The sequence below is a fragment of the Dorea sp. 210702-DFI.3.17 genome, from assembly GCF_020560825.1.
GTDB lineage: Bacteria > Bacillota > Clostridia > Lachnospirales > Lachnospiraceae > Dorea > Dorea formicigenerans.
In genome coordinates this window covers 1-57,671 of sequence record NZ_JAJCNB010000013.1, presented here as the reverse complement: position 1 = coordinate 57,671, position 57,671 = coordinate 1, and the positions used below count along the sequence as shown (strand labels likewise).

Genomic DNA, 57,671 nt, shown 5'->3' with positions numbered 1-57,671 from the left:
CAGATATAACAAAAGCAAAAGTTCATATTCTAGACAATGAAGAAGAGAGCAGAGCTTATATTGTACAGGCATGGGCAGAGGCTATGGTGCTTTATCAACAGGGAAATGTATACCTCAGTTTTACAAAAGAGATTGAGGAAGAAGCGAAGAAACTGCAGAAAGAATTTATGCCGGAAGATACAAATGCAGGAATTATCCAGGCGTTTCTTGATGACTATGAAGACGATTATGTATGTACAAAGCTTTTGTTTGATGATGCACTGCATCGGACAGGTGAGATGAAACAATGGGAAAGCAAAGAAATCGCAAATATTATGAATAATGCAATAGAAGGATGGAAACAACACGGTACTCACCGTTTTGGAAAGGAATATGGCATCCAGCGGTCATGGAAACGAATAGAAGGTATTGAGAAAAAAGACAAAGACGGATTCATGGAAGTACCGGAACAGTTGGAGATACCGTTTGAGTAAAGATTATTGTAAACGATGTAAACGGAACTTGAAGGAAAAACTTAAAAAGTTAACTTTTAAAATCTTTTGAGCCCCGTTTACAAATTCCGTTTACAAACTGGAAAGGAGCAGACAATGATGAAACAGGGAAGATTAGGATATAACAGCAGCAATGGAAGATATGGATTATTATCATCAGACTTATGGATTGATACAGGATTTCATTGTGGAGAAGGACTGGAAGTGCTGGTAGATGATGAATGGGTACAGACCAGAATGGAGATGAATCTGGCAAGAGAATGGTATCTGGTGGGGACACCTTACTGCGGAAATCTGGAATATGTGCAGGCGAGAATATCGGAATAAACAGGTCTACGATTCGTTTCAGTCGGTGCAGAACAGACGTCCATAAGGACGTTATGCCCCCGGCAGGGCGCAAGGGGACTTTTGATGGACGGTACGGCTGTCGAAAGTGCTTTTGCGTTACTTTTGACAAAAGTAACAAAACCGCCGTATCCGGCGAAAGTTTCTTAAATATCGCCATGTCTGGCGTAAATAAAAATTATGTGCCATATCTGGCACTCAAACAGAAAAGAGGTGAGAAAATTTATGATGAAACGAACAATCAGTGGCATGATCGGAGCCGGTTCACTGGCTCATAACAGACGGGATTTTGTAGCAGAAAATGTAGATCCGGACAGAGTACAATTGAACATTTGTTATAAGAATGAGAATCTAAAAGAAGTTTATAAAGAGTTGTTTGACGATGCGGTGGAGAGATACAATATCGGGAAAAGAAAGGATCGGCAAATTGCAAATTATTATGAAAAAATCCGACAGGGCAAACAGGAGAAGCTGTTCCATGAAGTGATATTCCAGATTGGTAATCGTGAGGATATGGCGGTGGGAACAACAGAAGGAAATCTGGCTGTAAAGGTACTGGATGAATATGTAAAAGATTTCCAGAAGCGGAATCCGACACTTCGGGTATTTGGCTGCTATCTGCATCAGGACGAAGCTACTCCGCATCTGCATATTGACTTTGTTCCTTATGTGACCAACTGGAAGGGAAAAGGAATGGATACCAGAGTCTCACTGAAACAGGCATTGAAAAGTCTTGGATTTCAAGGCGGAAATAAGCATGATACAGAACTGAATCAGTGGATAAACCATGAAAAGGAAGTACTGGCGGAAATCGCAAAGCAACATGGAATTGAATGGGAGCAGAAAGGTACACATGAAGAGCATCTGGATGTTTACAATTTCAAAAAGAAAGAGCGTAAGAAGGAAGTGCAGGAACTGGAACAGGAAAAAGAAAATCTGACAGCAGAGAATGAAGGTCTGACTTCTCAGATTGCGGACGCAAGGGCAGATATTAAGCTTCTGGAAGAAGAAAAAATTCAGTTCCAGAAAGATAAAGAAACAGCGGAAAGACGTGCTGAGAAAGCAGAAACAGAATTGAAAAAACTGGAAGACAGAAGAGAATTTCTGCAACCGGTGATGGATAATGTCAGTAAGGAAATAAAAGAATATGGAATGATCAAAACATTTTTACCGGAAGCTACAGCATTGGAACGTGCGGTAACTTATCGGGAGAAGAAAATCAAACCATTGTTTGTTGAAATGAAAAATAAAATCGGTGCAATGGCTGCACAGGTGAAAGAACTCACCAGAGAAAGAGATAACTGGAAAAGTAAGTTTCAGGAGAAAAAGAAGGAGTACGAAGATACAAAAAGTGAACTGGCAGAAGTTCAGAAAGATTATCAGAAATTGTCAGGTGAGAAAGAAATACTGCAGGGAATTGCAGACAGATATAACCGACTTTTACGCATGTTGGGGAAAGATATGGTAGAACGACTGGTGCAGGACGATATCCGGATGCAGGCGGAACTTGAAGCGAAAAAACAGAAAGAACAGAAAGAACAAATGCCGAAAAAAATAGGCGACCGCATACAATGGGCAAGAGAACGAAGTGAAGAACACAATGCACAGATAAAGAAGAATAAAACGAAATACAGAGGAATGGAGTTGTAAGAATATGAAGAAACAGATTTATGATGAAAAGAACGGACTGAGCTACACACTGCATGGAGATTATTATCTGCCGGATCTGGAAATCAATGAGGAAGAACCTGCATATGGAAAATATGGAATGATGCGAAAGCAGTTTCTGAAAGAACACCGGAGTGCAAGGTATCAGTATCTGCTACTGACCGGGAAACTGACGGAGCATTTAAATCAGGTTGATAAGGAAGCAAGAGAAAAAGTCGAGATACTGATGGAGCAGATGGTTGAACAGTGGGGAGTGACAGAAGAACTGAAGATGCAGGATCAGGTGGAATGGGTGAGGAGGATGAATAATATTAAGAATATTGCAGAAGAAAGTGTCATGAAAATTATATATTCATAGTAGTGGATAACCAATAAAAGGGAAAAAGCAAACGAAAGTATGTTCGTATTTTCGCTTGCTTTTTAAATTGCATTAGAGTATAATAGGGAAAAAACAGGTATAAATATATTCCCAGGAGTGATGAGAATGAGACAGGTACATATAAGAGTAGACGATGAGTTATATAATGAATTGAATTCTTATTCAGAAAAGAATGAACTGAGTATGCAGGACTGTGTCAGAGAAGCAGTAGCATATTATATGAGTGATGTAAAAAAGAAGAAGAATACAGGAAAAGAGAAAAAATTTACATTTATTGATCTTTTTGCCGGGATTGGTGGTATGCGTATTGCATTTGACCGGGCCGGCGGTCAATGTGTTTATTCAAGTGAATGGAACAAATACAGTCAGCAGACCTATTTTGCAAATTTTGGAGAACAGCCGGAAGGGGATATTACAAAAGTTAATGCTGCAGATATTCCGGATCATGACATTCTGGTTGCCGGATTTCCGTGTCAGCCTTTTTCAATAGCCGGGGTATCAAAGAAAAACAGTATGGGAAGAGCTACTGGATTTGAGGATAAAACACAGGGCACATTGTTTTTTGATGTCTGCAGGATATTGAAAGAAAAAAGACCAAAAGCATTTATGCTTGAAAATGTTAAAAATTTATGCAGCCATGATAAAGGAAGAACTTTTCAGGTAATCAGAGAGTCACTGGAAGAGTTGGACTATGAAATTTTCTATAAAGTTCTGGATGGACAGAATTATGTTCCTCAGCACAGAGAGAGAATATTAATTGTAGGATTTGACAGAGAACGCTATGGAGATAAAATTGATTTTGAGTTTAATCTTACACCACGTGTTCCAAAACCTGTTATGAGAGATATTCTTGATGAAGAAGTTGCAGATAAATACACATTGTCTGATAAATTGTGGACATATCTGCAGAATTACGCAGCAAAGCATCGGGCAGCCGGTAATGGATTTGGATATGGAATAGCCCCTTTGGATGGAGTGTCCCGGACATTGAGTGCCAGGTATTACAAAGATGGATCGGAAGTGCTTATTGCACAGGAAGGAAAGAATCCGAGAAGGTTGACTCCGAGAGAATGTGCAAGATTGCAGGGATTCCCGGATACATTTAAGATTCCTGTTTCGGATACACAGGCATATAAGCAATTTGGAAATTCTGTAGTCGTTCCATTAATGGGAGAAGTTGCAAAACTGATAGTTAACAACATTGAAACAATGGATAATGAGAAAGAACAGGATATACAGAGGAAGGTGATTTAAATGTCAGCAGGCTATGCGGAAATTGCGATAACATCAGTGTTAAACAGTGAAAAAAGCTTTTGCAAATTTCTTTCGGCAAATGATACAGGTGCGACCGGTGCTCATCAGTCGGGAATCCTGATTTCAAAAACTGCGATGGAAATGTTGTTCTCCAGAGAACAGCTTGAACAGGAGGGAATACCTAAAAGGACTGTAAAAATAAAATGGCAGAATGATTTTGAAACGGAAAGCTGTTTTACTTATTATGCAAGTAAAAACGAACTTAGAATAACAAGATTTGGACGAGGATTTCCGTTCCTGCATATAAATCAGACAGGTTCGTTGTTTGTTTTTACAAAACAGGCAGAAGAAAACTACAGTGGATATTTCTTGGATACAGAAGAGGAAATTGAGGAATTTCTTAATGCGTTTGGCATCAGTCCGACAGAAACAAACAGTTTGATAAATGTTGAAAATGTCCGGGCAGAAACACAGGAACAAATAGCAATTCAGGAATTTATAGCAAATCTTGAGGTGGATTTTCCAACGTCAGAAGAAATGTCAGCTACTGCAAGATATATACAGGACAGAGCTTATGATCATATTGAATATATACAGACAAATCCGGACAGGAAAATAATTGACTGGACTAATATGGAGTATACGCTGTTTCGTGCTCTGGAGTATGCAAGATATGGAGACATTATAACTAAGGGATTTTCAGATGTGGATGAATTTGTAAAAGTTGCAAATATGGTCTTGAACAGAAGAAAGAGCAGAGCAGGAAAAAGTCTTGAACATCATCTTGCTGCGATATTTGATGGAAATGCCATTCAGTATTCAGCTCAGGCGGTGACAGAAGGAAACAAGAAACCAGATTTTATATTTCCTTCAGGAGAGGCATACCATAACAGCAGTTTTGATATTCAGAAACTAGTAACGCTTGCAGCTAAAACTACATGTAAAGATCGTTGGAGACAGGTCTTGAATGAGGCGAACAGATTAAAAGATTCACCCAAATATCTTTGTACGTTACAACAGGGAATCTCAGGAGCACAGATGGATGAGATGCAGGCTGAAAATGTAGTATTAGTAGTTCCGGAACCATATATTGTATCTTATCCGAAAGACAGACGGGACAGAATCTGGACCATTGCACGTTTTGTGAAGTATATACAGGAAATCGAGGGATAATATGGACATCAAGAGTCCGGAAGAACGTAGCAAAAATATGGCAGCGATACATTCCAAGAATACGAAGCCGGAAATATATCTGAGAAAATTATTGTTTGCCAGAGGTTACAGATATGGCGTGAATTCAAAAAGTGTGCCGGGGCATCCGGATATATACATGAGAAAATATAATACAGCAATTTTTGTACATGGGTGTTTCTGGCACAGGCACGAGGGATGCAAATATGCTTACATGCCAAGATCAAGGGTAGAATTCTGGCAGAAAAAGTTTGACGCAAATATAAAGAGGGATGAATGTGTTCGAAAAGAATTGATGCGTAAAAAAGTCAAAGTAGTAATTGTGTGGGAATGCACAATAAAGAAAATGAAAAAAGATGAAGAATTCCGAGAAGATAAATTGCATCAACTGGAGGATTATTTGCAGAATGAACAATATAGCTTGGAGATTTGAAAAATAATTTCAGTGATTAGTGTAACTTGTTTTAATCGGAAAAGAATGATATACTGATAATTATCAGCACTCAACAAAAGAGAGTGCTAAGGAAGGAGCGCGGAAAATGAGTTTGCAGACATATTTTAAAGAATTTAACAAAGTAATAAAAATGGATTATGACGTTAAAAGTGAACTGAAAGAAAAAAGAGATATTTTATTAGGTATATTAAGAAATGATGACGATATGCCTGCATTTGATGAGTACAATCAGGGGAGTTATAGTATGCATCTGGGGGTTGAACCACTGGATAAAGAATATGATATAGATGTAGGTTTACGTTTTCATGTTAATCGTGATGATTATGAACCAATGGACCTGAAAGAGAAAATAAGAGATCTGTTAAAAAATCATACTGAGTATGGCGCAAAAATAAAAAAACCATGTGTGACAGTAACATACAAGAAAGATGGCGAAGCTGCATATCATGTGGATTTAGTTACTTACGTTTATGAAGACAAAGATGATTCTGACAGTCAGTTATATCTTGCACGTGGAAAAAACAGGGATTCAGAAGAAACATGCTGGGAGAAATCTGATCCGGTCGGGCTTGTAGAATATGTTAATGATAAATATAAAGGTGACGATAACAAAGAAGATCGCGAACAATTTCGCAGAGTAGTAAGATATATAAAACGTTGGAAAAATAAGAAATTCAGTAGTTCAGGAAATGCAGAACCACCAAGCATAGCAATTACGTTAATTGCTGTAGATCATTTTGAAGCTTCAAAAAAATATGATTATATAGAAGAAAAATATTGTTATGATGATTTACAGGCTGTGATTAGTTTTGCAAAAGAAATTCAAAAGCTGTTTGTGTTTAAAGAAGTGAATGAAAATGGACGATTAATGTATACTATAGAATACAATTTGCCTTCTTCATTGAACTTTGAATCCGATGTTAATCTCTTCAGAAAGATGTCAGATAATTATATGACAGATTTTAAAGAAAAGATTGATGATTTGGTTGATGATCTGGAAGCTGTAAAAAGTGAAACAGATGAAGTGGAACAGTGTAAGATGCTGAGTAAAATTTTTGGAGATGATTTCCCGATTCCGGAAAAGAAAAATGCAGCCAAAAAACAAATGAATTTTATACCTTCAACAAGTGCATCAGGAGTAGATTAAGATGTTTTCACCAGAAGAACTCAAACGAATCTTACAGGAAAGTGATGTTATAAAAAATGTAAGCATTATAAAAGAGGCTAAATTATTTGAAAATGTCTATCAGACAGTTTTGCAGGGAGAACTGGTAATAAATGAAAGAGAATCGTTTGTTGTATATATAGCAGTTCCGGAAAAATGGTATAGAGATTTAGTGGATATATATGTTGCAGATTATAATGAACTTGTTTATATGCCGCATATAGATAATAAAGGAAAACTGTGTTTGTTTGAAACGGAAGGTATTTTGATAGATCAGAATTTACCTGGAATTATGATGCAATCATTATTGCGTGCACAGACAATTTTGAAACAAGGTTTTTCTGGAGAAAATAAAAACGATTTTATAAATGAATTTGAATTATACTGGGCTCAACTGAAAGATTGCAGAATTGCACATTTGGCAGTAGAAACAGATAGAAAAAATCGTATCGTAAAAGGGGGCATTAAAAAAAGTTCCAAAAGGAAAAAAGAAAAACAGATAGAGTATATAAAGAGATGCAAAAAAGCACCGATTTATATTGGAGAAAATGTTGAAAGTTTAAAACGTTGGAATCTGGAAAAAACGCCAGTCATGAATATAGCATATTTTGTAATATATTCTGAAAAATATATTTTCCCACCGGACATAAGAAAAAAACTGTCGATAGATTATTTGAATGCTCTTTTACATTTTGTGCCGGAGGGAGAACTTGCTTCAATTATGCCACGTTCTCGACAAGATAGAATTATTGTGTTTGAAATTCATCAGCCATCAGGACAGACACATTTTGTAGGAATGTATATAAAAGGTGGCATGTTAAAAGAGACTTCTCTGGAAAAAGTAGAAGAATTGCAGCCGTTGCTTATGGAAAAAGCTGATAAAAAGTTTTTGATGAAGCGTGTAACAGAACAGGACAGCGAAAACTATAAAAAAAGAATACTTATAATAGGCTGCGGTTCGATTGGTGGACATGTTATATGCGAGCTCGCAAAAGCAGGATATGAGGATCTTACTATTGTTGATTATGAGAAGTTGACGGAAGAAAATATATTCAGGCATGTGTTGGGAATGGAATATGTTAATCGTTACAAGTGCGAAGCTTTGAACACATATATACAAAAAAATATTCCGGAAGTAAAGATAACGACGTTGGCGGAAAGAATTGAAGATGCAATTACAGAAGAAGATATTAATTTTGAAGACTATAATCTGATTATCTCAGCGGCAGGAAATCATAATTTAAATCGTTGGATTAATTCATGGATACAAAATAACAAAATCAAAGTGCCGGTTGTTTATTTGTGGAATGAAGTATATGGTATTGGAAATCATGCTGCATATATAAAATATGGAAATTGTGGATGTTATGAATGTTTTTTTGACCGGGATGAAGAAACAGGAGAACTATATGACAAAACATCGTACTGCATGAGGGGACAGATTATAACGGAAAGTGCGGGAGGGTGTGGAAAGACTTACGTGCCATATGGAAATTTGGTTTCACTAAAAACAATGTTACTTTGTTTAAAGATGGTCAAAAATATTTTTGAAGAAAACCTCGATGACAATTTACTGATATCTTTAAAAGGAGATAGTGACTATCTGGAAAAACATAATCTGGAAACATCTGGCCGATATTTGCGACAACAGGAACAGATTAAAATATTGACTGGTAAGCAATTTGTAAATATTAATTGTGGTGTATGTAATGATTGTAACGGAAAGTAAAAACAGAAAAATAAAGATATGCGATCAAATATTGGAAGAAATATATAGTCAGATCCAGAAGAATGATTATGATCCAGAGAAAGGTGGAATTATAGTCGGACGGGAAAATCTGAATAATGAAAATATAATTCTTGAGTATATATCTAAACCATTAAAAAATGATATATGTACCAGAACCAGATATACCAGAAAAGATGAAGGGCATTTAAAATATTTTGAAAAATTGTATAATGAAAATAATGGTGTGTATGCATATTGGGGGGAATGGCATACACATCCGGAAGATATACCACATTATTCAATTATAGATTTAAAAAATTGGAAACGTATTGGTAAAGAAGATCCTAAAGGGGTACAATATCATATCATTGCCGGACGTAAAGCATTCAGCATATGGAGAATGCAAAAAGGAAAGCTTTGCCCGAAAAAAATATGTGAGGTAAAATGGAATGAAATCAATTTATGAAAGGATAAAAAATAATATCAGACCAATATTACAACTTCTGTTGCTTGTTGGTGTGTTCTTTGCTCCGAGAATATTTAAAATTACAGAGTTAATAAAGACCCCGCCTAAGCTGGAAGCGTCACAAAAAATATGTGATTATATTTTTTACTTTGCCTGGAAAGGTGGAGATTGGGCAATTGGTGTTTTCTTTTTAATAGTAGTATTGTTTATAATTAGAAAGTGGAATAAAACATATATGTTTAATAGAGGAAACTATTATAAACAGTACAGATATGGGTGGTATCGGATATGTTCAAAGATATTGGGGTACTCGGAATGTAACCTTATTCAGGTGCCGATATATATGCAATTTAAACTGGTGCTGAATGATACGTTCGATAAATATAATTGCGGAGAGTTTGATAAAAAAGAAAATGATACCATTTCAGTAAGTAAATCAAATTTTTCGCATGAAACAGATGAAGTGAATGTAATGATTTCTGATACATATCCTCTTTCATTGAGCCAATTACCGGAAATAAAGAAAAATATACCGACATTATTAATATCGCGTAATAATACTAATGATGTTAACAGATATGATAGTCCTGAATTAGTAAGGTGCGTTGTTAATGAAGTCAGGAGCTTAAATAATAATATAAAAAAAGTAAATGTTTATGCCACAACTAATCCATTAAATACAAAGAATATTGCCAGCAGTGCTTTTAAACTTGGAGGAAGAGATAATTTTAATGAAGTAAGAGTTTTCCAGCAAGAAAGGGATGGAATAAGAAAATTTAATAATAAGGGAATTGTCGTTTATAAAAGATAAGTCAGTGATAACACCATGATAACAAAATCCCCAAAAACCACACGGATACAGTGGAAAATCCGGACTTTCCCCCACAAATCACACGAAAAATCATCATTTGCACACCGCAATACGCCAGTCTGATATCGTGAAGGTGGACGTACTGTAGGATCAGGACGTGTTGCTACAATCATCGAGTAATTAATACGCGATAATAAAGTATAATGCGCCGATTAAGGTGATAAAAGAGAGACTTGCAAGTTTTACTTGCAGGTCTCTTTTGATGTTGTGAAAGCGTTTAGATGAGGCTGTCAGTGGCAGCGTACTATAAGGAAAAGAGTGGTTGATTACAGACAGAATTATCTATATAATATAATGAAAAACAACAGTGAACTATGAGAAGAATAAGAGATAAGGCGGTGTGCTATGAAGTTCATGCATATATCGGATCTTCATCTTGGAAAACGAGTGAATGAATTTTCTATGCTGGAAGATCAGAAGGATATTTTAAGAAAAATATTGAAAATTGCAGATGAAGAAAAGTCGCAGGCACTTCTGATCGCGGGAGATGTCTATGATAAGTCCATACCTACGGTGGAGGCAATCCAGCTTTTTGATGATTTCCTGTGTGAGTTGTCGAAGAGAAAAGTGCAGACATTTATTATAAGTGGAAATCATGACAGTGCGGAGAGAATGGCATTCGGTGGACGTCTTATGAAAGAAAGCGGTGTATATGTTGCACCGGTGTATGCGGGGAAAACCCAAGCAGTTGTTCTGGAAGATAAATGGGGACCGATAAATATTTACTTGCTGCCTTTTGTGAAGCCTGCAAATGTAAAGAGATTTTTTGAAGATGAGCAGATAGAAAATTATACAGATGCCATACGAGTGGCTGTGGAGCAGATGAAATTAAATACTGACGAGAGAAATGTATTAGTGACGCATCAGTTTGTGACAGGAGCAAAAAGAAGCGAATCGGAAGATATTTCTGTTGGTGGAACAGATAATGTAGATGCGTCTGTTTTTGATGCGTTTGATTATGTGGCGCTCGGACATATACATGGACCACAGAAGATTGGAAGGGAGACGGTACGTTACTGTGGAACCCCTTTAAAATATTCTTTTTCAGAAATTCATCATAAAAAGTCTGTGACGATTGTGGAGATGAAAGAAAAGGGAAATGTAGAGATTAGCACAAAAGAATTAGCCCCTCTTCGTGATTGGTGTGAGATGAAAGGGACTTATATGGAACTGACTGAAAAGGCATACTATGAAAATCTTGATCAAGACAGCTATATGCATATCACATTGACTGATGAAGAGGATATTCCGGAGGCAGTACGAAAACTGCAGGTGATTTATCCGAATTTAATGAAACTGGATTATGACAATCAGAGAACAAGAGGAAAAGCTGCATTTCTGGAGGCTGCAGAGGCAGAAGAGAAAACTCCATTCGATATTTTTGAAGAATTATACGAAAAGCAGAATAATCAGGAAATGAATGAAGAACAAAAGAAACTTATTCATGACCTGGTAGAAAAAATCTGGGAGGGTGGACATTGAGACCAAAACGATTGAAACTATCTGCATTTGGACCTTATGCAAGTATAGTTGAATTGGATATGGAAAAGCTTGGAATGAAAGGTCTTTATCTGATTACCGGGGACACAGGAGCGGGAAAGACAACTATTTTTGATGGGATTGTTTATGCTTTGTACGGGCTGCCAAGTGGGGAAAATCGAGAACCGGCAATGCTTCGCTCAAAATATGCAGAAGCGCATGTGCCTACGGAGGTGGAACTTTTTTTTGAAAACGGTGGACAGGAGTATAGGATCCGTAGGAATCCAGAGTATGAACGTCCAGCAAAAAAAGGTGGAGGAATTACACTGCAGCGGGCGGAAGCGGAACTGATTTATCCAGATGGACGAGTTGTAACAAAGCAGAAAGAAGTGAACAAAGCAATTATCGAAATTCTGGGACTGGATAGAAATCAATTTCTTCAGATTGCTATGATTGCACAGGGAGATTTTTTGAAACTATTATTGGCAGACACAAAGGAACGGCAGGGGATTTTTCGCGAGATTTTTAAAACTGGTTACTATCAGATCCTTCAGGAGAAACTAAAAAGTGAATCAGGTAAACTTTCGGATGAACTGGAATTTGCAAGAAGAAGTGTGGATCAGTATCTGGAAGGTGTGAGTGTAGACTTTACTCAGATTCCGCTTACAGAAGCAATTGATGAAATTCAGAATCTAGTGGAAAAAGATCAGTTGGATGTGGAAAACTTGAGTGAAAAAATAAAAAATGTGCAAAAAGAGTTAGAGAAAGTACAGGAACATTTGCAGAAAGCACAGACGAGATCTCAGACACTTCGTACGCTGGAAGAGGCAGAAACAAAGTATAAGAAAGTCAAGATTCAAGAAAAAGAGCTTTCCGCAATTTTGAAATTTCAAGAGAAAAAACAAACAGAACGTGATGGGCTGGAAGCAGCGATTGCACATATACAGGAAGAAGTGTTGGTTTATCAGAAGCTGGAAGAAAAGAAAAAGAAATTAATAGAAAGAAAAACATTTCTTGAGAAACAGGAAAAGAAGCTCTTGAATCAAAAATTAGAGATAGAAAAACTTCAAGAACATTTACAGGAAGACAAAACTGAAGAAAAAATGTTGGAAAATGAACCGAAGAATCAGGCGGAACTACAGTTTCAGAAAGAAAAACTGGATCTGAAAAAAGAAGAACTGGATTCATTTGTGAAAAATATAAAGCAGTATCAAACATTATGTGGAAATCTTACAAAGTTTCAGAAACAATATGTGGATAAAACGCAGATGGCACAAGCACGAAAGGAAGAATACGACCAGGCATATCAGACATTTTTAGATGGACAGGCAGGGGTACTGGCGAGACATTTGAATCCTGGAGAGCCATGCCCGGTGTGCGGTTCCAGAGAGCATCCGAGGAAGGCTGCAGCTATGGAACATGTGCCATCTCAGGAAGAGCTGGATCAGTTGCAGGAGCATTTGGAACTGGCACGGACAGAGATGGAAAATGCAAGTAAAAAAGCAGCGGAATTGGTGGGAAAAGTGGATCTGCAAAAGAAACAGATCATGGAAAAGCTGCACGAACTGGAAAAGGAGAAGATGTTAGCAGAGCCAATGGAATCAGAAAATTGGAATGTGCAAGACATTCAAAGCCAGATCCATAACAAGCAGGTAGAACTTGCAGAGCAGGAAAACAAGCTTACAGAGCAGATCCTGGATAATACCAAAAAGGTCAAATATTATAAAAATCTTCAAAAGCAAATTCAGAATACAGAAAAGATGATCGTGGAGAAGCAGGCAGAGAGGGAGGATTTGAGCGGAAAAATTACAGCGTTGAATGCTGAAATACAGACGGAGAGCAGGCAGCTTGAAGAACAAAGCCAGAATCTTAAGTTTGAAGATGGGGAATTGGCGGAACAGGAGCTTCGCAATCTGCAGATAAAGAAGGTACAGTTAAAGCAGCAATATGACGAGGCACAGAAAAATGTACAGAAATGCAGCGGTGAGGCTCGAAAACTGGAAGGACAGATGGAACAGTGCCGCAAACAACTAGAAAATTTGGGAGAGTTTAGCGTAGAGAAAGAACAAGATGAAAAAAGATGTCTGGAAGAAATGCGGACAGAACAGGAACAGTGCTTAAAAGACATACAGGTACGTCTTGCAGCGAATCAGAAAGCATTGGCGAAAATCCAGAAAAAGTCAAAAGACATTATTGAACTGGAACAAAAATGGACTATGGTAAAGGCATTATCTAATACGGCTAACGGGAACATTTCCGGAAAGGAAAAAATCATGCTGGAGACCTATGTGCAGATGACATATTTTGACCGGATACTGGAGCGCGCAAATGTGAGATTTATGGTTATGTCGGAGGGGCAGTATGAGCTGGCAAGAAGTATTGCAGCAGGGAATAACCGGAGTCAGAGTGGTCTGGAACTGGATGTAATTGATCATTATAATGGGACAAGACGAAGTGTCAAGACACTATCCGGAGGTGAATCCTTTAAAGCCTCCCTATCCCTGGCACTGGGTCTGTCAGACGAAGTTCAGTCCAGAGCCGGAGGAATAAGGCTGGATACGATGTTTGTGGATGAAGGATTTGGTTCACTGGATGATGAATCCCTAGAACAGGCAATGAAAGCACTTGCAGGGCTCTCAGAAGGAAACAAGCTAGTGGGAATCATCTCACACGTTGGCGAATTAAAAGAACGCATCGATAAACAAATTATAGTGACAAAAGAAAAAGCAGGGGGAAGCAGGGCGGAGATTATTTGAAAGGAAATTACTCAAATCATTTTGCAAAGAAAGAAGGTTGTCTGGTTCTATAAATTGAGGTAAGATAGATGTAACAACATGCGAGGGAGGCAAAGTGATGTTATATATTGGTGTTGATCTTGGAACTTCTGCAGTGAAACTTTTACTGATGGATGGGAACGGAAACATTCAGAAAATTGTATCAAAAGAATATCCATTATATTTTCCATACCCGGGCTGGTCAGAACAGAATCCACAGGATTGGTTTGCGCAGTCAATGGAAGGAATAAAAGAACTGACATCTGAATGTGATAAAAGTCAAGTGGCAGGAATTAGTTTTGGTGGTCAGATGCATGGGCTAGTTGTACTTGATAAAGAGGAGCAGGTAATTCGTCCGGCAATTTTATGGAATGACGGAAGAACTACAAAAGAGACTGACTATTTGAATCAGGTCATCGGAAAGGATAAATTATCCGAGTATACAGCAAATATTGCGTTTGCAGGTTTTACAGCGCCAAAGATCCTCTGGATGAAGGAAAATGAACCGGAAAATTATAAAAAAATCTCAAAGATTATGCTGCCAAAAGATTATCTGGCTTACCGGCTTTCAGGTTCGTTTTGTACAGATATGTCAGATGCTTCGGGAATGCTGCTCATGGATGTGGAAAACAGATGTTGGTCAAAAGAAATGTTAGATATATGTGGTATTACAGAAGAACAGTTGCCAAAATTGTATGAAAGTTACGAAGTAGTAGGAACTTTACGGCCGGAAATCGCAGAAGAACTGAGATTTTCAGAAAATGTAAAGGTAATCGTAGGTGCTGGAGACAACGCAGCAGCGGCAGTCGGCACAGGAACGGTCGGAAACGGAAGATGTAACATTTCCCTTGGAACATCAGGAACAATCTTTATCTCCAGTGAAAAATTCGGAGTAGATAAGCATAATGCCCTTCATTCATTTGCGCACGCAGACGGACACTATCATTTGATGGGCTGTATGCTGAGCGCGGCGTCCTGCAATAAGTGGTGGAATGAAGAAATTCTCGGAACAAAAGATTATGCCGCAGAGCAGACGGACATAAAAAATCTTGGAGAAAACAGAGTTTTTTATCTTCCATATCTGATGGGAGAACGATCTCCACATAATGACCCAGACGCGAGAGCCATGTTTATCGGTATGTCCATGGACACAACAAGGGCAGACATGACACAGGCAGTGTTGGAAGGCGTAGCATTTGGGCTTCGTGATTCTCTGGAAGTGGCAAGAAGTCTTGGTATTCAGATTGACCGGACAAAGATCTGCGGTGGTGGTGCAAAAAGCCCACTGTGGAGAAAAATTATTGCAAATGTCATGAACTTAAAAGTAGATGTGATTGAAAGCGAAGAAGGACCGGCACTTGGCGGAGCAATGCTGGCAGCAGTTGGATGTGGAGAATATCCAGATGTAGAGACGATTGCCGAAAAGCTTGTAAAAGTTGTGGATACAATTGAACCGGAACCAGAACTTGTAGCGAAGTATGAAGAAAAATATCAGAAATTCAGAACAATTTATCCTACAGTGAAAGAGTTGTTCTAGAAATAAATGACAATAAGGAGGCAGAAATTATGAAAATTGCAATTGGATGTGACCCAAACGCAGAAAATGAAAAACAGGCACTCATGAAATTTATCGAGGATAAAGGACTCGGTGAGGTGGAAGATTTCGGAAGTACAGATCCAATCTATGCAAATGTTGCAATTAAAGTTGGAGAGGCAGTTGCTTCGAAAGAATTTGACAGAGGAATCCTTCTTTGCGGAACAGGACTTGGGGTGTCTATAGCGGCAAATAAAGTCAAAGGTGCCTATGCGGCGCTTTTGACAGATGCTTATTCAGCAGAGAGAGCTCGCCTAAGCAATGATGCAAATATTGCGTGCATGGGAGCATTTACAACAGGAAGCAAGGAACGGGAACTCTTTACACAGATTTTCTTGACGAATGAGTTTGTACCAGGATGTGGATCTCAACCAAAGGTTGATGCATTTAGAAAATATGATATGGAACGCAAGTAAAGTACATTTATAAAACATCAATAAAAGGACAAGAGGCAAGCATCAGCTTCTTGTCTTTTTGCTTTTAACTATGTTTTTGTAGAATCTGAAAACAGAGGGAACGAATTTTCGGTTGCGAGATATATTTTTAACATCTATAATAATACTATGACCATTATCGAGGAAGGAGAGTAACCAGAATAATGCAAAACAAAAAATGGCGGGTGCTGATCGTAGATGATGAATTTAGAATAGGCAGGTTAATAAAAAAACTGATTCATTGGGATGAGTTTGCATTGGAATGCGTAGATGTAGTCGATAATGGAGGAACTGCATTTGAAATCATACAGAGTGACAGATGCCCGGATGTTGTAATTACGGATATCCGTATGCCGAAAATTAATGGATTGGAATTAATTGCAATGACACGCGAGATTCATAAAAATATGAAATTTGTGGTCATTAGTGGATATAAAGAATTTGAGTATGCTCATCAGGCATTACAATATGGTGTGGAAGACTATCTGCTGAAGCCAGTTAATGAAGAAGAGTTAAATCGGGTTTTGAAAAAAATTTCTGATGAGCTCACTGTACAGTGGAGGTCAGAACGAGAACATCAGATACTAAAGGAAACAATATCACAGAGCAGACATATTATAAAAAGAGATTTCCTTAAGAATATCATAGAGACAGAGGAACCAGAAGAAGTGGATGACAGGGTAGAATTTCAAGGAGAAATTTACCGGGGAATGGATATAAAACTGGATTATATCGATTATAACAAGAAAGACAAAAAACAGGATAAGCTTACGATCACACGAGTTGAGGAGATTGTAGAACGAATACTGAAAGTAGATACAGAAGAAGTTCTGCTTTGTGAAAAGGAAAATTTACATATATATTGTCTGTTTAATTACGATTTCAGTAAAAAGAAAAATATCAAGAATAGTATTAATGATATTTTGATTGAGATCAAAGATTATCTTATGGGGTTTGAACAATACGAAGTATCAATTGGAATCGGAATGGAGAGAAAAGAATTTGCTGAGATCCGTTTTTCGATAAAGGAGGCCCATCGTGCAGTTGGCAATCGTATTAAGCAGGGAGTAGGTCGTGTAATCTATGCGGAGACAATCCACCCGAGCACAGGAGAAGAATATTTGACAGAAGAAGAGAAAGACTGGATTCGTGGTAGTATTGAAAGTTATTGCGTGGATACATTAGACCAATGTATTAATCAGATGTACAGCAGATATATCATTCAGGATGATCAGGATTATTCGGTTTGTTATGATATGGCAGAGGAACTGGTGAATTATTTCTTTAGCCAGGTTCAGGAACAAGAAGAAAACGAACGGGAGAGAAAGGAGACGCTTTCTAATTGTCAACATTGTTATACGATTAGTGCTTTAAAGAAAGTTTTGAAGAATAATCTTGGGAAATTTGTGGAAGAAAGTAAAGAGGCTGCAGAGGCGGAATCTGTAAAACCGATTCGTCAGGCACAAAAATATATGGAAGAACATTATAATGAAAAAATAGTATTAGAGGATCTGGCGGAAATTGTAGGATTGAATCCTGTATATTTTAGTGTATTATTCAAGAAAGAGACAGGAATTAATGTTAGTGCATATTTGTTGAATGTGCGGATGGAAAAGGCGAAAGAATTCCTTTGTAATACAAATGAAACTATTGCAGCTATTGGTGACAGAGTAGGGTATAAAGACTCTAGATATTTCAGTCAGACATTTGCGAGGCAAGTGGGTGTAAAACCGGCGCTGTATCGGAAGCTTCACTCATAGGGGGAATTTTGATGAAATTTGGAAAGAAATTAGAAAGGCTTCTTTTGGCAGAAATGGGAGTCTGTCTGATTGTTTTGTTGCTGAGTGTGTCGGACAGATGCTCGAGTATGGCAATTTTATTGAGCACTTTGTTTCAGATTTTTATAATAATTTACATAATTGTTGTGCTTGTACATCCGTTACAGGCTTATGCCAGAATTCTGGAACATCTTAATAAAACAGAGTTTGAGAGAGAAAAACTTAGAATGGCACCGGCGGGAGTTCCTTTTGTAAAAGAAACTTATAGTTTGCTGGATCGCTATGCCGCTTATAAGACAAGGAAAAATAATGCCCAGATTTTAAACAAGCATACTGAACTAACAGCATTGCAGAGCCAGATTAATCCACATTTTTTATATAATACGCTTGAGACAATCCGAGGGCAGGCTCTGATTGATGATAATGAAGAGATTGCAAAGATGGTGGAAGCGTTGTCCGCATTCTTTCGCTATAGTATCAGCAGGAAGGGAAATCTTGTGACACTTAGAGATGAGCTGGCAAATATAGAAAACTATATGCTAATTCAGCGATATCGTTTTAATAACAGATTCTCAATGGAAGTATTAATAGATGAGGAAGATGAAGAGGCGTTTGATTTTTTAATACCCCGTCTGATTATTCAGCCGGTTGTTGAAAATGCAATTTTTCATGGTCTGGAAGAAAAGTTGGAAGGTGGAAAAGTTACAATTGATATAATTGTGACAGATAAGAATTTGATTTTGATGATTTCTGATAATGGAAAAGGGATGGATGTGAATACGCTGAAAGAATTGAATGCCAGAATTCAATCTAATAATGTGGAATTGGATGATAGAGAAGAACGTAATCAGAGAAATACAGGAATTGCCCTTCCTAATATTCATAAGAGAATCCAACTTTTATTTGGAGAAGAGTATGGTGTGAATGTATATAGTACTGCCGGACAAGGAACGGATGTAGAAATCACGATTCCGGCAAATTATAAAACTGACCGGGAGAAAGATCATGAAGAAAGAATTGTTGAGAATTAATCGTTTGAATTATAATTATACCCGGACAAGAAAGCTCGAGAATGTATCATTTTGTATTCTGGAAGGAGAATGCATTGGATTTCTCGGGCTTAGTTATTCTGGAAAAGATTTGATGACAAGTTTGTTGCGAGGAGAACTTACGGAGGGAGACGGAAGTGGCGCAATTTATTTGGGCGGACAGAAAGTGAATGACTGGGAAGTGCTTGGAAAAGAAATATATTATATGTGTCCGGACAATTATGTGATAGAAGATTGGACAGTTGCAGAATATCTTTGCCTGGTTGATTCGGGATGGGCAGGTTCATTTTGGAGAAAAGGAGTACTGAATGAAGAAGCAGGAAAATACTTTGAAGAACAGGAATTGGATTTTGATATTTCCAGTCGTATAAGAGACCTTTCTGAGTTGGAAAAACGGATTGTTGATGTAGTGAAGGCATATCGTAAGGGCGCGAGGATTATTATTATTGAGGATGAATTTGATGGTGTAAGTCAGACAGATATTATTAAATTTGGAAAAATTATACGCAGACTGATTCAGAGGAAGCTGGGCGTGATTGTGAATAGTAATTCGAATTTTATTATGTCGGAATTGTCTGATAAATTCATTATATTTGATAGAGGACATGTTGTGAAAAAATGTGCCAGAGAGTATATCAAAAATGAAGAACAATTAGAACGTTTTCTTCTTGGGGAAAACGTATTGCCGTCAAGGGAAAAAATAGAAGAACGAACAGAGATGTCCTGGAAAGAGGAAGACATTGTATACAGAATTAGAAATTTAAAAATTTTTCAAGATGATGTTAAAAATCTGAACTTTGCCAGAGGAGAAGTTGTAACATTGCTTACGCTCAACAGAAGAAAAAAAGAACTCCTTTTTTTAATCTTGTCGGGACGTATTAATGTTGAAAATGTTCATTATATTTTAAATGGAGAACGATATGACAATATAGATTGCAGCGAACTGACCAGAAAAAAAGTAGTGTCTGTCAGGGCGCTTGGGAGCCGAGAAGAAGTGTTTGAACATATGACTGTGGGAGAAAATCTGATGCTTCCTTCATTGGAGAAAATTTCATTTTGGGATTATATTCGTTCTTCAAGAAATATCCGGAAGATGATCCTGGAAGAAAATCATAACTTAAAAGATGTGAAAGCAGAGGGGTTGGGAATCAATGAGCGGATTCAAATGACTTTGGAACGCTGGTATATTTTTAATCCAATGGTATTGATTTTGTTTGAGCCATTTGCTCTGTGCGATGTAAACGGAGTGGATATAGTAAAAAAATATGTTAAAAAATTCTCAAACAATGGCGCAACAGTAATAATTGTAAGTACAAGAGAAGAATATATAGAAGATATTTCAGACCAAATCATACATATTGGCTAGTCTCCTAAAAATTCTCACACCTTTTCTAAATTTCCTCACATTGGAAAAACATGTTTATGATTTTATAATATAATTATTCCAAGAGAGAACTCAGAAAAAGAGAAAAAGGAGGAAAAGAAATGAAAAAGAAAATTTTAGCAGTGTTGTTATCAGCAGCTATGGTTGCTGCAATGGCAATGGGATGTAGTTCAGGCGGAGGTTCATCAGCAAAATCAGATGGTGAAAGCAAAGGAAAAGCAGAGGATATGACATTCGTTGTTGTTCCAAAATGTGTGCATGCTTGGTTCGATGAAGTAAATAAAGGTGCACAGAAAGAGGCAGATCTTCTTTCTGAACAGCTTGGGGTAGATGTGAAGATTGATTATCGTGCTCCAGAGTCAGCAGAAGTATCAGCTCAGAACTCAACACTTGAGCAGGCAGCTGCTACAAACCCAACAGCTATCTTGCTTGACCCAGTTGATTATGATGGAAGCGCAGATATCATTAAAGAGATTCAGGACAGAGATATCCCAGTTATCTTGTTTGATGCTCCTACACCAGAAGGAAGCGGACTTACATCTGTAGGTAATGACTTTGCAGAGCAGGCAACAATCGCTGTTGACATGCTTGTTGAGAAGATGGGAACAAAAGGAAAAGTTGCAGTTATGCAGGGTGCTCCTACAGCTCCTAACCATGCAGAGAGATATCAGGCACACTTAGATGCTCTTGCAAAATATCCAGACATTCAGGTAATTGATGGTGGTATTGACAATGATAACGTTGAGACAGCTCAGTCACAGGCAGCAGCTGTACTTGCAGCAAATCCTGACCTTACAGGATACTTAAACTGCGATGCATGCGGATCTGGTGTTGCAGCAGCAATCGAAGAAAAAGGTATGCAGGATAAAGTAACATTCGTAGCAATGGATAACCTGATTGAGATCCTTGATTATGTTAAGACAGGAACAATCACAGCTACATCTTCAACACTTCCTCAGGAGCAGGGTATGTATGCAGTATTAATGGCATATCAGGCAGCTCAGGGAATGCCTCTTCCAGCAAATGTTGATACAGGAATCGGACGTATTACAGCTGACAACATTGATGAGTGGATTGAGATTGTAAGTGCTAAATAAGTAAAAAGTTAAAGTTTTAAGATGACTACTAAGCGGGGACTTGTGACTGGATTTATTCAAGTTACTCGTCCCCGCTTCTTGAGTAAGGAGCATATCTATGAAAATATTAGAGGCGAAGAATATTACAAAGATGTTTCCGGGAGTTATCGCCCTGGATTCAGTAGATGTAGCCTTTGAACCAGGAGAAATTCATGCGATCATCGGAGAAAATGGAGCGGGAAAAAGTACACTGATCAAATGTCTTACCGGAGTATATGAACCGGAAGAAGGAGAAGTCATGATCGGTGGAGAAAATGCGATGAAGAATAAAGCACTCTTTGACAAAGTTGCGTATGTCCCACAGGAGATTGACCTGTTTGGTTATATGTCTGTTGCAGAGAACTTATTTATTCCGTATGAAAAATCAGGTGTCAAAGGAACTGTAAACCAAAAGGAACTTGAGAAACGGGCAATTCCGATTCTGGAAAAATTCTCGATTCCAGTAAAACCAAATGAATTAGTAAAGGATATCTCCATATCTTCTCAGCAGCTTCTTCAGATTGCCCGTGCAACTGTTCATGAAGATTATGATGTATTGATGCTTGACGAACCGACAACAAGTTTGACGAGCAGAGATACAAAGATATTGTTTAACATAGTAGAGAAAATAAAGAAAGAAAATAAGGCGATTATTTTTATTTCACATAAATTGGAAGAAATTTTCCAACTGGCGGATGTAATTACTGTTTTTAGAAACGGTAAGAAGGTTGCATATTCAGAGATTAAGGATGTAGATACTAACTGGGTTATCAAACAGATGACAGGTCGGGAACTGAATCAAAATGAGAGATTCTATTCTACAAAGGTATCTGACGAGGTGTTGCTAGAAGTAAATAATCTTACAGGTGAGAGATTTACCAATGTTAGTTTCAAACTGAAAAAAGGGGAAATCCTTGGGTTCTCTGGACTGGTCGGTGCTGGACGAAGCGAAGTTATGCAGGCAATCTTTGGATATCTTCCTGTATATAAAGGTTCGGTTAAACTGGACGGAGCGGACTGGAAACTTGGAGATACAAACTATTCGGTTAAGAATGGATTTATTTATCTTCCAGAGGAACGGAAAAAGCAGGGAATTTTGCCAGTGCTTTCTATTAGAGATAATATTTCTGTGTCAGTTTTGGATAATCTGAAGAGTGGAATCAGCATTTCTAGAAAGAAAGAAAATGAACTGGCAAAGAGTGTAATTGAAACTTATGATGTAAAGACACCGGGGGCAGACAAAGAAATTCAGTTTCTGTCAGGTGGTAACCAACAGAAGGTTATTATCGGGCGTGCCATGGCTTGTAAGCCGAAACTCCTGGTATTTGATGAACCGACAAAGGGAATTGACGTAGGAACAAAAACTGAAATTTACCGTCTTATGAAGAAGCTTGCAGAAGAAGAGGGAATCGGAATCATCATGATTTCATCTGAGATGGAAGAGATTAAGAAGTGCTCAAATAGAGTCATTGCAATGTATGAAGGTAAGATTGCAGGAGAGTTTGACGAATACACGGAACAGCAATCTATTTTGGGAGCAATTATTGGAGTGAATTCCTAATTACATTTTACAGCTGTATCAGAAAGTGATTCAGCTGGAGGAAAATAATTACGTAAATTCTTAGAAGGATGAAAGAGGAGTTTTAATATGAGTAGAGAAAATGAAAAACAAAAATCAGGCAATGCATTTATCAATGCATTGAAGAAAAGTAATATGACTGCGATGGCAGCAATATTAGTCGTTATGATTATTATTGCAAGTATTATATCTCCATATTTCTTAAATGTGTACAACCTGCAGTCAGTATTGCGTGATTTAGCATTCGTAGGTATGATTGGTATTGCTCAATCATTGCTTTTGCTAGTTGGAGAGTTAGATTTATCAGTAGGTAAGATTGCCTGCTTATCTGGTATCTTAACAGGCATGTTGATGGTAAATGTAGGACTGAATCCATGGTTGTGTCTTGTAATAGGACTAATTCTTGGATTATTGTTCGGATTTATCAATGGTATTATTATTACAAGGCTTCGTTTGAATTCAATGGTTGCTACAATCGGTATGCAGGGTGTATATGGTGGTATTAACTTGGTTATCACAAAAGGAAAAGCTGTTACAGGTATTCCAGCTGATACACAGGCACTTGGAAAACAGTCTATCGGACCTATACCAATTCCGTTTATTATTTGTCTTGTTGTTTTGATCCTGATTTTATTTATGGTAAAGAAGACAAAGACGGGTCGTTACATATATGCGATTGGTAACAGTAAAGAAGCAGCTAAGATTCTCGGAATCAAAGTAGATCGTATTCGTGTTATGATTTACTCTATTGTTGGATTTATTTCTGCACTGGCAGGACTTCTATATGTATGTCGCCTTGGCTCTGCACAGACAGCCATTGGTGAAGATTGGCCAATGAACTCTATAGCTGCATCTGTTATTGGTGGTGTTGCTCTTACAGGTGGCGTTGGTAATCCGGCAGGAGCTCTGATTGGAGCAGCTGTTATTACAATTATCCAAAATATTATTGTACTGTTCGGCGTTAACTCTTATTGGCAGTCAGCAGTTAGTGGTATTGTCGTAGTACTTGCTATTTCCTTCAGCTCTATTTCCACTATCGTTCGTGAAAACAGACAGAAGAGAATCAAATTGAACTAAACAGACAGATATTTATAGGACTGGTGGATGTTTTGCAATATTGCCAGTCCTGAATCTTAAAAGGGGGAACGTAAATGAAATTAGGATTAAATCTTTCGTTTGCAGTAAAACGCTGGTTGGATCCAGTTGAATTAGCAAAGATGATAAAAGAGGATTTTGGAGTAGATCATGTACAGTTCACATGGGATCTGATTGATCCGTGGTGGCCGCAGGCACAGAGAGATGTTATGGTCTATCAATATAAAGATGCATTTGCAGATGCAGGAATTACAATCGATGCAACATTTGGTGGACTTGCATCCTATTCTTACGCCCATTTGCTGGCACCGATAAAAGTACAAAGGGATATCGCTTTTACATTTTTTAAAAGAGCAATTGATATGACTGTTGATATGGGAGCAAAAATCATGGGAACACCTGTCGGTGGTATGGATTACCATGATGCGAGAGATCCGCAGAGACGTGAAGAACTTTATCAGGATATGCTTGAGTATTTAAGGAAACTTGCCGAGTATGGAAAAACGAAAGGTTTGGAAGAGATTCACATTGAGGCAACACCTTTGATTACGGAATTTCCACATAGTCCGGAAGTGTCAGTTCAGATGATGAAGGATTTGGAAGGTACAGATATTCCAATCAAACTTTTGGTAGACTGGGGACATGCACTTTATAAACCACTTTTAAAAGAAGAAGCAGATATTGAACTCTGGTTCAAACAGTGTGCTCCATATATCGGTTCTATTCATTTACAGCAGACAGATGGCCAGTGGGACAGACATTGGGATTTCACTCATGAAGGAGGAATCATTACACCGGAGTTGATTAAAAAAGCAACAACAGAAGCAGGGCTGGATGATATTACACAGTACTTGGAAGTTGTAACAATATTTGAAGATGATGACGATGCTGTCTATGAAGGCATGAAGAAGACAATGGATTATCTTCACAAAGAACTTGGATGTTAGGAGGCGGGAAGCATGGATTATAAAGAAACTTATGAAAAGATCCTCGGAGAATACAGACAAGTATTTGAGAGAGTCGACCAGGATAATATGCGCGCATTTATTGACGAAGTAAAGGCACATGACCGCATTTTCCTAATTGGTGTTGGACGTGAAGGTATGGCAACCAGAGCATTTGCTATGCGACTGATGCATATGGGAAAAGAAATTCATTGGATTTGGGATGATACAACACCATCTATCGGAGAGGGAGATTTACTGATTGCGACTCTTGGAGATGGACGTATCGGGCATATTAATTACATTTGCGAGCGTGCGAAAGAAGCAGGGGCAATGATTTATGTTGTGACAGGATCTCCAAGTGGTGACACTGCAAAAAATGTTGCGGATAAAGTATTTTTCGTGCCGGCAGCAGTATATAGAGGAACAGATGATGTAGTTCCATCCTTCCAGCCAATGGGAAATCTCTTTGAGCAATGTTTGTTGATATTATTTGATATTATTATCATGACAATTGTGGATGAGACACCGGGGCTTACATTTGAAAAAATGTCGAAGAATCATCGTAATGTTGAATAATTATAAAGAATGTACAAGGAGGTACCACAAATGGGAACAAAAAAGATCTTAAATAAGGATGTGTCAAATGTTGTAGAGGAAAGTCTTGCGGGATATCTGATGGCTTATAGAAAATATTATAAAAAAGTCGGTGAGTACAATGCATTTACCTATAAAGGGCATAGAAAAGATAAAGTTGCCCTTGTAATTGGTGGAGGAAGCGGACATGAGCCGTTGTTTACAGGATATTGCGGAGCAGGACTTGCTGATGCAGTTGCATGTGGAAATGTTTGTGCATCTCCGAACCCTGAATTGATCATGGAAGCTGCAAAGGCAGTAGATCAGGGAAAAGGTGTTCTGTTTGTATATGGAAACTATGCAGGAGATAACCTGAACTTTGATATGGCAGAGGAAATGTGTCAGGCAGAGGGTATGAAGACAGCCCATGTGCGTGAGTGGGATGACTTTGCATCTGCACCAAAAGAGAGAATTACAGATCGCCGTGGTATTGCCGGAGACGTATATACAATCAAGATTGCCGGAGCTGCGTGTGATGCAGGGTTGAGCCTTGAAGAAGTTGTTCGTATTACAGAAAAAGCTAGAGATAACACAAACACAATTGGACTTGCAACATCTCCGGGAACACTTCCGGGAAATGATAAACCGACATTCGAAATCGCAGATGACGAGATGGAATTTGGAATGGGACTTCACGGTGAACCGGGAATTGAGCGTACAAAGATGATGCCTTGCAGTGACATGGTTGATCGTATGTATAAAGAATTGAAAGAAGAGATGGGATTAAAAGAAGGAGATGAGATTGCAGTTCTTGTCAATGGACTTGGTTCCACACCACTTCTTGAGTTGAACTTGGTGTTCTATGAGTTACATAAACGTATGCATAAAGATGGTCTTAAAATCTATGACACAGAGATTAAGACATATTGTACATGTATGGAAATGGGTGGATTTTCCATTACTTTCTTGAAATTGGACGATGAACTGAAACCGTATTATGATGCACCATGCTATTCTCCGTATTATGCGAAAGGTTCTGTATCAGGAGAAGCAATCGAGGATGATGGTGAGGACGAGGAAATCGAGTTTGATGAAAACGATGTTAAGCCAGCTGAAATCGTAAGAAGTAAAGAAGGAGAGTTGACAGAACTTAACGCAGAAGATACAAGAAATATGCTGCTTTATATCGCAGATAAAATTATTGCAAATAAGCCATATCTGACAGAGATTGACAGTGCTATCGGTGATGGAGATCATGGAATCGGTATGGCAGGTGGAATGCAGAAGGCAAAGAAGAAACTGCTTAAGATGGCAGGTGAGGAGAATGCTTACCAGCTCTTTGAGACGGCAGGACAGGCAATGCTTATGTCTATGGGTGGAGCTTCAGGAGTTATCTTCGGAAGTCTGTATCTGGCAGGAGCAAAAGGTATGGATCCAAAGTCTGTTATTACATCAAAAGATCTTGCCGACATGGAGAAGAAGAGCCTGGAGGCAATTCAGGAAAGAGGAGGAGCACAGGTCGGAGACAAGACTATGGTAGATGCTCTTTCACCAGCAGTAGATGCACTTGCAGCAAATGCTGATAAAGGTCTTCTTGAAATGTTGAAGGCGGCTGAGGCGAGCGCAAAGCAGGGTGTTGAAGATACAAAGAAATATGTTGCAAAATTCGGACGTGCAAAATCGCTACTTGAGAGAGCGATTGGACATCAGGATGCAGGAGCAACATCTGTATATCTGATTTTCCAGGGAATGAGAGAATTCGTGGAAGGAAAACTTGCATAAAACTGTGTAGTATAGATTACTGAAAAATTGAAGACTTATATGATGATGTGGCGTGGTGAAATAGCCACGCCGTAGTGAAAAATGGGAGAAAAGAATGTTAGCGACGTTAAAAGAAGTACTTGAAAAAGCAGAACAAGGTAATTATGCAGTAGGAGCATTTAACTGTACTTCTCTGGAGTCTGGAATGGCAATTGTGGAAACAGCAGAAGAGCTCAATAGTCCAGTGATTTTACAATATGCAGATTCCCATAGACATCTGATTTCTATAGATGTTATTGGACCGATTATGTTACAGCTTGCAAAAATAGCGAAAGTACCAGTCGTAGTACATTTGGATCATGGCGCAAGTATTGAAAGTTGCAGACATGCAGTTGATATGGGATTTACTTCTGTGATGTATGATGCATCTGCGAAGCCGTTTGAGGACAATGTAGCTGAAACAAGAAACGTTGTGGAATATGCACACGAAAGAGGTGCTTCAGTAGAGGCGGAACTTGGACATATATTGACTTCCAAAGCAGGAGCTGCTGAAGGCAATGGGAAATCCTATACTCGTGAAGAAGCATATACAGATCCTGAGATGGCAAAAGAATTTATCGAAAGGACAAATGTGGATGCACTTGCAATTGGATTTGGAACAGCGCATGGAATTTATACGGAAAAACCCGTATTGGATTTGAACCATATTGCGTTGATAAAAAGTGCAAAAGATATTCCATATGTTATGCATGGAGGTTCCGGACTCAGTGAGGAAGAGTACAGAACAGCAATTCATAACGGAATTCGTAAGATTAATTACTATACTTACCTGTCATTGGCTGGTGGAAGAGGTGTGATGCAGTATCTCGAGGATAAAAAAGATAAGGATGCAATTTACTTTGAAGATATAGCAAAAGCAGGGATTACAGCAATGAAGGCAGATGTGAAAAGAGCAATGAAGATTTTTGAATCGGATGGAAAAATATAACCATCGGCGTACTTATAGATATGCTTAAGATAGCAGAAAATCCCTGGTGAAAACCGGGGATTTTCTGCAAGAAATCCCAATTGCGCTAATTAGTAAAAATGAATATAATAAATTTATTTAGATCAGGAACAAAAGGAGGTAAGACATGAGTAAAAAATTATATTTTGGAAGTAATTTGAAAATGTATAAGAATATTAAGGACACGGTAGAATATCTTCAGAAATTAGTAGAGAATACGAAAGATATCAGCCGGGAAGAGATAGAATTATTTATTATCCCGTCTTATACCACTCTTGAAAGTGCTACGAAAAATGTTGACCGCGCTTATGTAAAGCTGGGCGCTCAGAATATGTGCTGGGAAGATGAAGGACAGTTTACAGGAGAAATTTCACCGCTTATGCTAAAAGAGTTAGGGTTGGATCTTGTAATGATCGGACATTCTGAGAGAAGACATGTGTTTGGCGAGACTGATGTTGAGGAAAATAAAAAAGTAAAAGCAGCTTTAAACCATGGCTTTACAACACTTTTATGTATTGGTGAAACAGCAGAAGAAAAAGACTTTGGAATTAGTGCAGAAGTCCTTCGGACTCAGTTGAAAATAGGATTTCATGATGTTCCGGTATCTCAGGTTCCGAATATCTGGGTTGCATATGAGCCGGTATGGTCTATTGGTGTAAACGGAACTCCGGCATCGGCAGATTATGCAGAGAAGATGCACAAGGTAATTAAAGCATGTTTGAGAGAAATTTTTGGTGATGTTGCTGATGAAATCCCTGTATTATATGGAGGAAGTGTAAATCCGGGAAATGCAAATGAATTAATTGTTCAACCGTCGATAGATGGGTTGTTTACGGGAAGAGCAGCATGGCAGGCGGACAATTTTGATAAGTTGATTCGTGATGCAAAGGCAACATATGAAGCAAAGTAAAGAATGTTAAAAAGTAAAGGGGGCAAAAATAAGCCCCCTTGATTTATAAATTTTTAAGCAAATCTTTTAACGTTTTCTCAACAGAATCTGTCGTGTGTGTTGCGTAATCAGCAACGCCGGTGGCAGCAGTCGTCATAGCATAGCTTGTGTTGGACAGCTGCAACATTTCCAAATCATTGTACTGATCTCCGAATGTGATACCATTCTTTGGATCCATGCCAAGGGAAGATACGATATTGGAAAGAGCAGAACCTTTATTGGCATTCGGAGCAATAAAATCAATCCAGATATTTCCAGAGGTTACAATCTTGATTCGATCACCGAAACGTTCTTGAAAATAGGCGCGAAGACGTTTTTCGGTTCCATCAAAATCACATACTGCGATTTTGATAAAAGGCTCCTTGATATCACGCACATTTTGAACAACGTCCATGTCATAACCGACATCGTTACGGATATGATCGATGTAGTCAGAATCTTTTGAGTCGGTATATCCGGTTCGGGCTGTAGAAATTAAAGTGTGGCAATGACCATATTCTTTTGCAGCGTCTGCGATTTCATAGATAAGACCAGTATCAATATGTCCTAATGAGACAATCTTGCCATCATGTACACACATAGATCCATTTTCTGCAACATAGGAGATATCATCCTTCACAGGGGCAAATAGACGACGGAGATTTTTGTACTGGCGGCCGCTGGCTGCAATAAAATGTATTCCATGTTCTTTTAACTGACGGATAATGTCAAATAATTCTGGATTCAGTTCAGTCGCGTGACCATGAAGTAAAGTTCCGTCTACGTCGCTGGCAATATATTGTATCATAGTGTTCCCTTTCTGTATTTATGTATTAATTGTCGTACCTGTGTTGATAATAGAAATCTTATCTATTATAATATAAAAAGGCGTCAAAGAAAAGACGACAATGAAAAGAGGAGGCTATAACGTCATGAAAATCGGAATTGGTAATGATCATGCTGCAGTAGACATGAAGAATCAGGTAGTAGAGTACCTGGAAGGAAAAGGATATGAAGTTGTGAACTTTGGTACAGATACATATGAGAGCTGTAATTATCCAGAGTACGGCGAGAAAGTTGGACGAGCTGTTGCAGCAGGAGATGTAGATCTTGGTATCCTGATCTGTGGTACAGGAGTTGGAATCTCTTTGGCAGCAAATAAAGTAAAAGGTGTTCGTGCAGTTGTTTGCTCAGAGCCATATTCTGCAAAACTTTCCAGACAGCATAACAATACCAATATTCTGGCATTCGGTGCCCGTGTAATCGGAATTGAGCTTGCAAAGATGATCATCGATGAATGGTTAAGCGCAGAATTCGAAGGTGGAAGACACCAGACCAGAGTAGATATGATTACAGCAATTGAGAATAAATAAGCAAAAAATAATCAGTAAAAATAATCAGTAAAATAATCAGTAAACAAAACTGTTGCTTTGTGAAGGATAATCTGACGAAGCAGCAGTTTTTTGTGCTATAAAAGTATTCGAAGGAAATTGCCAGTGAAAGTTTATCTGTGCAGAAAATTTTTTTGGAAATCTGTACATTTCCACATTTTAGAAAAATCACCTATCTGATTTTTGAGTCATACTATAATATAAAAAGATTTTGAGGAATAAATATGCCATATTCTATGATGTTAGATAGTGGTCACGGGGGAAGTGATCCTGGAGCAGTTTATCGGGGGCGCCGTGAAAAAGATGATACATTAAGGCTGACGCTTGCAGTGGGAGAGATTCTTCAGGAAAATGGAATTGAGGTACTTTACACCAGGACAACAGATGTGTATTTGTCCCCATATGAGCGGGCAGTAGAGGCAAATCAGGCAGGAGTGGATTTTTTCCTGTCGATCCATCGAAACTCTTATCCGACAGATAATGAAGTAATGGGAGTGGAAAGTCTGATCTATGATTTGTCTGGACTTAAATATCAGATGGCGCAGGAAATCAATGAACAATTGGAGACGGTGGGGTTTGTAGATCTGGGGGTGAAAGCAAGACCGAATCTTGTAGTGTTGAAGCGGACACGGATGCCAGCTGTACTTGTAGAGGCTGGATTTATCAATTCAGATACGGATAATGAATTATTTGATTCTAATTTTCAGGATATTGCACAGGCAATTGCAACAGGAGTCCTGGATACATTGGAAAATGCCGGAGTTCTGAAAGAACCGGAAACGCCGGTGGAACAGACGAAGTACCGTATTCAGGTCGGACTGTTCCGGAACCGGAACAATGCAGCGAGGCAGCAGGAAACACTGGAAGACCGTGGATTTCCGGCATATATAGATCAATGGAAACAATATTACAGGGTGATTTCCGGAGAATATGATATGCTGGACGAAGCAGTGGCGGCACAGAGAAGACTTAAGAGAGCCGGATTTGAGACGCTCTTGATACAATAATCATTCAGGTACTCGCTTTGAGCCAACGCCCAGACTAAAATTGTTCAGGTGCTCATTCAGAGCCAGCCTCCCAACTAAAATTATTCAGATACTCGTTCAGAGCCCAACGTCCCAACTAAAAAGCAGTTGTGACGTGTGGCGTATCCGCCAGATAGAATTTTAAAAACAACTTTAAAAATGTAATCATTTTACAGTTGTTTTATAAAATTCTGCCTGGCTCTGAACGAGTACATTTTACAAAGATTTAGCATTTCTCTGTAAACTGATTTAACATGCAGTTCCTATAATGTACATGAAGAAAAGAAAGAGATGGTGCGGACCACATGAAGATGTGAGAGCATCTAAGATATCAGAGGTGCGCAGTAGAAGTATGTCATGCAATTGCATGACGCGCATCTCGCAGCAAGAATGCCGAGGCATTCTTGAAAGTTGTTTCATATGCAGGGAGGAATGAATATGAGATTTTTATGGGAAATGACAGGAAAAATATTTGGAGCGGAAGCACAGGACGGAACATTTTTATCAGCAAATGTATTGCTGTGGAGTGTTATAACATTTATAGTTGGAATATTCTTCTGCACGGCAATTGGAAAAATTGCATTGATTGACTGTATAGCAAATGTAATGTGTGTTGCTGTTTATGCCGGAGTGATCGGCGGAGTGATCGGTGGATTTTTATTCCTGATACACAGACATAACGGGAAACAGTTATAAGAGTTAAAAAGTATAGAGGATTAATAGAAGATATTTACATCAAAAGATATAAAGAAAAGGCATGTTCTGAAATTTTAAGAACTTGCCTTTTCTTTTTAATTTACGCGAGCAACGAGCCAAAGTCCGTGCTTGCACGAGACCTTGGCGACTGCCGCGATAACTTGAGAAACTCGCGAAGCGTGTTTCTCATAGTTATTATGTATCTACAAAAAACTGTTCGGAACAGAATTTGTAGATATGTTTACTTATTATTCATCAAAATCCTCATCGGACTCCGTCTTCTCCGGCAGATACACATGAACTTTCTCAATACGGTTTTTATCCAGAGATTCGACAACCAGACGGATACCGTCTTCCGTTGTAATAGAATCGCCGAGTTCCGGAAGCCGGTCCAGATGCTCGATGATAAATCCACCGAGGGAATCATATTCTTCAGATTCCAGATTCAGTTCCAGATGGTCATTGAAGTCGTCCAGGTTGACAGAACCTTCTACCAGATATTCTTTGTCAGAAATTTTGTGAACAAAATCTTCTTCATTCTCGTCATATTCGTCATGAATTTCACCGACAATTTCTTCCAGGATATCTTCCAGTGTGATCAAACCGGAAGTTTCACCATATTCATCCAGAACAATTGCGATGTTAAAGGATGTCTGACGCATCTCCACAAGAAGCTCGGAAATATTCTTATACTCATAAGTAAAATAAGCTTCTCGCATAATATCCCGGATATGGAATTCTTTTGTGTTTCCGTAATCGTAAAGTAACAAGTCTTTCATGTTAATCGTACCGATCACATTGTCGGTCGTATCTTCATAAATCGGCAGCCTTGTGAATTTATCTTCGCGGAAAATGTCAATCAATTCTTCATATGTGCAGTTTACATCTGCAAATGTTACGTGAACGCGGGGAACCATAACATCTTTAGCTTTTGCATCTCCGAGATCTACCACATTGTAGATCATTTCTTTCTCTTCGGATTCGATAACGCCGTCTTCATGGCTGACATTTACGATAGTACGAAGTTCATTCTCGGTCATGGCGCGTTTGTGGTCATTCGGATCTACGCGTAAAATGAAAAGAACAACGTTGGTCAGACCATTGATAATGAAGACGAACGGTGTCATGATCTTCATAAATATATGGATGATTGGTGCGTATGCCAGAGATACCTTCTCAGCGTGGATGGTAGCCATTGTCTTCGGTGTAATCTCACCGAAAAGCAGAATCGCTACAGTTAAAATTCCGCTGGCGATTGCGACCATGGAGCCTCCGAGACTGTAAGCCAGGGTCGTGGTCAGCGATGCGGCAGAAAGGTTCACGATGTTGTTACCGATCAGTATAGCGGTTAGCATGTTAGAAGAATCATCCGTAATTTTTAATACAGTTTTTGCGTTTTTGTTGCCTTCATCGGCAAGGTTGCGGATTCGAATTCGGTTTACTGTTGTAAGTGCAGTCTCCGCAGAAGAAAAGAAAGCAGATAGTGCTAACAGTACAATCAGTACAATAAATAGTATAGTATCATTCGAGTCCAATGATAAATCACTCCTTTTTGATAATTGTGTAATTAAGAGTAATATACAGCATTTACGGAGATTTTGCAAGAAGAAAGGAAGTATCGCAGTTTTCATATTGCAGTTTTGAAAGGTAAATTTATTTTATAGCCTGCCAATTTTGTGATTTCACATATTTACACATTTCTTATAAATTTAGGAAAGTTATCCACATTGAATGATTACACTGACTCCCTCTCTAAAAAATGTGCATAAATTTGTGTTTTCTCTTAGCTCTTTCCTGTTCTCTGCTCATTTTTCTTCCTTTGCGATAAAGTTTTTCTTTTATTTTACCTTATCGCAAAGAAATCAACTTATTTTTTCAGCACTATTAGTGCGAATTATTTTTACCTTTCAAAACTGCTTTTATAGTGAAAAGAATATTTTTACCGCTGCAAAAAAAAAGAAAAAACTTGACAAATAAAAAGAAAAGAATATAATGTAACTAATTCGATCGAAGAAAGCAAGACAAAGAAGTCAGATGATTTTTTGTCTTGCTTTTTTATTAGCATCTGTTAGCAGGCAGATGCTAATAAAAAATAGATAAAACGTTTTACTAATTCTTGTGAATTGAGCACAAAATGTCAGAAAATTAATATGTATAATGTTGCATAGTGCAAAAAATAAAAAATGAAATATTGTGAAATGTGACGATTGACGCGTGCAAAATTGGCTGGTAAGATAAAAATACATTAATTGATAAAACGTTTTACCAAAAGGAAATTCAAGAAAAGAGGAGGAAAATGGACAATGAAGAAAAGAATCGTAAGTGTATTACTGGTTATGGCAATGTGTGTAAGCATGTCTGCTTGTGGAAGTAAGGGTGCTGAGAAGAAATCAGATGAGAGTGCTTCTGGTCAGAAAAAAGTTGCAGTTGTATATGCAGGTAATCTTGGAGATAAATCTTACAATGATTCATGCAATGAAGGTGCAAAAAAAGCAGAAAAAGAATTGGGTGTAAAAGTAAAGACACTTGAAGGAACTACAGCAGATGAGTGGGAAGCTAATTTCCTTGCAGCAGCAGAAGGTGGATATGATTTAGTATTATGTTCTAACTCCAACTTTGAAGAATATTTGAAGAAATATGCAGCAGATTATCCGGATGTAAAATTTGCGATTATTGATACTACTGTAGATGCCGATAATGTAGAATCCATTAGTTTTGCACAGAACGAAGGATCATTCTTAGCAGGAGCGGCAGCAGCAATGTTCACTCAGAAAACAGATATTGAAGGTGTAAATGCAGATCATACAATCGGCTGGGTCGGAGGTATGGACGTCCCAGTATTGCATGATTTCTATACAGGATATGAACAGGGCGCAAAATATGTTGACCCAGATGTAAAAATTCTTCAGTCATTTGCAGGTTCCTGGTCAGATCCTTTAAAAGGAAAAGAATTAACACTTGCACAGTATGAGCAGGGTGCAGATATTGTTATGAATGTTGCATCTGGAACAGGTACAGGAGTTCTTGAAGCTGCGAAAGAAGCAGATGAATATGCAATTGGTGTTGATTTGAATCAGGATAATGATCAGCCGGGACATGTACTTACATCTATGGTAAAAAGAGTAGATACTGCATCCTATGAAGTTATTAAATCTATTACTGATGATACATTTAAAGGTGGAACTGTTAAATACATGGATGTTGCAGGTGATGGCGTATCATTAACAGATTTCAGTGTTATGAAAGAATCATTGGGTGATAAATTCCCACAGGATATTGTTGATAAAATCAATGAACTTGCCGATAAAATCAAATCAGGCGAAATTAAAGTTGATAATTATGAAGGATTTGGCGAAAACAAATAGAATCTGAAATTGAAATAAGGGGGCTTGTACAGACCAAGGCCCCTTTTTCCAAAGAGGAAGTGACAAAATGAATGATTATATCGTGGAAATGAAAAAAATCCGAAAAACTTTCGGTGAAGTACAAGCTGTAAAAAAAGGCGAATTTAATTTGAAAAAAGGCGAAATCCATTCATTGATCGGTGAAAATGGTGCAGGAAAATCAACAATGATGAAAATGCTTTACGGAATGTATGGTATTGATGATGGAGAAATTATCATTGGAGGAGAGAAGGTAGAAAATTTATCACCTAAAATTGCTATAGAAAAAGGAATCGGTATGGTACATCAGGAGTTCATGCTGGTAGATGAACTGACTGTATTGGAAAATGTTATTTTAGGTTTTGAACCGAGAAAGGGTCTGACAATTGATTTTGACAGTGCACGAAAAAATATTCAAAAATACATTGATCACTATGGAATGGATGTACAATTAAATAAAAAGATCAATCAGATATCAGTAGGAGAAGCACAAAGGGTTGAAATCATAAAAACTCTTACAAGAGGAGCTAATATTATAATTTTAGATGAACCAACAGCAGTACTTACTCCGCAAGAGACTCAGCGATTGTTTGAGATACTTCAAAATTTGAAAAATGATGGTAAATCAATTGTATTTATTTCTCATAAGCTTAATGAAATAATGCAAATATCGGATCGTATCAGTGTTATGAGACAAGGTGAATATATGGGCACGGTCGATAAAAAAGATACGAATCAAGCAGAACTGGCAAAGATGATGGTGGGTAGAGAAGTTTTCTTGAATATTGAAAAAAAGCAGGCCCATATCGGAGATACTGTGCTGAAAATTGATAATCTATGGACTTCTGGAGAAAAAGAAATGTCTAAAATCAGAGGCGTTTCGCTAGAGGTTAAGTCGGGAGAAATTGTCGGAATTGCCGGAATAGATGGCAATGGACAAAGTGAGTTGATTGAGGCAATCTGTGGATTGCGTAAAGTAGAAAAAGGAAGCATACTTTTAGACGGAAAAAATATAACTAATGAATCTGTGAAAAAAATAAGAAAAGCAGGATTGTCACATATACCTGAGGATAGAAATGTCAGAGGGTTAAATAGAAGTATGACAATAGAAGAAAATATTGTTGCAGCCCAGATTTCAGATGCTCCTTTTTCAAATGGAATTATGTTGAATAATACAAAGATGTTGGAATACACAAATGAATTAATAGATAAATTTGATATTCGTCCGCGAAATCCACAAACGTTGACTCAAGGAATGTCGGGTGGAAATGCTCAGAAGATTGTTGTTGCACGAGAAGTATCTATCGGCGGAAAAGTATTAATTGCATCTCAACCGACTCGAGGCGTAGATATCGGGGCGATAGAGTCAATACGAACGATATTGATGGATGTAAAAGAAAAAGGACTCGGAGTGTTGCTTGTATCAGCAGATTTGGAGGAAATATTTTCATTATCAGATAGAATAATCGTAATGCATGAGGGTGAAATTACAGGAAATCTTCAAGTGGACGAAGCTGATGAAGAGAAAGTAGGACTCTTGATGATGGGAGGAAAACGCAGAAAGGAGAAGTGTCATGAATAGTGCAGTAGAGAGTGTTAAAAAAATATTACTTACAATGTTACTTGCACTGGGAGTAGGAGCAATTATTATTCTTGTAATTGGACAAAATCCTATCGAAGCATATGCGGCTTTGATAAAAGGAGCATTTGTGGGGAAAAGAGCATTTGGCACAACTTTGGCAAGTTTAACTCCTTTGCTTTTGACTACAGTTGCATTTGCCTTGGCGGCAAAAGCGGGAGCTTTTAACGTTGGAGTAGAAGGTGAAGTGTTTCTTGGAGGAATTGTAGCGGCATATATCGGAATTAATTGGACTTTTTTGCCAAAGCCATTGTTGTTGATAGCTTGTTTCGCAGGCGCAATTGTTGTAGGAGCTGCTTGGGCTTTTATTCCGGGGATACTGAAGGCTTTATACAATGTAAATGAAGTGTGTACTACTATTTTGATGAATACAGTCGCATTATATATTACTTCTTATTTAGTGAATGGACCAATGAGTGCTGGAGGAGCGAATGCACAAACCCCACCTGTACAGGTAACATTACCTAAATTTTTAAAACCAAGTAACGCAAATGTAGGTTTGTTTATTGCTATCTTCGTAATTGTTATAGTAGTAATTGTGTTGAATAAAACTAATATCGGGTACAAGATCCGAACCGTTGGATTAAATCCAAAACACGCAGAATATGTAGGAATTAATCCGAGAAAAGTGTTCGTGGGAACAATGATGGCAAGTGGAGCAATTGGAGGAATTGCCGGTTGCATAGAAGTCCTTGGATCATATGGATATTTCTTAAATAATTTTGCATATAATTTGGGAACAAATGGAATGCTGGCATCATTGATCGTTAAAAATGACATTGTATTTGGTCCATTTATGGCATTTTTCCTTGCAGTATTAAAATCTGGTGCTATGGGAATGCAACAAAATACCGGTGTGCCAAAATCTATTATTGATACAATTACAGCAGTATTTATCATTATTGCAACTATGGAATTGTTGTCTCAGATAAAGATAAAGCGGAAAAAGAAGAAAGCAGTTAAAGAACAGGAGGCAAATGCATGAAATTAGAACAGATTTTTAGTGTCTCTTTGATATATGCATCGATCAGATCGGCTACACCAATTATTTATGCTGCGCTGTGTGCAGCGATTACACAACAGGCTGATATTTTAAACATCGGTACAGAAGGAATTATGCTGACGGGAGCATTTGCAGCGGTTGCAGTCAGTTATTTCTCTGGAAGCTGGCTTATGGGAATTTTAGCAGCCATGATGGCAGGATTTGTGATATCTGGAATTATGGCAGTGGGACATATTAAATATAAAGCAGATATTTGTGCCATTGGTATGGGAATAAATTTATTTGCTCTTGCTATTACTAAATTTATGTTGAATGTCATCTTTGATACAAGTGGTACATTTACTGATCCAGATGTGAAGGCAATTCCACGAGTGGATATTCCATTTATAAAAAATATTCCTATATTAAAAGATATTTTTAATGGTTGGGCCGTGACGGAATGGTTTATGATTGTTTTAATCTTGATTTTGACATTTTTATTATATCGTACCCGTTGGGGATTGAGATTAAGAGCAGTGGGACAGTTCCCTATGGCAGCGCAAACAGCTGGAATAAATGTTATTTCCATGAAATATCAGGCGATTCTTATTTCAGGTTTGGTAGGAGGCCTGGCCGGAGCTCATTTGTCACTGGGATATAGTACTATGTTTACAGAAAATATGACAAGTAACAGAGGTTTTATGGGTGTAGCAGCAATGTACTTTGGACATGCAAATCCAGCTCTTACAGCAGTTGGTTGTCTTGTGTTTGGTGTGGCAGATTCTGTTGGAGCCAGACTGCAGGCATATGGATTGCCTTCACAGTTTGTCCTGTTAATGCCATATGTAGTTACAATTGTAGTATTGTCAATATCTATGATTTCAAAGAAAGTAGCAACAGATAGAAAGAAGAGTTCTCTAAATGTTGTAAAACAGGAGGCGGTCTAATGAAAAAACTAAAAAATGTGTTGAATGAGCACAAAGAAGAATATATAAAATATTTGTCAGAGCTAGTTTCGATAGACACGCAGGACTTGGGACATGGAATTGATGGTGGAAGAGAAGAAAAAGGTCAGGAATATCTGATTAAGTTGCTTGAAAAAATGGGTGCAGATAAAATTGAAAAAGATGCTTTGGAAGAAGAGACCATAAAAAAATGTCTGCAGCTTTATAATGAAGGGAATCTGGGTCATAATTATGATCATCGCTATAATGTATATGCTACATTTGCTGGAAAAGGTGGAAAAAGCATAATGTTTAATGGCCATATGGATACAATGCCTCCGGGAGATTTGAGTAAATGGATAACAAAACCACATTGCCCGGATATTAGAGATAATAGAATGTATGGCTTAGGAACAGCAGATATGAAGGGCGGATTGATGGCTTCAGTTCTGGCAATAAAACTATTGAAAGATGCTGGAATAGAACTTCCGGGAGATGTGATAATTACATCTGTGTGCGATGAAGAAGGCGGAGGCAATGGCTCGATGCTTGCTGCTATGAATGGAAAGAAAGCAGATGGAGTTGTCGTATGTGAAGGTACAAGCGACGAATTGATTGTTGCTCACATGGGATTTGTATTTTTCGATGTAAAAATTGAAGGTAAAGCAAATCATTCTGGTGCCAAATGGCTTGGAGTAAGTGCAATCGAAAAAGCAATCAAACTTATTCGTGGATTAGAAGAACTGGAACATGGTTGGTTAATGGAATATAAACATCCATTACTTCCGGCTCCAAGCCTTAATGTAGGAGTAATAGAAGGTGGTACAGCTGGTTCTACTGTTGCAGGAGAATGCGAATTTAAGGTTTGTGTTCACTATTTGCCAGAAATTATGAGTTATGAAAAAGTAGTATCAGAATTTACAGATACTATTGAAGGCATTGCGAATGGCGATAAATGGTTGAAGGACCATAAGCCAGAAATTAGTGTTTATCAGGCAGGTGGAGCCTTTGAAATGGAAAGAACTCATCCATTTGTTGAGGCATTTGCAGAAGGATATAAGCAAGCGAAAGGCAGAACTCCTAATATTGTCGGTTCACCATCTGGGTGTGATTCCAGAATATGGAAAAATGTTGCAAAATGTCCGACCATTCAATTTGGACCGGGAAATTTGGAACAATGTCATTCCGTAAACGAATATTTGGATATGGATGCGTATTTAGAATCGATTTTGATATATGCAGAATTAATACTTGCATGGGGAAAAAATAAATAAATACAAGGAAGGTAAAATTATGAGTAAAAAAGTATTATTAGCAGGTGAATCATGGATGAGTAATACAACTCATACAAAAGGATTTGACAGTTTTTTTACAGGAGTATATGAGACAGGAGAGACACTACTCGTCGAGGCCTTGGAAGCGAATGGTTATGATGTGACATTTCTTCCGAACCATCTTGCAGGAGAAAAATTTCCATTTTCATTAGAAGAGTTAAAAGAATATGATTGCATAATTTTGTCGGATATTGGAGCAAATACGCTGTTGCTTCCGGCGGTTACATTCAGCAAAAGTGTAAAAATGCCTAATCGAACGAAGATTATCCGGGATTATGTGTTGGATGGCGGATCATTACTTATGATTGGAGGATATCTGACATTTTCTGGAGTTGATGCGAAAGGTAAATGGCATGATACAGCAGTGCAGGATGTTCTTCCGGTAGAAATATTGACGGTTGATGATCGTATGGAGCATTGTGAGGGAGTAAAACCGGTGACAATAAAGGAACATAAAGCGCTGCAAGGTGTTGGAAGTGACTGGCCGGAAGTTCTTGGTTATAACAAAACCGTTGCAAAACCAGAGGCAGATGTGGTTGCGACAATAGAAGGAGATCCGTTTATTGCATTTGGAGAATATGGAAAAGGACGGAGCGCCGTTTTTACAACAGATTGTGCTCCACATTGGGCACCGCCGGAGTTTTGTGAGTGGGAAGATTATAATAATGTCTGGGCTGGAATTGTAGACTGGCTTACGGAATAGAGGATAACGTCTGTGGCTTTTGAGGCTGCAGGCGTTTGCTTTATAATGGAGGATAAAAATAATGAAAATGACAGAAAAAGAATTTTTAATGAATTTGTTAAGTATTCCTAGTGTAAATGGTGAAAATTCAGAAAAGGATATCGCTGTATATATACAACAATTTATGGTGGAAAGTGGGATTGATGCACAAATACAATTCATTGATGAAAAACACGCAAATGTAGTTGCAAAATTACAGGGAAAATCATCAGAAATCATTATTTGGAATGGACATATGGATACAGTTCCTTATGGTGATGAACAATTATGGGACACAAATCCAAGAACTCCAATAGAAAAGGAGGGAAAAATTTTTGCAAGAGGTGCCAGTGATATGAAAAGTGGTCTGGCAGGTATGATATGGACTCTGTGCAAAATGAAAGAAGAAAATTATGTGCCAGAAAAAACGATTGTTTTTTATGGGACTTGCGATGAAGAAAAAAATGGAGTGGGTGCGAGATATTTGCTTGAAACTGGAATGCAAAAAAATGCCCAATTAATGCTGATAGGTGAACCGACAGGACTAAAATTGGGAATGGCTCAAAAAGGGTGTATATGGCTGCAATTGCATGTCCATGGGAAAACTAGCCATGGGGCTTATCCAGAACAAGGAATTAATGCTGTGGAATATGGCTTTTTAATATGTCGAGAAATTAAAAGAAGAATTTGTAAACATGAGCATAACCTGCTTGGGAAAGCAACAGCACAAATCACGATGCTTCAAGGCGGAATAGTTCCTAATATGACGCCTGATAAGGCAACGTTTCTGATGGATATCAGGACGGTACCCGGAATGAGTACAGAACAGATTATTGTAATAGCAGAGGAAGAATGTCAAAAATATGAAAATGAGACCGAGAATATTCTAAAAGTAGAAATAGAGTTGAAAAATGACAGGTTCCCAATTGAAATTTCGGAAGATAATGAATGGGTTAAAAAAATGAATAACAATTCATTTATTGGAATTAATTTTTTTACAGATGCATCCATTCTTATTCGAGATACACCAGAGATGCCGGTATTATTATATGGTCCTGGGGAGCCGGATGTGGCACATAAACCGAATGAATACGTTGAATTAAAAAAATATATGGAATATATTTCGTGTTTAAGAAAAATATTTTAACCACTCGAATGCAATATGGTATAAAATTAAGAAAAAAAGTAGTGAGAAAGGGTAGTATCGGTTTGAGAACAACAATAAAAGACATTGCTAATTTTACAGGATTTTCGGTGACGACAGTATCATTGGTTTTGAATAATAAGGCGAATAGAATTCCGCAAAGCACCAGAAATGCTATTTTAGATGCTGCTGAAGAATTGAATTATCATCCAAATCAGGTTGCGGTTGGATTAGTGAAGAAAAGAACACAAACGATAGGGTTAATTATATCGGATGTTAGTAATGTCTTTTTCTCAACTTTGGCAAAAGGAGTGGAAGATACCTGCAGGAAGCAAGGATGGAATTTGATTTTATGTAATACGAATGATAAGCATGAGAGAGATTTATCATATATACAGGTTCTTGCTGATAAGGGTGTTGATGGAATTATTTTTTGCATGGCACGGGATAGTGACAAAAAAAGAGCCCAAGAAAGCATAGAATTGCTTGAAAAATTAAAAATCTCATTTGTAATGATAGATCGATATGTAGAAGCATCGGTATGTAGTTCTGTAATTGTTAATCACAGGCAAGGTGGCTATATAGCAACGCATTATTTGCTGGAACAAGGACATAGAAAGATAGGGTGTGTTACTGGCCCGGCTGAACTTGAGGATTCAAAGGAACGTTTGCTTGGATATTGTAAAGCACTGAAAGAATATGGGATACCATATGATGAACGGTTGGTTTTTGAAGGAAATTATGATAGAGAAAGTGGAAAGAATGCAGTAGAGTATTTTTATAATCATGGCTTGGAAATAGATTCTATTTTTGCATTCAATGACATGTCTGCATATGGGGTATACAATGGACTGAAAGAATATGGATTGAGTGTTCCAGATGATATTTCGGTTGTTGGATATGATGATATCTTCTTTTCGGAAATATTAGATACTCCTTTGACGACAATACGGCAGCCGGTTTATGAAATGGGAGTAGAGGGAATGAAGCTATTATTAAATGAAGTGGAAAGTACGAATCATATAAAAAAATGTATTACATTTCAACCAAAAATTATAATCCGTGAAAGTGTAAAGAATGTCAGGCGTTGAATTCCCTGCTTTTTTATTGTATGATAAGAATATTCTATGCGGTGCTTAGAATAACTTTCAGTATAGGAGCAGATTTTTATGAATCAGAACTTTTATGATAAATTGAACAATGTGATAGCAAAGGATAGCATTTTGATCGATGAGCTGATGAGCCGTCACACTACATTTCGTGTGGGCGGACCGGCAGATTTCTTCGTGACACCAAAGGCGAAGGAAGAAGTAAGAGATGTGATCCGTATCTGTAAAGAAGCAGGAATGCCGTATTATATTATAGGAAATGGAAGTAATCTTCTTGTGTCTGATGCAGGATACCGCGGTGTGATTGTTCAGATTTATAAGGAAATGAATGAAGTGAAGGTAGAAGGTGATCTTGTAAAGGCACAGGCTGGAGCATTGCTTTCAGGAATCGCGGCTAAAGCGCTGGGGGCAGAGCTTTCAGGTTTTGAATTTGCTTCCGGAATTCCGGGGACAATCGGAGGTGCCTGTGTGATGAATGCAGGAGCCTACGGCGGAGAGATGAAGGATGTACTGGAATCTGTGACAGTGCTTACAGGTGAAGGTAAGATTATAGAACTGGGCCGTAATGAACTGGAGCTTGGATACCGCACTAGTGTGATTGCGAAGAAAGGTTATATTGTGCTTGGGGCGGTGTTGAAGCTTGAGCGCGGAGACGGAGAGAAGATCAAAACTTATATGGATGAGCTGAAGGAGAAGCGTGTGACGAAACAGCCGTTGGAATATCCAAGTGCCGGAAGTACGTTTAAGCGTCCGGAAGGATATTTTGCAGGAAAACTGATTGAGGATGCCGGACTTCGGGGATTTCAGGTCGGAGGAGCACAGGTGTCCGAAAAGCACTGTGGTTTTGTGATTAACCGGGATCATGCGACGGCAGCAGATATTATGGAACTGATGAGACAGGTACAGATTCGCGTGAAGGAGAATTCCGGCGTGGATCTGGAACCGGAAGTGAAGAGATTAGGGGACGAATAAGATGAGACTTGTAATTGTGACTGGAATGTCCGGCGCCGGAAAAAGTACGGCACTTAAGATGCTGGAAGATATGGGATATTTTTGTGTGGATAATTTGCCGGTCCCATTGATTCCGAAATTTGCAGAACTTCTGGCGGTGCCGGGTACGGAGATGAATAAAGCAGCTCTTGGAGTAGATATCCGGAGCGGACAGAGCTTTCGGGAGCTTGCGAATGTACTGAAAGTTCTGGATGAAGGCGGCTGCCAGTATGAGATTCTTTATCTGGAATCCAGCGATGATGTACTTGTAAAGAGATATAAAGAGACGAGACGTTTTCATCCGCTGGCGGGTAGTGACGGACGTGTGGAAGATGGCCTGAAGAGAGAACGAGAACTTCTTGGATTCCTGAAGAAAAAAGCGGATTATCTTGTAGATACCAGTCATATGCTTACAAGAGAACTGAAAGCAGAGCTGAACAAGATATTTGTCCAGAACAAGGAATATAAGAACCTTTACATTACGGTGTTGTCATTTGGCTTTAAGTATGGAATTCCGAATGATGCAGATCTGGTGTTTGATGTACGTTTTCTGCCTAATCCATATTATATAGAAGAGTTACGTCCTATGAGTGGAAATGATCAGCCGGTCAGAGACTATGTGATGAATAACGACACAGCAAAACAGTTCTTGACAAAGCTTACGGATATGGTAGAATTTCTCATACCGAATTACATTTCCGAGGGAAAGACACAGCTTGTGATCGGAATTGGATGTACGGGAGGAAAGCATCGTTCCGTTACACTGGCAAATGAATTGTATGAGGCGCTGAAAAAAACAGACAGCTATGGAGTTCGCATTGAGCACCGTGATATCGGAAAAGATGCGATCACGAAGGCAAAATAGGTGAGTATCATGTCGTTTTCGGGGAAAATAAAAGAAGAACTCGCAGAGCATGTCGCGAAAGCACGGCATTGTAATTTGGCAGAACTGACTGCGATTTTACATATGTGCGGGGAATTTGAAGAAGATAAAAATGGTATATGTACGATTAGATTCCGGTCAGAAAATTATCTGGTAGCGAGAAAGTGCTTTACATTAATGTCAAAAACATTTAATATAGAAGCTGACATCGTAGTCCGAAAGAATATGACGAATGGAAGCACAAGTTATTTTATGCGTTGGGCAGGGGAGGAACTGTTGGCGGTAAAGAATGCACTTGTGCAGGCTGTATGCTGTAAGCGTGCTTATATCAGGGGGGCATTCATTGCAGCAGGATCGATGAGTGATCCGAGCAAGTCTTATCATTTTGAGATTGTGTGTGGGGAACTTGCACAGGCAGAGTATGTGAGAGATATGATCAATAGCTTTGACCTGGATGCTAAGATCGTAACGCGTAAGAAGACATTTGTCGTATACTTGAAAGAAGGATCCCAGATTGTGGATGTCCTGAACATTATGGAAGCGCACATCGCCCTTATGGAACTTGAGAATGTCCGCATTCTGAAGGAGATGCGTAACTCAGTGAATCGAAAAGTTAATTGTGAGACAGCGAATATCAACAAGACCGTATCGGCGGCCGTAAGACAGATGGAAGATATTGTGTATGTCAGAGATACAGTTGGCTTGGATTATTTGCCGGAAGGATTAAGAGACGTTGCCCTTACACGGCTTGAGAATCCGGATGCAACTCTGAAAGAGCTGGGGAGTCTTATGGCAGACCCGGTTGGAAAATCAGGGGTGAATCACCGGCTGAGAAAGATTAGCGAGATGGCAGATAAGTTAAGAGGTTAGTTTAAGGAGGATTTATATGATTAAGAAACCTGTTACACTTCAGTCAGACCTGGACATGGAGTCCAGACCAATCGCACATCTTGTGCAGGAGGCAAGTCAGTATGACAGTACGGTGTACATTGAGATGGACAACATGAAGATTAATGCCAAAAGTATTATGGGGATGATGGCATTACAGTCACACCAGCCGGGAAAAGGAACCAACCTTACTCTCATTGCTGAGGGAGACGACGAGGAGCAGGCTGTAAGTGGAGTGGAATCATTTCTGCTTGCACAGTAATCAATAACATACATAGATAATTGAGGAATCGAAAGAGGGCATCTCACATGCCCTCTTTTTGGAATATATTGTAAAACCATGGAGGAAATGTCAGATGAAAAAGCTTCTATTTGTATATAATCCACGTGCAGGAAAAGAGATGCTAAAGCCAAGATTGTCAGATGTTCTTGATATCTTTGTGAAAGCGGGATATGAAGTGACAGTGCATCCGACACAGGCATACAGGGACGCTTATTATCAAATCAAGGAATACGAAGTTGGCAAATATAATCTGATTGCGTGTAGCGGTGGAGATGGAACGATTGACGAGGTTGCGACTGGAATGATGAAGCGCCGTGAGATGGGAAAAGATGTTGTTCCGGTAGGATATATTCCGGCAGGAACGACGAATGATTTTGCCAAGAGTCTGCACATTCCGAGAAAACCCCTTGCGGCAGCAGACAATGCGGTGAAGGGAGTTCCATTTCCGTGCGACATTGGAAAGTTCAATGACAGCGTATTTGTTTATATTGCAGCATTTGGAATTTTTACAGATGTGTCTTACGAGACAGATCAGGCAGTGAAAAATGTACTTGGTCATATGGCGTATATATTGGAAGGCGCAAAGAGAATCTTTAACATTCCTTCCTATAAAATTAAGGTGGAGCATGACGGGGAAGTTATCGAGGACGAATTTATCTTCGGTATGGTGACGAATTCTCGTTCCGTTGGCGGCTTTTCTAATATGGTCGGGAAAAATATAGTATTTGACGACGGACTGTTTGAAGTGACACTGATCAAGACACCGAAGAATCCGATTGCTTTGCAGGAGATTATTGCAGCACTCCTGATCGAGCAGGTGGATACAAAGCATATGTACACATTTAAGACAAAAAAAATTACCTTTGATTCTGTTGAAGAGATTCCGTGGACACTGGATGGAGAGTTCGGCGGAGAACAGGATTATGTGGAAATCGAGAATGTTCAGAAGGCAATGGAGATTATGGTTCCGGAGAATCATGTACTGGAGCTGAGCGAGCAGAAAAATAAAATAGAAAGAGATTAAATAAGTGGAGACTAGAGAAAAATTTTCATCAAGACTGGGATTTATATTAATGTCCGCAGGCTGTGCAATTGGTCTGGGAAATGTATGGAGATTCCCGTATATCACAGGAGTGTACGGAGGAGGAGCATTTGTGCTTCTGTATCTGTTCTTTCTTTTGATTTTAGGACTTCCGATCATTGTTATGGAGTTCGCGGTTGGCCGTGGAAGCCAGAAGAGTATTGCAAAGTCTTTTAATGAACTGGAACCAAAAGGAAGTAAATGGCACATTTACCGCTATTTCGGAATTGCGGGTAATTATCTGCTGATGATGTTCTATACGACAATCGGCGGCTGGATGCTTGCATATTTCGTAAAGATGGTAAAAGGAGATTTCGTAGGAGCTGACACAAAGCAGGTGGAGGCGATTTTTGGAGAACTGACTTCTAACAGAAATGAAATGCTGTTCTGGATGATTTTGATTTCCGTGCTGGGGCTTATAGTGTGTTCTATGGGACTTCAAAATGGTGTCGAGAAAATGACAAAATTCATGATGTCCAGTTTGTTTGTAATTATGTTAATATTGGTCGTTCGTGCAACGACACTGGATGGTGCGGTAGATGGATTGAAGTTCTATCTGCTTCCGGATTTTGGTAAGATGGCCGAAAATGGATTTAAAGAAGCGGTGTTTGCGGCAATGGGGCAATCATTCTTTACTTTAAGTGTCGGAATTGGTGCACTGGCAATCTTTGGAAGTTATATTGGAAAAGAGAGAAGATTGACTGGAGAGGCAATCAGCATCACCGTTCTGGATACGGTTGTAGCGCTTGTTGCAGGTCTGATTATATTTCCATCCTGTTTTGCATTTGATGTAAACCCGGGTCAGGGACCAGGACTTGTATTTGTGACACTGCCAAATGTATTCCGTGAGATGGCTGGCGGAAGAATCTGGGGAGCTCTGTTCTTCCTGTTCATGTCGTTTGCAGCATTTTCCACGATCATCGCAGTGTTCCAGAATATTATCCAATTCGCAAGAGATATGTGGGGGATTTCTTTGAAGAAATCTGTTCTTATTAATGGAGTTCTGCTGATTCTTCTTGCGGTGCCTTGTGTTCTTGGAATGACAGACTGGGCAGGATTCTCTATAGGTGGAAAGAGTATTATGGATATCGAGGATTTCCTTGTAAGTAATAACCTTCTGCCGATTGGATCACTGGTATATCTTTTGTTCTGTATGACAAGATATGGCTGGGGATGGGATAATTTCATAAAAGAAGCAAATACCGGATCCGGAGTGAAATTCCCGACACATAAAGCCATCCGGTTTTACCTGACATTTATCCTGCCGCTGATCGTGCTGTTTATATTTGTGCAGGGTTATTGGGGCTTGATCGCAGGATAGGACATAAAAAACGTAGTTTTAGATTACGATGTCGTACAAACAATGGTTTTGCGCCGACCGAAACGGAGTGTAGACTTGCAGAGGTGCATCGGAATGTCAGATGCGCCCCTACAAAATGTCGGAATTTGATGAAAAAATAAAAAAGTTTAAAAAAATTGAAAAAAGTGCTTGCATTCTTGGAAAACCTTTGCTATACTAAGCAAGTACCGAACGCGAGGGTACAGAAAAAACATAAAAAACTGATATGGCTCCGTGGTCAAGCGGTCAAGACGCTAGCCTCTCACGCTGGAATCAGGGGTTCGATTCCCCTCGGAGTCACTAAGATCCACAGATTGTTCTGTGGATCTTTTTGTTGTATCCGTGATGAAACGAAGTCTGAGGAGTATTCACCTGGAAAGGATATTTTACAAAAGTATTAGTCCAGAAAACGGAAATGACTTATTTGAAGTATCAAAAGGCATAGAACTTAATTGTTAAAAATATGACGAAAATACCTCCGGATTGGCCGAATTTTTTGACAAAATCACATGTCTCCAGATACTTGTCATTTAGAATGTTATGGTCTATAATGAGGAAAGCAAAGGTAACAATTTAAATGGAGGAATTTAATATGTTAGTATCAGCAAAAGAAATGCTTGAAAAAGCAGTAGAAGGCCACTATGCAGTAGGGCAGTTTAACATCAACAATCTGGAGTGGACAAGAAGTGCGCTTCTTGCAGCAGAAGAGGCAAAATCTCCAATTATCCTTGGTGTATCTGAGGGTGCAGGAAAATGGATGACAGGATTCAAGACAGTTTCCGCTATGGTACAGGCCATGATCGAAGAACTGAATATCACAGTTCCGGTAGCATTACATCTTGACCATGGTACATACGAAGGATGTTATAAGTGTATAGAGGCAGGATTCTCCTCTATTATGTTCGACGGATCACACTATCCGATCGAGGAGAACATTGAGAAGACGCGTGAACTTGTGAAAGTCTGCAATGAGAAAGGAATTTCTCTTGAAGCAGAGGTTGGTTCTATCGGTGGAGAAGAGGATGGCGTAGTCGGAATGGGCGAGTGCGCAGATCCTAAGGAATGCAAGATGATCGCTGATCTCGGTGTTACAATGCTGGCAGCAGGAATCGGTAATATTCATGGAAAATATCCTGCAAACTGGCAGGGACTCAGCTTTGAGACTCTTGATGCAGTTCAGCAGTTAACTGGAAAACTCCCGCTCGTTCTTCACGGTGGTACAGGTATTCCGGATGATATGATTAAAAAGGCAATCAGTCTCGGTGTTGCTAAGATCAATGTAAATACAGAGTGCCAGCTTTCATTTGCAGAAGCTACACGTAAATACATTGAGGCAGGAAAGGATCTGGAAGGAAAAGGATACGATCCACGTAAACTTCTCAAACCAGGTGCAGATGCAATTATTGAAACTGTCAAAGAAAAGATGGAATTATTTGGCTCAGTTGGTAAGGCTGAATAAAGATTTAATTTATACTTGCCTTTTTCAGACGATTGGGTTATACTAACTGACATAGACAGAACAAAGGCGTTCCAATGTTGAATTGGAGTGCCTTTTCTGTATATATAAAAATAGTAATTGTTTAGTATTTGACAAACGGCGAGTATAAGAAAGAATATGGTATTGAATGATTACAATTTAAAATAAGTGAAAGAGAGGAAAGCAGGATATGAGCGAGCTGATTAATGTAGCAGAGATTTTCGGAGAAGACGTATTCAACGATACTGTTATGCAGGAGCGCCTTCCGAAGAAAGTGTACAAAGATTTAAAGAAGACGATCGAAGAAGGAAAAGAATTGGATCTTGCCACAGCAGATGTCATTGCACATGAGATGAAGGAGTGGGCAATTGAGAAAGGAGCTACACACTATACGCATTGGTTCCAGCCGCTGACAGGTGTAACTGCAGAGAAGCATGATTCATTCATTTCCGCACCGCTTCCGAGCGGAAAGGTTCTTATGAGCTTTTCAGGAAAAGAACTGATCAAAGGAGAGCCGGATGCATCATCGTTCCCATCCGGAGGACTTCGGGCAACATTTGAGGCACGTGGATATACAGCATGGGATTGTACATCACCGGCATTTGTAAGACATGATGCGGCAGGTGCTACACTTTGTATCCCGACTGCTTTCTGTTCATATAAAGGAGAGGCACTGGATCAGAAAACTCCACTTCTTCGTTCTATGCAGGTAATCAATGAACAGTCATTGAGACTGCTTCGCCTCTTTGGAAATACTACATCCAAGAAAGTCGTACCATCTGTTGGACCTGAGCAGGAATATTTCTTAGTAGATGCTGAAAAGTTCATGCAGAGAAAAGATTTGATCTATACAGGACGTACACTTTTCGGAGCAATGCCTCCAAAAGGTCAGGAGCTGGATGATCATTATTTTGGAACAATCCGCCAGAGAATTGCTGGATTTATGAAAGATGTAAATGAACAGCTTTGGAAAGTCGGAGTTTCATCAAAGACACAGCATAATGAGGTTGCACCGGCACAGCATGAGCTTGCACCAATCTATGCTGAGGCAAATGTGGCTTTGGATCACAACCACCTTGTAATGCAGACGTTAAAGAGAGTTGCATGTCAGCATGGTATGAAGTGTCTGCTTCACGAGAAACCATTTGCAGGAGTTAATGGATCTGGTAAACATGACAACTGGTCACTGACAACGGATGATGGAAAGAATCTTCTGGATCCAGGTGATACACCTCATGAGAATATCCAGTTCTTACTTGTACTTACATGTATTTTGAAAGCTGTTGATGAGCACGCAGATCTTCTTCGTGAGTCTGCAGCTGATCCGGGAAATGACCACAGACTTGGAGCAAATGAGGCTCCACCGGCAATTGTATCTGTATTCCTTGGAGAGCAGCTTGAGGATGTCCTGAATCAGCTGATCAGCACAGGAGAAGCTACACATAGTCTTGCAGAGGGAATCCTTAAGACAGGTGTAGATACACTTCCGGATTTTACAAAAGATGCTACAGACCGTAATAGAACATCACCATTTGCGTTTACAGGTAATAAATTTGAGTTCCGTATGGTAGGATCTCGTGATTCTATTGCTGGACCGAACGTTGTACTTAACACAATCGTAGCAGATGCATTTGCAGAGGCATGTGATGTACTGGAGAAAGCAGATGACTTTGATCTTGCAGTACATGATCTGATCAAGAAATATGCGACAGAGCATCAGAGAATCGTATTCGGTGGAAATGGATACTCTGACGAGTGGGTTGCAGAGGCTGAGAGACGTGGACTTCCGAACATCAAGTCTATGGTAGAAGCTATTCCGGCACTGACAACAGATAAAGCAATTAACCTCTTTGAGAAATATAAGGTATTTACAAAGGCAGAGCTTGAGTCTCGTGCCGAGATCAAATACGAGAACTACTCAAAGGCAATCAATATTGAAGCTCGCACAATGATCGATATGGCTACAAAACAGATCATTCCTGCAGTTATCAAATATACAAAAGAACTTGCAGATACAATCAATGCTGTAAAGGCAGCAGGTGCAGACGTTTCCGTACAGTCTGAGCTTCTGACAGAGATTTCGGCTCTTCTTGTAGAGAGCAAGAGCGCTCTGAAAGCTTTAACAGAAGTTACAGAGAAAGCTGCAGAGATGGAAGAAGGAGAAGAGCAGGCCAGATACTATCACTTCACAGTTGTGCAGGCTATGGCTGCGCTTCGTTCACCAGTTGACAAACTTGAGATGATCGTAGATAAAGAAGCATGGCCAATGCCTTCCTACGGAGATCTGATGTTTGAAGTATAAGATAAATGTTCCGATAGCAGAGTACAGGAGATTGTAGACTGCGGAAACTTTAGAAAGAATTAAGGATTTTATAAGGACCTTGGACTTGGAATGGACACATCTTTGTGCTATTCTAGGCTCAAGGTCTTTTTCTATGGCATTTGAGTACCTGATTATGGATTATTATATCAGCTGGGAGATGACGCGCACCTCGCAGCAAGAATGCCGAGGCATTCTTGAATTACTCAAATGATAGAAACTTGAAGAGTAATGTTGTATGGAGTAGAGATGCATTGTGGATCTTTAAATAATAAAGTGTGAAGGTGTCTGGCTCGCTCGTGATACATAATAGAAAAGATTAAGTGTTAATATTAGATATAAGAGATTAAGGAAGGAGATGGAAGATATGACAAAAAATGAATTCCTGGAGGGGCTTAGAAAGGCTCTTGGTAATGATCTAGATCGTGAGACTGTGCAGGAAAATGTGAATTATTATGATGGATATATTAGTGATGAAGTAAGTAAAGGCAAAACTGAGGAAGAGGTGACGGCGGAGCTTGGTGATCCGTGGGTGATTGCACAGACAGTGATTGATGCAGAGGAAGCAAAGCGCGGAATGAGCAAAGATGGCAGCGCCTATACATCTTCGGGCAGCGGATATAACGATCCAGTCTATGGTGATGGTGGAGATTATACGAAAGAAGATTACGCAAGCCAGAATCAGGAATACCAGACACATGTACATGCATTTGGCTTTGATACATGGTGGAAGAAGCTTCTGTTAGTGCTTGGAATTATTGGAATCATCGTGCTTGTAGTTTCAATTGTAGGAGGAATTATAAGCCTTCTGGCACCGATATTAATTCCGCTTGTGATCATTATGCTGATTATCAGACTGATTGGCGGAAGCGGCCGGCGATGGTAAGCGAGACAGGCAGCTATATAAATATGATTTATATATAGAAAATATATGAAATAAGAAACAGATATTCCGACGGGGTTAAAATCAAGCCTGCCAGAATATCTGTTTTTGTTTGGAAAAATAGGGCAAAATAAAAGACTGATAGGGGAGCTATCAGTCTTTTGAGGGGAGTATAAATAATTAATAAGGGGTTGTAGAAAGTTGTGCTTCCTACGAATTCAAGTATAATATAGGAATTTCTAAAAAGCAAGATAAAAATGAAAAATCTTAAAAAAACCTTAAGTTGAGATTAAGATGCAAAAATATAAAAATAAAACTATTTTACATCACATAAAATTCGGATGCCGGGACATACTAATTTTGCAGCAAAAAAGATTAGGAGGAATTAATATGGCTAAGAATTACAGTTCATCAAACAAAAACAGTTACGGCGAGGATAGTTACAACTCAACAAACAAGAACAAAACAAATTCAAGTATGGGGGATAAAAACGCATCTAACAAGACTTCAAACAAGAATGCAAAGAATTCTTCAAACAAGAATGCATCTAACGCATCTGACCGCAACTGTCATGATGAGAGTGACAGATACTAATCAGAGCTGATGATCAGCGTGGTTTGCAGGTATACTGTGAATTTTGCTGGCGACCGGGGGCATGCCATAAGGCATGTCCCTGTCTGTGTTGCCGGGCATATGAAGTGATAATGATCGAGAAACTGCCTGAGATATTTGAAAATATTTTTTTAATATTTTTTGTTGAGTCTGACTTACGGAAATGATTGACAGTGCCCGGTAATAAAAGTAATATGAAAGAAAAACTTTTTTAATGCAAATGATGATTTGGAGAGATATATGAGAAGAATGGAATTGATTGCTCCGTGCCATTTTGGACTGGAAGCAGTGCTAAAACGTGAAATTATAGACCTTGGATATGAGATTTCGGAAGTGGAAGACGGAAGAGTCACATTTATCGGAGATGAGGAGGCTATATGTCGTGCAAATGTGTTCCTACGTACGGCAGAGCGTATTCTCATTAAGGTGGGGAGCTTTAAAGCAACAAGCTTTGAAGAGCTGTTTGAGGCAACGAAGAGCCTTCGCTGGGAAGAATATATTCCGAGAAACGGAAAATTCTGGGTTGCGAAAGCTGCTTCGATAAAAAGTAAGCTGTTCAGTCCGTCAGATATTCAGTCTATTATGAAAAAAGCGATGGTACGCAGACTTCAGGAGTATTATGGCATCGAATGGTTCCCGGAGGATGGAGCATCTTACCCGGTACGTGTATTTTTAATGAAAGACATTGTGACAATTGGAATTGATACTTCAGGAGTATCTTTACATAAACGTGGATATCGAGAAGTGTCTGGAAAAGCGCCGATTACAGAAACGTTGGCGGCATCACTTATTATGCTGACACCTTGGAATAAAGACCGGATCCTGGTAGATCCATTTTGTGGAAGTGGAACATTTCCGATTGAAGCGGCTATGATGGCAGCCAATATTGCTCCAGGAATGAATCGTTCTTTTACAGCTGAATCTTGGATGAATATTATACCGAAAAAGGTCTGGTATGACACGATTGATGAGGCAAATGATTTGATTCAGGATGATGTAGAGGTGGACATTCAGGGATACGATCTGGACAGTTCTGTAATTAAGATCGCAAGACGCAATGCCAGAGAGGCGGGAGTGGATCATCTGATACATTTTCAGGAAAGAGACGTTAAAGATCTGCATCACCCGAAAAAATATGGTTTTGTGATTACCAATCCACCGTATGGTGAACGATTGGAGGATAAAAAGGATCTTCCGGCTCTTTACAGAGCATTTGGTGAGAGCTTTAAGCATTTGGACAGCTGGTCTGCCTATATGATAACTTCTTATGAAGAAGCTGAACGATATTTTGGACGCAAGGCGGATAAGAATCGTAAGATTTATAATGGAATGTTGAAGACCTATTTCTATCAGTTCCTTGGACCGAAACCGCCAAAAAAGCCGAGGGAAAAGTAGGAAAAGCCAGAGGAGAATTGAAGATGGACACAATTATATTTGCGACAGGTAACAAAAATAAAATGATAGAGATCCGTATGATTCTAGCAGATCTTGGCTGCAAGATCTTGTCCCAGAAAGAAGCCGGAATCCAGGCGGATGTAGTAGAGGATGGACAGACATTTGAAGAAAATGCGTTAATTAAGGCGACGACGATCGCGGATATTGCACGGAAGATGCCAGAGTATAAAAATGCAGTTGTTCTGGCAGATGATTCCGGGCTGGAAATCGATGCGCTGAATAAAGAACCGGGAATCTATTCGGCACGCTATATGGGCGAAGATACGTCTTATGATATTAAGAACCAGGCGTTGATAGACCGGCTTGAGGGAGTGCCGGATGAGAAGCGTACGGCAAGATTTGTATGTGCGATAGCGGCGGCGCTTCCAGACGGAAGTACGGAAGTTGTACGAGGAACGATGGAAGGTCGTATTGGTTATGAGATCACAGGGGAAAATGGATTCGGATATGATCCGATCTTTTATCTGCCGCAGTTTGGCTGCAGCAGTGCGGAACTTGAACCGGAGAAGAAAAATGAACTGAGCCATCGTGGAGAAGGACTTCGCAAAATGCGCAAAGTATTGGAAGAAAAGCTGGAAAGCAAATAGAAGATATAACCAGACGAAAGAAAAGGCAGCTAGAAGAATACAGTAAAAGAAAAGACAGGAAGACAAAAGAAATATGAAAATTGTGATAGTAAGTGATACACATGGTTCCAGAAAGAATATTGAAAATGTTTGTGAGTGTAATCCGGATGCGGATATGCTGATCCATCTTGGTGATGTGGAAGATGATGCAGATTACATAGAAGCTATTTTTGAGTGTCCAACGCATATTGTGGGTGGAAACAATGATTTCTTTTCAAGACTTCCGAGGGAGGAAGAATTTGAACTGGAAGGACATCATATCTTTATTACGCATGGACATGCATATTATGTCAGCATGGGAGAGGCGCATTTGCAGGAAGAAGCGCGCCGCAGAGGTGCGGATATTGTGATGTATGGGCACACACATGTGCCGGCACTTACAATAGACGCTGATCTTGTGACGCTGAATCCGGGCAGCCTGACTTATCCGAGGCAGCAGGGACGACAAGCTACCTACATGGTGATGAAATTAGAAAAAGGAAAACAGCCTGAAGTAGAGCTTAAAACTGTGTAAAGATATGAACTCAATAAGTCTGGAAAGCCCGATTTTACGGGCTTTCCGAAGTATGGAAGATACTTTGAAGAATTTTTTTGAAAAAAGTTTAAAAAAGTTGTTGACATATAGAGGGGGCTTATGTATAATACTATTTGTGTCACGGAGATAACGACACGGAAACAAAAAACGGGGTGTGGCTCAGCTTGGCTAGAGCGCCTGGTTTGGGACCAGGAGGTCGCAGGTTCGAATCCTGTCACCCCGATTGATATGCGGGTGTAGTTCAATGGTAGAACACCAGCCTTCCAAGCTGGATACGTGGGTTCGATTCCCATCACCCGCTTTCTTAAAGCCTGAAAGCTTTGAGAGCGGTTCTGGTAAAGAATGAATCGAAGAAAACAATTAATACGCGGGTGTAGTTCAATGGTAGAACACCAGCCTTCCAAGCTGGATACGTGGGTTCG

General features: G+C 39.0%; 53 protein-coding genes and 3 tRNA genes (1 of these 56 running past the window's edge). 53 read left to right on the top strand and 3 right to left on the bottom strand.

The window, feature by feature from the left end:
* The 11 genes from LI149_RS08430 to LI149_RS08380 form a co-directional block, all read left to right on the top strand.
* A protein-coding gene (locus tag LI149_RS08430) for a virulence-associated E family protein (protein WP_147585635.1) crosses the window boundary here: on the top strand, positions 1-473 show its 3' end. It extends 865 nt beyond the left edge of the window; 473 of the gene's 1,338 nt are visible here — the last part of the coding sequence; its start codon lies off the left edge, out of view; its stop codon occupies positions 471-473.
* A gap of 117 nt (positions 474-590) precedes the next feature.
* Entirely contained in the window at positions 591-818 is a 228-nt protein-coding gene (locus LI149_RS08425; RefSeq protein ID WP_118699468.1) for a DUF5348 domain-containing protein, read from the top strand.
* Between the two features lie 243 nt (positions 819-1,061).
* Positions 1,062-2,486 carry a plasmid recombination protein gene (locus LI149_RS08420; protein WP_304515581.1) on the top strand — a complete coding sequence of 475 codons (1,425 nt, stop codon included), beginning with the start codon at positions 1,062-1,064 and terminating at the stop codon, positions 2,484-2,486.
* 4 nt (positions 2,487-2,490) lie between these two features.
* Positions 2,491-2,862 carry a TnpV protein gene (locus LI149_RS08415; protein WP_227086707.1) on the top strand — a complete coding sequence of 124 codons (372 nt, stop codon included), beginning with the start codon at positions 2,491-2,493 and terminating at the stop codon, positions 2,860-2,862.
* 126 nt (positions 2,863-2,988) lie between these two features.
* Positions 2,989-4,137 (top strand): DNA (cytosine-5-)-methyltransferase, encoded by a 1,149-nt coding sequence (gene dcm, locus LI149_RS08410; protein WP_118045949.1) that lies wholly within the window; start codon positions 2,989-2,991, stop codon positions 4,135-4,137.
* The gene (locus LI149_RS08405) at positions 4,138-5,310 is read left to right on the top strand and encodes a type II restriction endonuclease (protein WP_118045947.1); all 1,173 of its coding nucleotides are present in this window, start codon (positions 4,138-4,140) and stop codon (positions 5,308-5,310) included.
* Between the two features lies 1 nt (position 5,311).
* Positions 5,312-5,761 (top strand): very short patch repair endonuclease, encoded by a 450-nt coding sequence (locus LI149_RS08400; protein ID WP_118045946.1) that lies wholly within the window; start codon positions 5,312-5,314, stop codon positions 5,759-5,761.
* 106 nt (positions 5,762-5,867) lie between these two features.
* A complete protein-coding gene (locus LI149_RS08395; RefSeq protein ID WP_118045944.1) occupies positions 5,868-6,929 on the top strand; it encodes a nucleotidyltransferase in 1,062 nt (353 codons plus the stop codon).
* A 1-nt stretch (position 6,930) separates the two neighbouring features.
* Positions 6,931-8,676: a ThiF family adenylyltransferase gene (locus LI149_RS08390; protein ID WP_227086709.1), complete on the top strand. Its 1,746-nt coding sequence runs from the start codon at positions 6,931-6,933 to the stop codon at positions 8,674-8,676.
* The gene (locus LI149_RS08385; protein ID WP_118045941.1) at positions 8,657-9,142 is read left to right on the top strand and encodes a Mov34/MPN/PAD-1 family protein; all 486 of its coding nucleotides are present in this window, start codon (positions 8,657-8,659) and stop codon (positions 9,140-9,142) included. Before LI149_RS08390 ends, LI149_RS08385 begins: the two co-directional genes overlap by 20 nt.
* Entirely contained in the window at positions 9,126-9,953 is an 828-nt protein-coding gene (locus LI149_RS08380; RefSeq protein WP_072446966.1) for a hypothetical protein, read from the top strand. Before LI149_RS08385 ends, LI149_RS08380 begins: the two co-directional genes overlap by 17 nt.
* Here LI149_RS08380 and LI149_RS08375 read toward each other — a convergent pair.
* Positions 9,941-10,126, bottom strand: a complete 186-nt coding sequence (locus LI149_RS08375) for a hypothetical protein (protein ID WP_227143205.1) — start codon at positions 10,124-10,126, stop codon at positions 9,941-9,943. The genes LI149_RS08380 and LI149_RS08375 overlap by 13 nt on opposite strands.
* 232 nt (positions 10,127-10,358) lie before the next feature.
* On the opposite strand from LI149_RS08375, the gene LI149_RS08370 reads away from it, so the two are divergent.
* From LI149_RS08370 to LI149_RS08300, 15 genes are all read left to right on the top strand, one after another.
* The gene (locus tag LI149_RS08370) at positions 10,359-11,495 is read left to right on the top strand and encodes an exonuclease SbcCD subunit D (RefSeq protein ID WP_227143204.1); all 1,137 of its coding nucleotides are present in this window, start codon (positions 10,359-10,361) and stop codon (positions 11,493-11,495) included.
* On the top strand, positions 11,492-14,248 hold the full coding sequence (locus LI149_RS08365; protein WP_227143203.1) for an SbcC/MukB-like Walker B domain-containing protein: 2,757 nt from the start codon (positions 11,492-11,494) through the stop codon (positions 14,246-14,248). The genes LI149_RS08370 and LI149_RS08365 overlap by 4 nt, the downstream gene beginning before the upstream one ends.
* Positions 14,249-14,345: 97 nt before the next feature.
* Positions 14,346-15,803: a xylulokinase gene (xylB, locus tag LI149_RS08360; protein ID WP_227143202.1), complete on the top strand. Its 1,458-nt coding sequence runs from the start codon at positions 14,346-14,348 to the stop codon at positions 15,801-15,803.
* Positions 15,804-15,832: 29 nt separating this feature from the next.
* Complete coding sequence (locus LI149_RS08355; protein WP_118001470.1) at positions 15,833-16,276, top strand: RpiB/LacA/LacB family sugar-phosphate isomerase; 444 nt, start codon at positions 15,833-15,835, stop codon at positions 16,274-16,276.
* Positions 16,277-16,458: 182 nt separating this feature from the next.
* Positions 16,459-18,054 carry a response regulator gene (locus tag LI149_RS08350; RefSeq protein WP_227143201.1) on the top strand — a complete coding sequence of 532 codons (1,596 nt, stop codon included), beginning with the start codon at positions 16,459-16,461 and terminating at the stop codon, positions 18,052-18,054.
* 11 nt (positions 18,055-18,065) lie between these two features.
* On the top strand, positions 18,066-19,103 hold the full coding sequence (locus LI149_RS08345) for a sensor histidine kinase (RefSeq protein ID WP_227143200.1): 1,038 nt from the start codon (positions 18,066-18,068) through the stop codon (positions 19,101-19,103).
* Positions 19,078-20,487 carry an ATP-binding cassette domain-containing protein gene (locus LI149_RS08340; RefSeq protein WP_227143199.1) on the top strand — a complete coding sequence of 470 codons (1,410 nt, stop codon included), beginning with the start codon at positions 19,078-19,080 and terminating at the stop codon, positions 20,485-20,487. The genes LI149_RS08345 and LI149_RS08340 overlap by 26 nt, the downstream gene beginning before the upstream one ends.
* 119 nt (positions 20,488-20,606) lie before the next feature.
* Positions 20,607-21,602, top strand: a complete 996-nt coding sequence (locus LI149_RS08335; protein WP_168933010.1) for a substrate-binding domain-containing protein — start codon at positions 20,607-20,609, stop codon at positions 21,600-21,602.
* A 97-nt stretch (positions 21,603-21,699) separates the two neighbouring features.
* On the top strand, positions 21,700-23,181 hold the full coding sequence (locus tag LI149_RS08330; RefSeq protein WP_118001475.1) for a sugar ABC transporter ATP-binding protein: 1,482 nt from the start codon (positions 21,700-21,702) through the stop codon (positions 23,179-23,181).
* 87 nt (positions 23,182-23,268) lie between these two features.
* Positions 23,269-24,276, top strand: a complete 1,008-nt coding sequence (locus LI149_RS08325; RefSeq protein ID WP_227143198.1) for an ABC transporter permease — start codon at positions 23,269-23,271, stop codon at positions 24,274-24,276.
* A gap of 74 nt (positions 24,277-24,350) precedes the next feature.
* Positions 24,351-25,241, top strand: a complete 891-nt coding sequence (locus LI149_RS08320) for a sugar phosphate isomerase/epimerase (protein ID WP_168933009.1) — start codon at positions 24,351-24,353, stop codon at positions 25,239-25,241.
* A gap of 12 nt (positions 25,242-25,253) precedes the next feature.
* Positions 25,254-25,817, top strand: coding sequence for an SIS domain-containing protein (locus tag LI149_RS08315; RefSeq protein WP_021840246.1), 564 nt, complete (start codon positions 25,254-25,256; stop codon positions 25,815-25,817).
* 30 nt (positions 25,818-25,847) lie between these two features.
* A complete protein-coding gene (gene dhaL / locus LI149_RS08310) occupies positions 25,848-27,596 on the top strand; it encodes a dihydroxyacetone kinase subunit DhaL (RefSeq protein WP_105309747.1) in 1,749 nt (582 codons plus the stop codon).
* Positions 27,597-27,690: 94 nt separating this feature from the next.
* On the top strand, positions 27,691-28,563 hold the full coding sequence (locus tag LI149_RS08305; protein WP_227143197.1) for a class II fructose-bisphosphate aldolase: 873 nt from the start codon (positions 27,691-27,693) through the stop codon (positions 28,561-28,563).
* 145 nt (positions 28,564-28,708) lie between these two features.
* Positions 28,709-29,491: a triose-phosphate isomerase gene (locus LI149_RS08300; RefSeq protein WP_021840243.1), complete on the top strand. Its 783-nt coding sequence runs from the start codon at positions 28,709-28,711 to the stop codon at positions 29,489-29,491.
* 43 nt (positions 29,492-29,534) lie between these two features.
* On the opposite strand, the gene LI149_RS08295 is transcribed toward LI149_RS08300, so the two are convergent.
* The gene (locus tag LI149_RS08295) at positions 29,535-30,317 is read right to left on the bottom strand and encodes an HAD family hydrolase (protein ID WP_168933007.1); all 783 of its coding nucleotides are present in this window, start codon (positions 30,315-30,317) and stop codon (positions 29,535-29,537) included.
* A 124-nt stretch (positions 30,318-30,441) separates the two neighbouring features.
* Between LI149_RS08295 and rpiB the strand changes: the two genes are divergently transcribed.
* The 3 genes from rpiB to LI149_RS08280 all read left to right on the top strand — a co-directional run bounded on the left by rpiB (position 30,442) and on the right by LI149_RS08280 (position 32,621).
* Positions 30,442-30,882: a ribose 5-phosphate isomerase B gene (rpiB, locus tag LI149_RS08290; RefSeq protein WP_005337976.1), complete on the top strand. Its 441-nt coding sequence runs from the start codon at positions 30,442-30,444 to the stop codon at positions 30,880-30,882.
* Positions 30,883-31,124: 242 nt separating this feature from the next.
* Positions 31,125-31,907: an N-acetylmuramoyl-L-alanine amidase gene (locus LI149_RS08285; protein WP_118358372.1), complete on the top strand. Its 783-nt coding sequence runs from the start codon at positions 31,125-31,127 to the stop codon at positions 31,905-31,907.
* A gap of 456 nt (positions 31,908-32,363) precedes the next feature.
* Positions 32,364-32,621 (top strand): hypothetical protein, encoded by a 258-nt coding sequence (locus LI149_RS08280; RefSeq protein ID WP_227078820.1) that lies wholly within the window; start codon positions 32,364-32,366, stop codon positions 32,619-32,621.
* Between the two features lie 248 nt (positions 32,622-32,869).
* Here the strand turns inward: LI149_RS08280 and LI149_RS08275 are convergent, their stop codons facing one another.
* Positions 32,870-34,156: an HlyC/CorC family transporter gene (locus LI149_RS08275; protein ID WP_227143196.1), complete on the bottom strand. Its 1,287-nt coding sequence runs from the start codon at positions 34,154-34,156 to the stop codon at positions 32,870-32,872.
* 768 nt (positions 34,157-34,924) lie between these two features.
* Here LI149_RS08275 and LI149_RS08270 point away from each other — a divergent pair.
* The 24 genes from LI149_RS08270 to LI149_RS08155 all read left to right on the top strand — a co-directional run bounded on the left by LI149_RS08270 (position 34,925) and on the right by LI149_RS08155 (position 57,550).
* Positions 34,925-35,986, top strand: coding sequence for a BMP family ABC transporter substrate-binding protein (locus tag LI149_RS08270; RefSeq protein ID WP_227143195.1), 1,062 nt, complete (start codon positions 34,925-34,927; stop codon positions 35,984-35,986).
* A gap of 67 nt (positions 35,987-36,053) precedes the next feature.
* Positions 36,054-37,586: an ABC transporter ATP-binding protein gene (locus LI149_RS08265; protein ID WP_168933005.1), complete on the top strand. Its 1,533-nt coding sequence runs from the start codon at positions 36,054-36,056 to the stop codon at positions 37,584-37,586.
* On the top strand, positions 37,579-38,628 hold the full coding sequence (locus LI149_RS08260) for an ABC transporter permease (protein ID WP_105309743.1): 1,050 nt from the start codon (positions 37,579-37,581) through the stop codon (positions 38,626-38,628). Before LI149_RS08265 ends, LI149_RS08260 begins: the two co-directional genes overlap by 8 nt.
* A complete protein-coding gene (locus LI149_RS08255; protein WP_227143194.1) occupies positions 38,625-39,572 on the top strand; it encodes an ABC transporter permease in 948 nt (315 codons plus the stop codon). The genes LI149_RS08260 and LI149_RS08255 overlap by 4 nt, the downstream gene beginning before the upstream one ends.
* The gene (locus LI149_RS08250) at positions 39,572-40,843 is read left to right on the top strand and encodes a M20 family metallopeptidase (RefSeq protein ID WP_168933003.1); all 1,272 of its coding nucleotides are present in this window, start codon (positions 39,572-39,574) and stop codon (positions 40,841-40,843) included. The genes LI149_RS08255 and LI149_RS08250 overlap by 1 nt, the downstream gene beginning before the upstream one ends.
* A gap of 19 nt (positions 40,844-40,862) precedes the next feature.
* Complete coding sequence (locus LI149_RS08245) at positions 40,863-41,606, top strand: glutamine amidotransferase (protein WP_173786164.1); 744 nt, start codon at positions 40,863-40,865, stop codon at positions 41,604-41,606.
* A gap of 61 nt (positions 41,607-41,667) precedes the next feature.
* Positions 41,668-42,771 carry a M20 family metallopeptidase gene (locus LI149_RS08240; RefSeq protein ID WP_227143193.1) on the top strand — a complete coding sequence of 368 codons (1,104 nt, stop codon included), beginning with the start codon at positions 41,668-41,670 and terminating at the stop codon, positions 42,769-42,771.
* Positions 42,772-42,833: 62 nt separating this feature from the next.
* Positions 42,834-43,859, top strand: coding sequence for a LacI family DNA-binding transcriptional regulator (locus LI149_RS08235; protein WP_173786293.1), 1,026 nt, complete (start codon positions 42,834-42,836; stop codon positions 43,857-43,859).
* A gap of 78 nt (positions 43,860-43,937) precedes the next feature.
* Positions 43,938-44,849: a UDP-N-acetylmuramate dehydrogenase gene (murB, locus tag LI149_RS08230; protein ID WP_173786288.1), complete on the top strand. Its 912-nt coding sequence runs from the start codon at positions 43,938-43,940 to the stop codon at positions 44,847-44,849.
* A gap of 1 nt (position 44,850) precedes the next feature.
* Positions 44,851-45,732 carry an RNase adapter RapZ gene (gene rapZ / locus LI149_RS08225; RefSeq protein ID WP_021840238.1) on the top strand — a complete coding sequence of 294 codons (882 nt, stop codon included), beginning with the start codon at positions 44,851-44,853 and terminating at the stop codon, positions 45,730-45,732.
* A gap of 9 nt (positions 45,733-45,741) precedes the next feature.
* The gene (gene whiA / locus LI149_RS08220; RefSeq protein ID WP_173790246.1) at positions 45,742-46,620 is read left to right on the top strand and encodes a DNA-binding protein WhiA; all 879 of its coding nucleotides are present in this window, start codon (positions 45,742-45,744) and stop codon (positions 46,618-46,620) included.
* 16 nt (positions 46,621-46,636) lie between these two features.
* On the top strand, positions 46,637-46,900 hold the full coding sequence (locus tag LI149_RS08215; protein ID WP_005338598.1) for an HPr family phosphocarrier protein: 264 nt from the start codon (positions 46,637-46,639) through the stop codon (positions 46,898-46,900).
* Positions 46,901-46,994: 94 nt separating this feature from the next.
* A complete protein-coding gene (locus tag LI149_RS08210; RefSeq protein WP_173786286.1) occupies positions 46,995-47,945 on the top strand; it encodes a diacylglycerol kinase family protein in 951 nt (316 codons plus the stop codon).
* Positions 47,946-47,949: 4 nt separating this feature from the next.
* Positions 47,950-49,323, top strand: coding sequence for a sodium-dependent transporter (locus LI149_RS08205; protein ID WP_040015378.1), 1,374 nt, complete (start codon positions 47,950-47,952; stop codon positions 49,321-49,323).
* A 246-nt stretch (positions 49,324-49,569) separates the two neighbouring features.
* Positions 49,570-49,641 (top strand) — tRNA-Glu (locus tag LI149_RS08200).
* A gap of 292 nt (positions 49,642-49,933) precedes the next feature.
* Positions 49,934-50,800 carry a class II fructose-1,6-bisphosphate aldolase gene (gene fba / locus LI149_RS08195; protein ID WP_117494471.1) on the top strand — a complete coding sequence of 289 codons (867 nt, stop codon included), beginning with the start codon at positions 49,934-49,936 and terminating at the stop codon, positions 50,798-50,800.
* A 208-nt stretch (positions 50,801-51,008) separates the two neighbouring features.
* The gene (locus tag LI149_RS08190) at positions 51,009-53,120 is read left to right on the top strand and encodes a glutamine synthetase III (protein ID WP_173786285.1); all 2,112 of its coding nucleotides are present in this window, start codon (positions 51,009-51,011) and stop codon (positions 53,118-53,120) included.
* Between the two features lie 385 nt (positions 53,121-53,505).
* Positions 53,506-54,024, top strand: coding sequence for a DUF1700 domain-containing protein (locus LI149_RS08185; protein WP_227143192.1), 519 nt, complete (start codon positions 53,506-53,508; stop codon positions 54,022-54,024).
* A gap of 387 nt (positions 54,025-54,411) precedes the next feature.
* Positions 54,412-54,615, top strand: coding sequence for a hypothetical protein (locus LI149_RS08180; protein ID WP_227143191.1), 204 nt, complete (start codon positions 54,412-54,414; stop codon positions 54,613-54,615).
* Positions 54,616-54,873: 258 nt separating this feature from the next.
* Positions 54,874-56,028, top strand: a complete 1,155-nt coding sequence (locus LI149_RS08175; protein WP_117494474.1) for a class I SAM-dependent RNA methyltransferase — start codon at positions 54,874-54,876, stop codon at positions 56,026-56,028.
* 23 nt (positions 56,029-56,051) lie between these two features.
* Positions 56,052-56,675, top strand: a complete 624-nt coding sequence (gene rdgB, locus LI149_RS08170) for an RdgB/HAM1 family non-canonical purine NTP pyrophosphatase (protein WP_005331974.1) — start codon at positions 56,052-56,054, stop codon at positions 56,673-56,675.
* A 73-nt stretch (positions 56,676-56,748) separates the two neighbouring features.
* Positions 56,749-57,228, top strand: coding sequence for a metallophosphoesterase (locus LI149_RS08165; RefSeq protein WP_005331976.1), 480 nt, complete (start codon positions 56,749-56,751; stop codon positions 57,226-57,228).
* 169 nt (positions 57,229-57,397) lie between these two features.
* Positions 57,398-57,472: transfer RNA gene (locus LI149_RS08160), tRNA-Pro, on the top strand.
* Between the two features lie 7 nt (positions 57,473-57,479).
* A tRNA-Gly gene (locus LI149_RS08155) sits at positions 57,480-57,550 on the top strand.
* The last annotated feature ends 121 nt before the right edge of the window (positions 57,551-57,671 follow it).

Bases quoted from the DNA above. Each gene is read 5' to 3' on its own strand.
- LI149_RS08405 (WP_118045947.1), top strand. From the start codon at position 4,138: ATGTCAGCAGGCTATGCGGAAATTGCGATAACATCAGTGTTAAACAGT.
- LI149_RS08370 (WP_227143204.1), top strand. From the start codon at position 10,359: ATGAAGTTCATGCATATATCGGATCTTCATCTTGGAAAACGAGTGAAT.
- fba (WP_117494471.1), top strand. From the start codon at position 49,934: ATGTTAGTATCAGCAAAAGAAATGCTTGAAAAAGCAGTAGAAGGCCAC.
- LI149_RS08320 (WP_168933009.1), top strand. From the start codon at position 24,351: ATGAAATTAGGATTAAATCTTTCGTTTGCAGTAAAACGCTGGTTGGAT.
- LI149_RS08355 (WP_118001470.1), top strand. From the start codon at position 15,833: ATGAAAATTGCAATTGGATGTGACCCAAACGCAGAAAATGAAAAACAG.
- LI149_RS08305 (WP_227143197.1), top strand. From the start codon at position 27,691: ATGTTAGCGACGTTAAAAGAAGTACTTGAAAAAGCAGAACAAGGTAAT.
- LI149_RS08390 (WP_227086709.1), top strand. From the start codon at position 6,931: ATGTTTTCACCAGAAGAACTCAAACGAATCTTACAGGAAAGTGATGTT.
- dcm (WP_118045949.1), top strand. From the start codon at position 2,989: ATGAGACAGGTACATATAAGAGTAGACGATGAGTTATATAATGAATTG.
- rpiB (WP_005337976.1), top strand. From the start codon at position 30,442: ATGAAAATCGGAATTGGTAATGATCATGCTGCAGTAGACATGAAGAAT.
- LI149_RS08335 (WP_168933010.1), top strand. From the start codon at position 20,607: ATGAAAAAGAAAATTTTAGCAGTGTTGTTATCAGCAGCTATGGTTGCT.
- dhaL (WP_105309747.1), top strand. From the start codon at position 25,848: ATGGGAACAAAAAAGATCTTAAATAAGGATGTGTCAAATGTTGTAGAG.
- LI149_RS08350 (WP_227143201.1), top strand. From the start codon at position 16,459: ATGCAAAACAAAAAATGGCGGGTGCTGATCGTAGATGATGAATTTAGA.
- LI149_RS08250 (WP_168933003.1), top strand. From the start codon at position 39,572: ATGAAAAAACTAAAAAATGTGTTGAATGAGCACAAAGAAGAATATATA.
- LI149_RS08385 (WP_118045941.1), top strand. From the start codon at position 8,657: ATGATTGTAACGGAAAGTAAAAACAGAAAAATAAAGATATGCGATCAA.
- LI149_RS08260 (WP_105309743.1), top strand. From the start codon at position 37,579: ATGAATAGTGCAGTAGAGAGTGTTAAAAAAATATTACTTACAATGTTA.
- LI149_RS08175 (WP_117494474.1), top strand. From the start codon at position 54,874: ATGAGAAGAATGGAATTGATTGCTCCGTGCCATTTTGGACTGGAAGCA.
- LI149_RS08415 (WP_227086707.1), top strand. From the start codon at position 2,491: ATGAAGAAACAGATTTATGATGAAAAGAACGGACTGAGCTACACACTG.
- LI149_RS08215 (WP_005338598.1), top strand. From the start codon at position 46,637: ATGATTAAGAAACCTGTTACACTTCAGTCAGACCTGGACATGGAGTCC.
- LI149_RS08280 (WP_227078820.1), top strand. From the start codon at position 32,364: ATGAGATTTTTATGGGAAATGACAGGAAAAATATTTGGAGCGGAAGCA.
- LI149_RS08270 (WP_227143195.1), top strand. From the start codon at position 34,925: ATGAAGAAAAGAATCGTAAGTGTATTACTGGTTATGGCAATGTGTGTA.
- LI149_RS08340 (WP_227143199.1), top strand. From the start codon at position 19,078: ATGAAGAAAGAATTGTTGAGAATTAATCGTTTGAATTATAATTATACC.
- LI149_RS08165 (WP_005331976.1), top strand. From the start codon at position 56,749: ATGAAAATTGTGATAGTAAGTGATACACATGGTTCCAGAAAGAATATT.
- LI149_RS08190 (WP_173786285.1), top strand. From the start codon at position 51,009: ATGAGCGAGCTGATTAATGTAGCAGAGATTTTCGGAGAAGACGTATTC.
- LI149_RS08295 (WP_168933007.1), bottom strand. From the start codon at position 30,317: ATGATACAATATATTGCCAGCGACGTAGACGGAACTTTACTTCATGGT.
- LI149_RS08265 (WP_168933005.1), top strand. From the start codon at position 36,054: ATGAATGATTATATCGTGGAAATGAAAAAAATCCGAAAAACTTTCGGT.
- LI149_RS08400 (WP_118045946.1), top strand. From the start codon at position 5,312: ATGGACATCAAGAGTCCGGAAGAACGTAGCAAAAATATGGCAGCGATA.
- LI149_RS08240 (WP_227143193.1), top strand. From the start codon at position 41,668: ATGAAAATGACAGAAAAAGAATTTTTAATGAATTTGTTAAGTATTCCT.
- LI149_RS08185 (WP_227143192.1), top strand. From the start codon at position 53,506: ATGACAAAAAATGAATTCCTGGAGGGGCTTAGAAAGGCTCTTGGTAAT.
- LI149_RS08420 (WP_304515581.1), top strand. From the start codon at position 1,062: ATGATGAAACGAACAATCAGTGGCATGATCGGAGCCGGTTCACTGGCT.
- LI149_RS08210 (WP_173786286.1), top strand. From the start codon at position 46,995: ATGAAAAAGCTTCTATTTGTATATAATCCACGTGCAGGAAAAGAGATG.
- LI149_RS08285 (WP_118358372.1), top strand. From the start codon at position 31,125: ATGCCATATTCTATGATGTTAGATAGTGGTCACGGGGGAAGTGATCCT.
- xylB (WP_227143202.1), top strand. From the start codon at position 14,346: ATGTTATATATTGGTGTTGATCTTGGAACTTCTGCAGTGAAACTTTTA.
- LI149_RS08380 (WP_072446966.1), top strand. From the start codon at position 9,126: ATGAAATCAATTTATGAAAGGATAAAAAATAATATCAGACCAATATTA.
- LI149_RS08325 (WP_227143198.1), top strand. From the start codon at position 23,269: ATGAGTAGAGAAAATGAAAAACAAAAATCAGGCAATGCATTTATCAAT.
- LI149_RS08375 (WP_227143205.1), bottom strand. From the start codon at position 10,126: ATGATTGTAGCAACACGTCCTGATCCTACAGTACGTCCACCTTCACGA.
- murB (WP_173786288.1), top strand. From the start codon at position 43,938: ATGAATCAGAACTTTTATGATAAATTGAACAATGTGATAGCAAAGGAT.
- LI149_RS08330 (WP_118001475.1), top strand. From the start codon at position 21,700: ATGAAAATATTAGAGGCGAAGAATATTACAAAGATGTTTCCGGGAGTT.
- LI149_RS08425 (WP_118699468.1), top strand. From the start codon at position 591: ATGAAACAGGGAAGATTAGGATATAACAGCAGCAATGGAAGATATGGA.
- LI149_RS08345 (WP_227143200.1), top strand. From the start codon at position 18,066: ATGAAATTTGGAAAGAAATTAGAAAGGCTTCTTTTGGCAGAAATGGGA.
- whiA (WP_173790246.1), top strand. From the start codon at position 45,742: ATGTCGTTTTCGGGGAAAATAAAAGAAGAACTCGCAGAGCATGTCGCG.
- LI149_RS08255 (WP_227143194.1), top strand. From the start codon at position 38,625: ATGAAATTAGAACAGATTTTTAGTGTCTCTTTGATATATGCATCGATC.
- rdgB (WP_005331974.1), top strand. From the start codon at position 56,052: ATGGACACAATTATATTTGCGACAGGTAACAAAAATAAAATGATAGAG.
- rapZ (WP_021840238.1), top strand. From the start codon at position 44,851: ATGAGACTTGTAATTGTGACTGGAATGTCCGGCGCCGGAAAAAGTACG.
- LI149_RS08300 (WP_021840243.1), top strand. From the start codon at position 28,709: ATGAGTAAAAAATTATATTTTGGAAGTAATTTGAAAATGTATAAGAAT.
- LI149_RS08245 (WP_173786164.1), top strand. From the start codon at position 40,863: ATGAGTAAAAAAGTATTATTAGCAGGTGAATCATGGATGAGTAATACA.
- LI149_RS08315 (WP_021840246.1), top strand. From the start codon at position 25,254: ATGGATTATAAAGAAACTTATGAAAAGATCCTCGGAGAATACAGACAA.
- LI149_RS08395 (WP_118045944.1), top strand. From the start codon at position 5,868: ATGAGTTTGCAGACATATTTTAAAGAATTTAACAAAGTAATAAAAATG.
- LI149_RS08180 (WP_227143191.1), top strand. From the start codon at position 54,412: ATGGCTAAGAATTACAGTTCATCAAACAAAAACAGTTACGGCGAGGAT.